The sequence below is a fragment of the Castellaniella sp. WN genome (genome assembly GCF_054457555.1).
The window spans coordinates 1256417-1311946 of sequence record NZ_JBTKZC010000001.1; the positions used below are offsets into that span (position 1 = coordinate 1256417).

At 65.8% G+C, this 55530-nt stretch carries 54 protein-coding genes, 2 tRNA genes and 5 pseudogenes (1 of these 61 running past the window's edge); 21 read left to right on the plus strand and 40 right to left on the minus strand.

Annotated elements, in window-relative coordinates:
* Positions 1-77: 77 nt before the first annotated feature.
* Positions 78-154: transfer RNA gene (locus ACTPOE_RS05765), tRNA-Met, on the plus strand.
* A gap of 95 nt (positions 155-249) precedes the next feature.
* Here ACTPOE_RS05765 and ACTPOE_RS05770 read toward each other — a convergent pair.
* Both ACTPOE_RS05770 and ACTPOE_RS05775 read right to left on the minus strand, forming a co-directional pair.
* The gene (locus ACTPOE_RS05770; RefSeq protein WP_458871256.1) at positions 250-936 is read right to left on the minus strand and encodes a metallophosphoesterase; all 687 of its coding nucleotides are present in this window, start codon (positions 934-936) and stop codon (positions 250-252) included.
* 294 nt (positions 937-1230) lie between these two features.
* Positions 1231-1884: pseudogene (locus ACTPOE_RS05775) on the minus strand (IS110 family RNA-guided transposase); the annotation flags it as partial.
* 49 nt (positions 1885-1933) lie between these two features.
* Between ACTPOE_RS05775 and ACTPOE_RS05780 the strand changes: the two are divergent.
* Positions 1934-3492, plus strand: a pseudogene (locus ACTPOE_RS05780) (IS3 family transposase).
* 31 nt (positions 3493-3523) lie between these two features.
* Here the strand turns inward: ACTPOE_RS05780 and ACTPOE_RS05785 are convergent.
* The 4 genes and pseudogenes from ACTPOE_RS05785 to ACTPOE_RS05800 all read right to left on the minus strand — a co-directional run.
* A pseudogene (locus tag ACTPOE_RS05785) lies at positions 3524-4102 on the minus strand (IS110 family RNA-guided transposase); the annotation flags it as partial.
* A gap of 201 nt (positions 4103-4303) precedes the next feature.
* A protein-coding gene (locus ACTPOE_RS05790; protein ID WP_458871239.1) for an IS3 family transposase occupies positions 4304-5445 on the minus strand; the annotation gives its coding sequence in 2 pieces (ribosomal slippage) (positions 4304-5178 and positions 5178-5445; 1143 coding nt in all).
* Between the two features lie 235 nt (positions 5446-5680).
* The gene (locus ACTPOE_RS05795) at positions 5681-6904 is read right to left on the minus strand and encodes an IS110 family RNA-guided transposase (RefSeq protein ID WP_458870713.1); all 1224 of its coding nucleotides are present in this window, start codon (positions 6902-6904) and stop codon (positions 5681-5683) included.
* 90 nt (positions 6905-6994) lie between these two features.
* Positions 6995-8553, minus strand: a pseudogene (locus ACTPOE_RS05800) (IS3 family transposase).
* Between the two features lie 317 nt (positions 8554-8870).
* Here ACTPOE_RS05800 and ACTPOE_RS05805 point away from each other — a divergent pair.
* Both ACTPOE_RS05805 and ACTPOE_RS05810 read left to right on the plus strand, forming a co-directional pair.
* Entirely contained in the window at positions 8871-9053 is a 183-nt protein-coding gene (locus tag ACTPOE_RS05805; RefSeq protein ID WP_458871257.1) for a type II toxin-antitoxin system HicA family toxin, read from the plus strand.
* Between the two features lie 24 nt (positions 9054-9077).
* Positions 9078-9473 carry a type II toxin-antitoxin system HicB family antitoxin gene (locus ACTPOE_RS05810; protein ID WP_458871258.1) on the plus strand — a complete coding sequence of 132 codons (396 nt, stop codon included), beginning with the start codon at positions 9078-9080 and terminating at the stop codon, positions 9471-9473.
* A gap of 164 nt (positions 9474-9637) precedes the next feature.
* Here the strand turns inward: ACTPOE_RS05810 and ACTPOE_RS05815 are convergent, their stop codons facing one another.
* Complete coding sequence (locus ACTPOE_RS05815; protein WP_458871259.1) at positions 9638-9943, minus strand: nuclear transport factor 2 family protein; 306 nt, start codon at positions 9941-9943, stop codon at positions 9638-9640.
* Between the two features lie 119 nt (positions 9944-10062).
* Here ACTPOE_RS05815 and ACTPOE_RS05820 point away from each other — a divergent pair.
* From ACTPOE_RS05820 to ACTPOE_RS05840, 5 genes and pseudogenes are all read left to right on the plus strand, one after another.
* Positions 10063-10257, plus strand: a pseudogene (locus ACTPOE_RS05820) (helix-turn-helix domain-containing protein); the annotation flags it as partial.
* Positions 10258-10344: 87 nt separating this feature from the next.
* Positions 10345-10671 carry a BON domain-containing protein gene (locus tag ACTPOE_RS05825; protein WP_458871260.1) on the plus strand — a complete coding sequence of 109 codons (327 nt, stop codon included), beginning with the start codon at positions 10345-10347 and terminating at the stop codon, positions 10669-10671.
* A 15-nt stretch (positions 10672-10686) separates the two neighbouring features.
* Positions 10687-11436, plus strand: coding sequence for a hypothetical protein (locus tag ACTPOE_RS05830; RefSeq protein ID WP_458871261.1), 750 nt, complete (start codon positions 10687-10689; stop codon positions 11434-11436).
* 210 nt (positions 11437-11646) lie between these two features.
* Positions 11647-13110 carry a GGDEF domain-containing protein gene (locus tag ACTPOE_RS05835; RefSeq protein WP_458871262.1) on the plus strand — a complete coding sequence of 488 codons (1464 nt, stop codon included), beginning with the start codon at positions 11647-11649 and terminating at the stop codon, positions 13108-13110.
* Positions 13071-14150: an ADP-ribosylglycohydrolase family protein gene (locus ACTPOE_RS05840; protein WP_458871263.1), complete on the plus strand. Its 1080-nt coding sequence runs from the start codon at positions 13071-13073 to the stop codon at positions 14148-14150. Before ACTPOE_RS05835 ends, ACTPOE_RS05840 begins: the two co-directional genes overlap by 40 nt.
* A gap of 8 nt (positions 14151-14158) precedes the next feature.
* Here ACTPOE_RS05840 and ACTPOE_RS05845 read toward each other — a convergent pair whose 3' ends face one another.
* From ACTPOE_RS05845 to ACTPOE_RS05875, 7 genes are all read right to left on the minus strand, one after another.
* Positions 14159-14812: a hypothetical protein gene (locus ACTPOE_RS05845; RefSeq protein WP_458871264.1), complete on the minus strand. Its 654-nt coding sequence runs from the start codon at positions 14810-14812 to the stop codon at positions 14159-14161.
* Positions 14813-14889: 77 nt separating this feature from the next.
* Entirely contained in the window at positions 14890-15822 is a 933-nt protein-coding gene (locus ACTPOE_RS05850) for a 2-hydroxyacid dehydrogenase (protein WP_458871265.1), read from the minus strand.
* A gap of 1 nt (position 15823) precedes the next feature.
* A complete protein-coding gene (locus tag ACTPOE_RS05855; protein ID WP_458871266.1) occupies positions 15824-16768 on the minus strand; it encodes a M14 family metallopeptidase in 945 nt (314 codons plus the stop codon).
* A 196-nt stretch (positions 16769-16964) separates the two neighbouring features.
* Entirely contained in the window at positions 16965-17636 is a 672-nt protein-coding gene (locus tag ACTPOE_RS05860; RefSeq protein WP_458871267.1) for a methyltransferase family protein, read from the minus strand.
* A 52-nt stretch (positions 17637-17688) separates the two neighbouring features.
* Positions 17689-19014, minus strand: a complete 1326-nt coding sequence (locus ACTPOE_RS05865; protein ID WP_458871268.1) for a sensor histidine kinase — start codon at positions 19012-19014, stop codon at positions 17689-17691.
* Complete coding sequence (locus tag ACTPOE_RS05870) at positions 19011-19733, minus strand: response regulator transcription factor (protein WP_458871269.1); 723 nt, start codon at positions 19731-19733, stop codon at positions 19011-19013. The genes ACTPOE_RS05865 and ACTPOE_RS05870 overlap by 4 nt, the downstream gene beginning before the upstream one ends.
* 111 nt (positions 19734-19844) lie before the next feature.
* Positions 19845-20531: a carbonic anhydrase gene (locus ACTPOE_RS05875; protein WP_458871270.1), complete on the minus strand. Its 687-nt coding sequence runs from the start codon at positions 20529-20531 to the stop codon at positions 19845-19847.
* 350 nt (positions 20532-20881) lie between these two features.
* Here ACTPOE_RS05875 and ACTPOE_RS05880 point away from each other — a divergent pair, with 350 nt between their 5' ends.
* From ACTPOE_RS05880 to ACTPOE_RS05900, 5 genes are read left to right on the plus strand one after another with little or no spacing between them, the layout of a single operon-like run.
* Positions 20882-21223: a hypothetical protein gene (locus ACTPOE_RS05880; RefSeq protein ID WP_458871271.1), complete on the plus strand. Its 342-nt coding sequence runs from the start codon at positions 20882-20884 to the stop codon at positions 21221-21223.
* Complete coding sequence (locus ACTPOE_RS05885; RefSeq protein WP_458871272.1) at positions 21217-22644, plus strand: GGDEF domain-containing protein; 1428 nt, start codon at positions 21217-21219, stop codon at positions 22642-22644. Before ACTPOE_RS05880 ends, ACTPOE_RS05885 begins: the two co-directional genes overlap by 7 nt.
* Before the next feature lie 15 nt (positions 22645-22659).
* Complete coding sequence (locus ACTPOE_RS05890) at positions 22660-23388, plus strand: response regulator transcription factor (RefSeq protein ID WP_458871273.1); 729 nt, start codon at positions 22660-22662, stop codon at positions 23386-23388.
* Complete coding sequence (locus ACTPOE_RS05895) at positions 23385-24494, plus strand: FecR domain-containing protein (RefSeq protein ID WP_458871274.1); 1110 nt, start codon at positions 23385-23387, stop codon at positions 24492-24494. The genes ACTPOE_RS05890 and ACTPOE_RS05895 overlap by 4 nt, the downstream gene beginning before the upstream one ends.
* A 6-nt stretch (positions 24495-24500) precedes the next feature.
* Positions 24501-25619 carry a CHASE2 domain-containing protein gene (locus tag ACTPOE_RS05900; protein WP_458871275.1) on the plus strand — a complete coding sequence of 373 codons (1119 nt, stop codon included), beginning with the start codon at positions 24501-24503 and terminating at the stop codon, positions 25617-25619.
* 59 nt (positions 25620-25678) lie between these two features.
* Here ACTPOE_RS05900 and ACTPOE_RS05905 read toward each other — a convergent pair whose 3' ends face one another.
* The gene (locus ACTPOE_RS05905; RefSeq protein WP_458871276.1) at positions 25679-25813 is read right to left on the minus strand and encodes a hypothetical protein; all 135 of its coding nucleotides are present in this window, start codon (positions 25811-25813) and stop codon (positions 25679-25681) included.
* A gap of 15 nt (positions 25814-25828) precedes the next feature.
* On the opposite strand from ACTPOE_RS05905, the gene ACTPOE_RS05910 reads away from it, so the two are divergent.
* Positions 25829-26446: a sensor histidine kinase gene (locus tag ACTPOE_RS05910; protein ID WP_458871277.1), complete on the plus strand. Its 618-nt coding sequence runs from the start codon at positions 25829-25831 to the stop codon at positions 26444-26446.
* Positions 26447-26477: 31 nt separating this feature from the next.
* On the opposite strand, the gene ACTPOE_RS05915 is transcribed toward ACTPOE_RS05910, so the two are convergent.
* From ACTPOE_RS05915 to purB, 9 genes are all read right to left on the minus strand, one after another.
* Entirely contained in the window at positions 26478-26720 is a 243-nt protein-coding gene (locus ACTPOE_RS05915) for a hypothetical protein (RefSeq protein WP_458871278.1), read from the minus strand.
* A 180-nt stretch (positions 26721-26900) separates the two neighbouring features.
* Positions 26901-27170, minus strand: a complete 270-nt coding sequence (locus ACTPOE_RS05920) for a hypothetical protein (RefSeq protein ID WP_458871279.1) — start codon at positions 27168-27170, stop codon at positions 26901-26903.
* The gene (locus tag ACTPOE_RS05925; protein WP_458872765.1) at positions 27154-27600 is read right to left on the minus strand and encodes an EAL domain-containing protein; all 447 of its coding nucleotides are present in this window, start codon (positions 27598-27600) and stop codon (positions 27154-27156) included. The genes ACTPOE_RS05920 and ACTPOE_RS05925 overlap by 17 nt, the downstream gene beginning before the upstream one ends.
* A 15-nt stretch (positions 27601-27615) precedes the next feature.
* The gene (locus ACTPOE_RS05930) at positions 27616-28218 is read right to left on the minus strand and encodes a DDE-type integrase/transposase/recombinase (RefSeq protein ID WP_458871280.1); all 603 of its coding nucleotides are present in this window, start codon (positions 28216-28218) and stop codon (positions 27616-27618) included.
* Positions 28215-28706 (minus strand): transposase, encoded by a 492-nt coding sequence (locus ACTPOE_RS05935; RefSeq protein ID WP_458871281.1) that lies wholly within the window; start codon positions 28704-28706, stop codon positions 28215-28217. Before ACTPOE_RS05935 ends, ACTPOE_RS05930 begins: the two co-directional genes overlap by 4 nt.
* Positions 28624-28965 (minus strand): helix-turn-helix domain-containing protein, encoded by a 342-nt coding sequence (locus tag ACTPOE_RS05940; RefSeq protein ID WP_458871282.1) that lies wholly within the window; start codon positions 28963-28965, stop codon positions 28624-28626. Before ACTPOE_RS05940 ends, ACTPOE_RS05935 begins: the two co-directional genes overlap by 83 nt.
* A gap of 210 nt (positions 28966-29175) precedes the next feature.
* A tRNA-Lys gene (locus ACTPOE_RS05945) sits at positions 29176-29251 on the minus strand.
* A 419-nt stretch (positions 29252-29670) separates the two neighbouring features.
* Positions 29671-32376 carry an autotransporter outer membrane beta-barrel domain-containing protein gene (locus ACTPOE_RS05950; RefSeq protein WP_458871283.1) on the minus strand — a complete coding sequence of 902 codons (2706 nt, stop codon included), beginning with the start codon at positions 32374-32376 and terminating at the stop codon, positions 29671-29673.
* Between the two features lie 542 nt (positions 32377-32918).
* Complete coding sequence (purB, locus tag ACTPOE_RS05955; RefSeq protein ID WP_458871284.1) at positions 32919-34295, minus strand: adenylosuccinate lyase; 1377 nt, start codon at positions 34293-34295, stop codon at positions 32919-32921.
* Between the two features lie 276 nt (positions 34296-34571).
* On the opposite strand from purB, the gene ACTPOE_RS05960 reads away from it, so the two are divergent.
* The gene (locus ACTPOE_RS05960) at positions 34572-35186 is read left to right on the plus strand and encodes a glutathione S-transferase N-terminal domain-containing protein (RefSeq protein WP_458871285.1); all 615 of its coding nucleotides are present in this window, start codon (positions 34572-34574) and stop codon (positions 35184-35186) included.
* A gap of 78 nt (positions 35187-35264) precedes the next feature.
* On the opposite strand, the gene mnmA is transcribed toward ACTPOE_RS05960, so the two are convergent.
* From mnmA to aroG, 6 genes are read right to left on the minus strand one after another with little or no spacing between them, the layout of a single operon-like run.
* Positions 35265-36383, minus strand: a complete 1119-nt coding sequence (mnmA, locus tag ACTPOE_RS05965; protein WP_458871286.1) for a tRNA 2-thiouridine(34) synthase MnmA — start codon at positions 36381-36383, stop codon at positions 35265-35267.
* Positions 36376-37605 (minus strand): glycolate oxidase subunit GlcF, encoded by a 1230-nt coding sequence (gene glcF, locus ACTPOE_RS05970; RefSeq protein WP_458871287.1) that lies wholly within the window; start codon positions 37603-37605, stop codon positions 36376-36378. Before glcF ends, mnmA begins: the two co-directional genes overlap by 8 nt.
* 8 nt (positions 37606-37613) lie before the next feature.
* On the minus strand, positions 37614-38708 hold the full coding sequence (glcE, locus tag ACTPOE_RS05975) for a glycolate oxidase subunit GlcE (RefSeq protein ID WP_458871288.1): 1095 nt from the start codon (positions 38706-38708) through the stop codon (positions 37614-37616).
* Between the two features lie 2 nt (positions 38709-38710).
* Positions 38711-40207 (minus strand): FAD-linked oxidase C-terminal domain-containing protein, encoded by a 1497-nt coding sequence (locus tag ACTPOE_RS05980; RefSeq protein WP_458871289.1) that lies wholly within the window; start codon positions 40205-40207, stop codon positions 38711-38713.
* A gap of 16 nt (positions 40208-40223) precedes the next feature.
* On the minus strand, positions 40224-41642 hold the full coding sequence (locus ACTPOE_RS05985) for an FAD-binding oxidoreductase (RefSeq protein WP_458871290.1): 1419 nt from the start codon (positions 41640-41642) through the stop codon (positions 40224-40226).
* A gap of 49 nt (positions 41643-41691) precedes the next feature.
* The gene (aroG, locus tag ACTPOE_RS05990; RefSeq protein WP_458872766.1) at positions 41692-42783 is read right to left on the minus strand and encodes a 3-deoxy-7-phosphoheptulonate synthase AroG; all 1092 of its coding nucleotides are present in this window, start codon (positions 42781-42783) and stop codon (positions 41692-41694) included.
* A 525-nt stretch (positions 42784-43308) separates the two neighbouring features.
* Here aroG and ehuB point away from each other — a divergent pair.
* From ehuB to ehuA, 4 genes are read left to right on the plus strand one after another with little or no spacing between them, the layout of a single operon-like run.
* On the plus strand, positions 43309-44187 hold the full coding sequence (gene ehuB, locus ACTPOE_RS05995) for an ectoine/hydroxyectoine ABC transporter substrate-binding protein EhuB (protein WP_458871291.1): 879 nt from the start codon (positions 43309-43311) through the stop codon (positions 44185-44187).
* A gap of 18 nt (positions 44188-44205) precedes the next feature.
* On the plus strand, positions 44206-44877 hold the full coding sequence (gene ehuC, locus ACTPOE_RS06000; RefSeq protein ID WP_458871292.1) for an ectoine/hydroxyectoine ABC transporter permease subunit EhuC: 672 nt from the start codon (positions 44206-44208) through the stop codon (positions 44875-44877).
* Positions 44878-45570 (plus strand): ectoine/hydroxyectoine ABC transporter permease subunit EhuD, encoded by a 693-nt coding sequence (gene ehuD / locus ACTPOE_RS06005; protein ID WP_458871293.1) that lies wholly within the window; start codon positions 44878-44880, stop codon positions 45568-45570. It begins immediately after the preceding gene.
* A gap of 7 nt (positions 45571-45577) precedes the next feature.
* Positions 45578-46393, plus strand: a complete 816-nt coding sequence (gene ehuA, locus ACTPOE_RS06010; protein WP_458872767.1) for an ectoine/hydroxyectoine ABC transporter ATP-binding protein EhuA — start codon at positions 45578-45580, stop codon at positions 46391-46393.
* Positions 46394-46402: 9 nt separating this feature from the next.
* Here the strand turns inward: ehuA and thpD are convergent, their stop codons facing one another.
* The 6 genes from thpD to nirK form a co-directional block, all read right to left on the minus strand.
* Positions 46403-47305: an ectoine hydroxylase gene (gene thpD, locus ACTPOE_RS06015; RefSeq protein ID WP_458871294.1), complete on the minus strand. Its 903-nt coding sequence runs from the start codon at positions 47303-47305 to the stop codon at positions 46403-46405.
* 66 nt (positions 47306-47371) lie between these two features.
* The gene (locus ACTPOE_RS06020; protein ID WP_458871295.1) at positions 47372-47770 is read right to left on the minus strand and encodes an ectoine synthase; all 399 of its coding nucleotides are present in this window, start codon (positions 47768-47770) and stop codon (positions 47372-47374) included.
* Complete coding sequence (gene ectB, locus ACTPOE_RS06025) at positions 47767-49074, minus strand: diaminobutyrate--2-oxoglutarate transaminase (RefSeq protein WP_458872768.1); 1308 nt, start codon at positions 49072-49074, stop codon at positions 47767-47769. The genes ACTPOE_RS06020 and ectB overlap by 4 nt, the downstream gene beginning before the upstream one ends.
* Positions 49075-49094: 20 nt before the next feature.
* Complete coding sequence (ectA, locus tag ACTPOE_RS06030; protein WP_458871296.1) at positions 49095-49634, minus strand: diaminobutyrate acetyltransferase; 540 nt, start codon at positions 49632-49634, stop codon at positions 49095-49097.
* On the minus strand, positions 49631-50167 hold the full coding sequence (locus tag ACTPOE_RS06035) for a MarR family winged helix-turn-helix transcriptional regulator (RefSeq protein ID WP_458871297.1): 537 nt from the start codon (positions 50165-50167) through the stop codon (positions 49631-49633). The genes ectA and ACTPOE_RS06035 overlap by 4 nt, the downstream gene beginning before the upstream one ends.
* 139 nt (positions 50168-50306) lie before the next feature.
* Entirely contained in the window at positions 50307-51713 is a 1407-nt protein-coding gene (nirK, locus tag ACTPOE_RS06040; RefSeq protein WP_458871298.1) for a copper-containing nitrite reductase, read from the minus strand.
* A gap of 359 nt (positions 51714-52072) precedes the next feature.
* Here nirK and ACTPOE_RS06045 point away from each other — a divergent pair, with 359 nt between their 5' ends.
* The gene (locus ACTPOE_RS06045; protein WP_458871299.1) at positions 52073-52750 is read left to right on the plus strand and encodes a helix-turn-helix domain-containing protein; all 678 of its coding nucleotides are present in this window, start codon (positions 52073-52075) and stop codon (positions 52748-52750) included.
* 301 nt (positions 52751-53051) lie between these two features.
* Here ACTPOE_RS06045 and ACTPOE_RS06050 read toward each other — a convergent pair whose 3' ends face one another.
* The 4 genes from ACTPOE_RS06050 to ccoP form a co-directional block, all read right to left on the minus strand.
* The gene (locus tag ACTPOE_RS06050; protein ID WP_458871300.1) at positions 53052-53303 is read right to left on the minus strand and encodes a hypothetical protein; all 252 of its coding nucleotides are present in this window, start codon (positions 53301-53303) and stop codon (positions 53052-53054) included.
* A 29-nt stretch (positions 53304-53332) separates the two neighbouring features.
* Positions 53333-53557, minus strand: coding sequence for a FixH family protein (locus ACTPOE_RS06055; RefSeq protein ID WP_458871301.1), 225 nt, complete (start codon positions 53555-53557; stop codon positions 53333-53335).
* A 19-nt stretch (positions 53558-53576) separates the two neighbouring features.
* Positions 53577-55082 (minus strand): cytochrome c oxidase accessory protein CcoG, encoded by a 1506-nt coding sequence (ccoG, locus tag ACTPOE_RS06060; protein ID WP_458871302.1) that lies wholly within the window; start codon positions 55080-55082, stop codon positions 53577-53579.
* Positions 55083-55176: 94 nt separating this feature from the next.
* Positions 55177-55530, minus strand: the 3' end of a protein-coding gene (gene ccoP, locus ACTPOE_RS06065; RefSeq protein WP_458871303.1) for a cytochrome-c oxidase, cbb3-type subunit III. It continues 549 nt past the right edge of the window; the window shows 354 of its 903 coding nt (coding positions 550-903); the start codon falls outside the window, past its right edge; the stop codon is at positions 55177-55179.

The following is a 55530-nucleotide window of genomic DNA, read 5'->3' on the forward strand; positions in this document are numbered from 1 at the left end:
CCCCTTCAGACTCATCTGATATTGGACAGGGCTGCAACTTGCGCACCGAAAATTCACCCCCTATAATGGCGTGCTTTGGCGCATTAGCTCAGCCGGTTAGAGCGACGGAATCATAATCCGCAGGTCCCCTGTTCGAATCAGGGATGCGCCACCAGAATTTTTCCTGTTAGATCAGGGCATTAGAGCCACCCTTTGCGGTGGCTTTTTTGTTGCCTGCGGCTTGACTGTCAACCAAGTGTCAACGCAGGATCAGCCGACCACCTTCAGCGTCTGCAAGTCCAGCAGCGTGAACTGCCCATCCTCACGCCAACCGCCCGTATCGATGTAGAAGACATTGCCCAACTGCGCCATTCTGGACAGGGTGACATGCCCATGGACTACGGCGCGCACATTCCTGATGGGCTGCATGTACCGTGTGCGGTAGCGGTCCGCCGACCACAGACAGGTTTCCCTATCGCCGGCGCTGAATCGTTCATGATGGATGGCCTGCCAGTCGTCATACGGGAAATCGGCATGTACGATGCCGACCACACCTTGCGGCGTGCCCACCTCCATCGCCAGCGGCAACTCGCGTAGACGCTGTGCGATGCGCTCCTGCTTGGCCTTGCTGTGCTGATCCAGCCATTGGCCGCCGTGCTTCACATGATCGACCGCAGGATACGGATCACCGACGGCCCTGCGCCAAGTCATCAAATCATGGTTGCCACAGATGGCATGAAACCAGGGTCGATCCAGCCAATCCAGCACATGCTGGGATTCCGGCCCGCGATCCACCAGATCACCCACCGAAAACAGCCGGTCGAATTCTGGCGCGAACCGGATCTCCCGCAAGGCAGTTTCCAGCTTGCTAAAGCAGCCGTGTATATCGCCCACCGCGAAGTCTCGGCCTGACTCGTTGGCGCTGAATCGTTGCACAAGGGGATTAAAGGAGATCATGCTTTTGCCGGGGGACGGTAACGCTGAATTTGTCTTGGCGACGTGATCATGGCCAGGTTGTCATGTCCTGACGCCGTCTTATCTCTACAACGTACCGAGCCGATGTTGCTATGTCAAGGACGGACACGGAAGCCGCAGCCCGGCTTGCCGGGAGCTGAGCCAATCATTGAAGCGATGACGATCAACCGGATCAGGATCAAAGAGCGAAACAGTTAACTTTAGCGTGAAAGACAGGCATTTCTGACCGAGCGCCCCCCCAGCCATCGAAGGCTGTAAGGGCTAGGGCGGTGCGGCTCAGGCGCTGGCAGGTTGGATAAATCCGAACTTGGTCAGAGCCTTGATCCAGCGTGGAGCGTTGCGTTGAACGGATAGGGCCTCATAGTCGGTGGCGCTGTCCCGGTAGTGTTCGCCACGCTGGAGTATGAAGAAGATCGTTCGCAGTATTTTGTGGCCGATGGCGATGATGGCCCGTTTATAGCCACGGCGCACCATCAAGGCCTGGAATTTCGATTTGAAGACGGATTGAGTACGGCTAGCGGCGTGAGCGAACTCGCACAACAGGCGCCGGACATACAGATTGCCCTTGCGAACACGACCGGATTTACGCTTGCCGGCTGATTCGTTGTTGCCGGGGCAGATGCCGACCCAGGAGGCAAGACGATCGGCACTACCAAAGACATCCATGTCGGAGCCGATTTCGACCAACAGCATGGCAGCCCCGATCTGATCGACGCCGGGAATGGTTTGCAGCAGGGCCAAGGCGTTGTGTTCGGATTTCAGTTCGGCGAGCAGCCGGGTATCGAAGCGAACGATACGGGCCTCGATTTCCTCGACATGCTGCATCAGTTCATCCAGGACGAAGTGATGGCTGGCCGTCAGGTCGCCTTGCAGGGCGTCGAAGATTTCCTCGCGGCTGGCCTTCAGGCGGCGACTGGCAAGCTTGAGCACCTCCCCCCCTGTGTCAGACTAGTTGTCGCATCGGATTTGGAACGATTAGATGAATTTGACGACCTACAGCACGGCCTTCAAAGAGGAGGCGATCCGCAAGACCCTGCAGCGCGGCACGCGCACGGTGGCTGACATGGCCCAGGAGTTGAACATGTCGGTCCATACGCTGAAGAACTGGATTCGCAATCCGAAGATGGCTCATTTGCGCAGGCAATCCTCAGAAGAGGCCCCCGCCAGTCGGTGGACATCCGCACAGCGGCTGCAGGCCCTGCTTGAGACCCATTCTCTGGCCGAAGAGGCGCGCAACGCCTGGTGCCGGGAACGGGGCATCTTCGCCCATCAGCTCACGGCCTGGAAGCATGAGCTCGAACAGTCGGGGAACAAGCCCGCAGCCGATATCCAGGAGCTGCGTCGGCTCAAAGAGGAACTGGTTGGCGTGCGCCGTGATTTGGCCCGCAAGGACAAGGCGTTATCGGAGGCGGCAGCCCTGCTGGTACTGCAAAAAAAATACCAGGCGCTGTGGGAGGACGAGGACAAATGACCTCACTGACACAGCGCCGACAGATCATGGCATTGATTACTGAGGCGGTCACGGCTGGTGCTCGACAGGCACGCGCCTGTGAAGCAATCAATCTGAGCGCACGCACACTGCAACGTTGGCGGCGGGCCCCGGAGCAAGGCGATGGGCGCCCCACGCGGGTACAGCGGCCCTGCAACCGCCTGAGCGATGCCGAGCGTGATCGCATCCTGCGGGTGGTCAACAGCAGCGAGTACGGCCACCTGCCCGCTTCTCAGATCGTGCCACGCCTGGCGGATACGGGGGTCTATCTGGCCAGTGAATCGACGATCTACAGGCTGATGCGTACCGCCGGGCAACTGGTGCATCGCACGCCTGATCGCACGCCTGGCCCGGTGCATCGGCCTCGGGCGCTGACGGCTACTGCGCCAGGGCAGCTCTTCAGCTGGGACATCACCTATCTGCCCGCCACCGTGCGGGGCCAGTACTACTACCTGTACCTGTTTCTTGACCTGTTCAGCCGTCACATCGTGGGCTGGCAGGTCTATGACACCGAGGACAGCGCCCGTGCCAGTGAGCTGATGCGCGATATCTGCCGCCGCGAGGGCATCCTCCCAGGGCAGGTGGTGTTACACAGCGACAATGGCTCCCCGATGAAGGGCGCCACCATGCTGGCGACACTACGGGAGCTGGGTGTGGCGCCATCGTTCAGCAGGCCAGCGGTGAGCAATGACAACCCGTACTCAGAGTCCTTGTTCAGGACTCTGAAGTACCGCCCCCGCTACCCTCGCAAGCCCTTCACCGGTCTGCTGGCTGCCCGGGCCTGGGTCGGTGAGTTCGTGCGCTGGTACAACACCGAGCACCGGCACAGCGCTATCGGCTTCGTGACGCCTGAGCAGCGTCACTGTGGGCGCGATCGCGGCCTGCTCGAACGGCGCCATGCCCTCTATCGGGCGGCCCGCGAAAAGCACCCGGAGCGCTGGAGCGGCAGGACCCGCAACTGGACAAGAGTCGACGAGGTCTTCCTCAACCCGCAGAAGGGTCACGCGTCCTGTGCCAAGCGAAATTCAGACCTCAAGCGGGCGGCTTGAGTCACTCAGAAAATGCGACAGATAGGTTGACAATCACCGCCTCCTGCGGCGCTTGTCCGGCGATGATCGCCTTGACCATGGCGCGTGCCGACTGGCCGTGCAGATCACTGACCACCACCCCCAGGCGCACGCCGCTATCGGTGAGCACCTTGTGCAGACGGTTCTTCTCGCTGGCCAGTTGCCCGACAAGTTTCTGTCGTTGGCGGGCGATCAGGCGCAGTTCCCGCAGCTTGGCCGGCGGTACAAACGAGCCGCGCAGTAATCCCGCTCGCGCCAGCGTCGCTAACCAGTGGGCATCACCCACATCGGTCTTGCGGCCCGGCACGTTCTTCACATGTCGCGCATTGACCACCTTGGCGCAGATGCCACGCGCTTCCAGTGCCGCATACGGGCTCTTCCAGTAAATGCCGGTGCTCTCCATCACGACTTCGTCGGGGCGTAGTGACGCCACCCAGTCGGCCAGTTCCCGACGGTCTCGCTTGAACGCGCCGAATTGACGTTGCTCGATGCGTGCGCAGCCGTCTGCTTCCTCGATCAGCGCACAGGCCGTGATCTGCGCCTGATGAATGTCCAGACCGATCACCCGTTTGTATAACGCTCCCAGTTCCATACCACCTCCTGTCGATTAGACTTAAGGGTGGAAGGTGGCGGGTGCCGGGACTGAACGTGCCTGAAGGCGACATGTCGCCAACGGCCTGTTTAGCGTGCGCTCTCTAGGGAAGCAATCCGGGGTGCGAGTCAGTCCGGCCGGTCACGTTAGCCGCGGGGTCGTGTCGTGGTCAAGTTTTTGTGGACACCGCGATAGGGCGTTTCAGGTAGTGGCTTTCTCGTAGTCGGTTGGTGATCGGTATCCGAGAGTGGAGTGCAGCCGATGGGTGTTGTAAAAGCCGACGATGTAGTGGTTGATGTCAGTGACTGCCTCAGCGGGGTTGGCGTAGTTTCGTTGCCAGACTCGCTCCATCTTCAAATTCAGGAAGAAGCGTTCCATCACGGCGTTATCCCAACAGTTTCCCTTGCGGCTCATGCTGGCAATCAAGCCGTGACGATCCAACAGATCCCGGTGGGCCTGGCTGGCGTACTGACTGCCACGGTCGGTATGCACAATCAGGCCGGGCGCGGGCTGGCGCAGTGCGATGGCCATGCGCAAGGCCGCACATACGAGCTCAGCAGGCATGCTGGGCGCCATCGCCCAGCCGACGACCTTGCGCGAGTACAAGTCCAGCACAGCAGCCAGATACAGCCAGCCGCGCCCAGTGCGGATGTAGGTGATGTCAGCCACCCAGGCTTGGTCAGGCGCCCTGGGATTGAAGCGCCGATCCAGGATGTTGGCGGCCACCGGCAGATCATGTCGGCTGTCGGTGGTGTGGACGAACTTACGCCTCCAGCGCGCCCGCAGGCCGTGCTGTTTCATCAACCCACGGACACGGTAACGGCCGACGTCCAGACCCTGAGCCTTCAACGCCGCAGACAGCCGACGGCTGCCGTAGTTGCCACCGCTGGCCAGGAAGGCGGCTTGCAGGGGCGTACTCAATGCACAGGCTCGCGGCGCTTGCTGCCGGTGGCGGGCAGCATACAGGCCAGAGCGGCTGACACCCAACAACCGGCACAGACGGGCAGTGCTGGCCTTCTTCTGCCACTGATCGATCAGTTTCTGGATCACTTCAGTTCCCGGGCGAAGAAGGCCGATGCTTTTTTTAGCAGTGATACGTCCTCGCGCAGTCGCAGGTTCTCACGCTCCAACTCGCGGATGCGCTGCTGCTCGGGCGTCAGCGGCTTGCCGATCCCGACCTGGCCTGATTGTTCGGCGTCGTACTGGGCCAGCCAGCGGCGCACTGCGCTGTCAATCAGGTCCAGATCGCGACAAACCTGGCCCACGCTCAGGCCTTGCTCTCGGATCATCTGCGCCACTTGGAGCTTGAAGGCGGCGTCAAAACTTCTACGAATACGGGTCATATCTTGCTGGCTCTCGTTGGGAAGGATTATCCCCTATCGAGGTGTCCACCAGAATTAGACCAGAACATCGAGCCGCCAAAAACTTTTACGACCTTCACCCAACACCTTCCACCCCAAAGTCTCTTTCATCTTCAGGGGTGGTGCCTACCACCATGATCGTTAGCGTGAAAGACAGGCATTTCTGACCGAGCGCCCCCCCAGCCATCGAAGGCTGTAAGGGCTAGGGCGGTGCGGCTCAGGCGCTGGCAGGTTGGATAAATCCGAACTTGGTCAGAGCCTTGATCCAGCGTGGAGCGTTGCGTTGAACGGATAGGGCCTCATAGTCGGTGGCGCTGTCCCGGTAGTGTTCGCCACGCTGGAGTATGAAGAAGATCGTTCGCAGTATTTTGTGGCCGATGGCGATGATGGCCCGTTTATAGCCACGGCGCACCATCAAGGCCTGGAATTTCGATTTGAAGACGGATTGAGTACGGCTAGCGGCGTGAGCGAACTCGCACAACAGGCGCCGGACATACAGATTGCCCTTGCGAACACGACCGGATTTACGCTTGCCGGCTGATTCGTTGTTGCCGGGGCAGATGCCGACCCAGGAGGCAAGACGATCGGCACTACCAAAGACATCCATGTCGGAGCCGATTTCGACCAACAGCATGGCAGCCCCGATCTGATCGACGCCGGGAATGGTTTGCAGCAGGGCCAAGGCGTTGTGTTCGGATTTCAGTTCGGCGAGCAGCCGGGTATCGAAGCGAACGATACGGGCCTCGATTTCCTCGACATGCTGCATCAGTTCATCCAGGACGAAGTGATGGCTGGCCGTCAGGTCGCCTTGCAGGGCGTCGAAGATTTCCTCGCGGCTGGCCTTCAGGCGGCGACTGGCAAGCTTGAGCACCTCCTGCGGCGCTTGTCCGGCGATGATCGCCTTGACCATGGCGCGTGCCGACTGGCCGTGCAGATCACTGACCACCACCCCCAGGCGCACGCCGCTATCGGTGAGCACCTTGTGCAGACGGTTCTTCTCGCTGGCCAGTTGCCCGACAAGTTTCTGTCGTTGGCGGGCGATCAGGCGCAGTTCCCGCAGCTTGGCCGGCGGTACAAACGAGCCGCGCAGTAATCCCGCTCGCGCCAGCGTCGCTAACCAGTGGGCATCACCCACATCGGTCTTGCGGCCCGGCACGTTCTTCACATGTCGCGCATTGACCACCTTGGCGCAGATGCCACGCGCTTCCAGTGCCGCATACGGGCTCTTCCAGTAAATGCCGGTGCTCTCCATCACGACTTCGTCGGGGCGTAGTGACGCCACCCAGTCGGCCAGTTCCCGACGGTCTCGCTTGAACGCGCCGAATTGACGTTGCTCGATGCGTGCGCAGCCGTCTGCTTCCTCGATCAGCGCACAGGCCGTGATCTGCGCCTGATGAATGTCCAGACCGATCACCCGTTTGTATAACGCTCCCAGTTCCATACCACCTCCTGTCGATTAGACTTAAGGGTGGAAGGTGGCGGGTGCCGGGACCGGTGATTGTCAACCTATCTGTCGCATTTTCTGAGTGACTCAAGCCGCCCGCTTGAGGTCTGAATTTCGCTTGGCACAGGACGCGTGACCCTTCTGCGGGTTGAGGAAGACCTCGTCGACTCTTGTCCAGTTGCGGGTCCTGCCGCTCCAGCGCTCCGGGTGCTTTTCGCGGGCCGCCCGATAGAGGGCATGGCGCCGTTCGAGCAGGCCGCGATCGCGCCCACAGTGACGCTGCTCAGGCGTCACGAAGCCGATAGCGCTGTGCCGGTGCTCGGTGTTGTACCAGCGCACGAACTCACCGACCCAGGCCCGGGCAGCCAGCAGACCGGTGAAGGGCTTGCGAGGGTAGCGGGGGCGGTACTTCAGAGTCCTGAACAAGGACTCTGAGTACGGGTTGTCATTGCTCACCGCTGGCCTGCTGAACGATGGCGCCACACCCAGCTCCCGTAGTGTCGCCAGCATGGTGGCGCCCTTCATCGGGGAGCCATTGTCGCTGTGTAACACCACCTGCCCTGGGAGGATGCCCTCGCGGCGGCAGATATCGCGCATCAGCTCACTGGCACGGGCGCTGTCCTCGGTGTCATAGACCTGCCAGCCCACGATGTGACGGCTGAACAGGTCAAGAAACAGGTACAGGTAGTAGTACTGGCCCCGCACGGTGGCGGGCAGATAGGTGATGTCCCAGCTGAAGAGCTGCCCTGGCGCAGTAGCCGTCAGCGCCCGAGGCCGATGCACCGGGCCAGGCGTGCGATCAGGCGTGCGATGCACCAGTTGCCCGGCGGTACGCATCAGCCTGTAGATCGTCGATTCACTGGCCAGATAGACCCCCGTATCCGCCAGGCGTGGCACGATCTGAGAAGCGGGCAGGTGGCCGTACTCGCTGCTGTTGACCACCCGCAGGATGCGATCACGCTCGGCATCGCTCAGGCGGTTGCAGGGCCGCTGTACCCGCGTGGGGCGCCCATCGCCTTGCTCCGGGGCCCGCCGCCAACGTTGCAGTGTGCGTGCGCTCAGATTGATTGCTTCACAGGCGCGTGCCTGTCGAGCACCAGCCGTGACCGCCTCAGTAATCAATGCCATGATCTGTCGGCGCTGTGTCAGTGAGGTCATTTGTCCTCGTCCTCCCACAGCGCCTGGTATTTTTTTTGCAGTACCAGCAGGGCTGCCGCCTCCGATAACGCCTTGTCCTTGCGGGCCAAATCACGGCGCACGCCAACCAGTTCCTCTTTGAGCCGACGCAGCTCCTGGATATCGGCTGCGGGCTTGTTCCCCGACTGTTCGAGCTCATGCTTCCAGGCCGTGAGCTGATGGGCGAAGATGCCCCGTTCCCGGCACCAGGCGTTGCGCGCCTCTTCGGCCAGAGAATGGGTCTCAAGCAGGGCCTGCAGCCGCTGTGCGGATGTCCACCGACTGGCGGGGGCCTCTTCTGAGGATTGCCTGCGCAAATGAGCCATCTTCGGATTGCGAATCCAGTTCTTCAGCGTATGGACCGACATGTTCAACTCCTGGGCCATGTCAGCCACCGTGCGCGTGCCGCGCTGCAGGGTCTTGCGGATCGCCTCCTCTTTGAAGGCCGTGCTGTAGGTCGTCAAATTCATCTAATCGTTCCAAATCCGATGCGACAACTAGTCTGACACAGGGGGGGACTGAACGTGCCTGAAGGCGACATGTCGCCAACGGCCTGTTTAGCGTGCGCTCTCTAGGGAAGCAATCCGGGGTGCGAGTCAGTCCGGCCGGTCACGTTAGCCGCGGGGTCGAGCCGCCAAAAACTTTTACGACCTTCACCCAACACCTTCCACCCCAAAGTCTCTTTCATCTTCAGGGGTGGTGCCTACCACCATGATCGTTAGCCGTGCGCATGAGGGGCCGGAATAAATGTGTTGCGCAATCTTGTGTATTGTGTTTGATTACACAAATGAACTGTGCAGACCTTATTAAGCAACTGAAAGCCGACGGCTGGTATCTCGTGCATGCCGTTGGGTCCCACCATCAGTTCAAGCACCCGACCAAGCCCGGCAAGGTCACAGTGCCACACCCGAAGAAGGATCTGCCATTGCCGACACAGCGCAGCATCCTCAATCAAGCCGGCCTGCGATAAGCGGGCTGGGCAGGAGAACACCACATGCTCTATCCCATCCACGTACACAAGGACCAAGACAGCGCCTATGGCGCGTCCTTCCCTGACTTTCCCGGCTGCTTTGCTGGCGCCGACGAACTGCAGGACCTGCCCCGCGCCGCACAGGAGGCAGTCGAGGCACACTTTTACGGTGAAACCGAAGCAATCCCCAACCCCAGCACTCCCGAGTCCTGGAAAGACCATGAGGACTTCGAGGGTGGCTTTTGGATGATGGTGGATATCGACCTATCCAAGGTCAACACCAAGGCCGTGCGCCTGAACATCAGCTTGCCGGAAAATTTGGTACACCGCATCGACGCAGTGGCCAGGGCTCAGCATCTGTCGCGCTCTGCGTTCCTGGCGAAGGCAGCAGAGCGGGAAATGGCGGATTTGGTCTCCTAAAACACTGCGCCCCTCGAACCTCGAGGTCTAGATGGAGCATGAAACGACAAGGCCACACAGCACGGTCAGACCTAGAGGCGTGATCCGCACCTGTTCGCTCAGGCGCTCCTGGCCGGTGTGTATATCCTGGATCGGCGTCTGCTTCAGGTAGGGACGCCCATCCTTCACCTCCTCGGCGCAGACCAGCAGCGACTTCTGCCCGGCGCGCCGTCGCGCTTGACGACATGGACGCGATGGCGGTCGGCGTAGCGGTCGCCGTCGCGCAGTTCGTCCAGCACCTCGATCCGGGCCGATTCGATGATTTCCCTCAGCTTGCGCGCATGGCGCGCGAACGCCTCGCGATCGTCCCAGACCCCATTGGTGCGCTGCCGGTAGCCGGGGCTGAAATGGCGGTCGAGCACCGCTTCCAGGGGAAGTTCCCGCCGGTTGAGCAGTTCATCCAGAACGAGGCGGATATCGGTGGCACGCATGTCTGTTTTCTCCTGATGGGGTTCGGATTGACACTGTAGGCACATTCGGATGACGCTTGTACGGTATAAATGACATTCAATACTCAGTTAACGCCAAACATGTCCGCCCCGATGATCCCGCCGAAACAGGGTTCACTTTCACCGAGTGGCGCCAGCGCGTCCGACTGCTGAAGGCTCTGGAATCGCTGGCCGCCGACAAGCCGGTGATGGCGGTCGCGCTGGACTCGGGCTACGACAACGCAAGCGCCTTCATCGCCTTGTTCCGCCGGGTATTCGGCGTCACGCCGGGGCAATATCAAGCCTCGATACGCTGAACCGGGAGGGACATGCGTCCAGGCATGCCACGTGCTATCTTAATTTCGCACGCAGCAAAACTCTCCACGCACACGAGAACACACACCATGAAATCGAACGTCACTCGCATCATCGCCATCGCCGCGATGGCCGGCGCCGCCACCGTCATGATCTCGGGCTGCTCCGTGGCCCGCAAGCAGGAAACCGTCGGTCAATACATCGATGGCTCGGCCGTCACGGCCGAGGTCAAGGCCAAGCTGGCGAACGACTCCGATACCTCGGCGGCGAACATCAGCGTCAAGACCATCGACGGGGGCATCGTACAGCTGTCGGGCTTCGCCAAGTCCCAGCACGAGAAGGACCGCGCAGGCGAACTGGCCCGGTCGGTCAAGGGCGTGACCCAGGTGCACAACGGACTGATCGTCAAACCGTGAGACAATGCGGGCGCCATGCCTGACGCCCGACCCACCCTCGACGATCCGCTCGCCGCGCTGGCCCCGCCCGGGGTCCAGGCGGAAGCCGCCGACCTGGCCCGGGATGCCTTCACTCGGGCCTTCCGGCATGCGGCGGCGGAATCGTCCCCCTTCCCGCTGGACGCGCTGCGGATGCAGTGCCTGGACTGGGTCCGGGCCGATCCGGACGCTGAGGCACGCGCCTTGCGGATGGCGCTGCTGCTGACCGGGCTGGACCAATGGGGGCTGGCATTCAGCCAGGCCTTCGGCATCCAGGCCATCCCACCTCTGACCGCACTGATCGGCGCCCTGCGCACCAGCCTGGATCCCGCGGACGACGCCCGGTTCCAGCGCCGGTTCGAAGAACTCGACGCAGTCGAGACCAAGGCCATCGACTTCAAGATCGCGCTGCGCCGCCAGATTCACCTGGCCCTATGGCACGCCATGGGGGCGGGAAACAGCCTGGAAGCGGTCGAACCGGTGATCCAGGCCCTGGGCGGCCAGCTGCTGGCCCTGGACGCCGGCATGCCGGAACTGGGCTGGCGCCTGGTCTCGGATACGCTGGCCCACATCCAGATCCGCCTGCTGGAAGATCCTGACGCCACCGGATTGGCCCAATCGGGCACGCAATGCCTGTTCGCCTCGCTACGCCAGGCGTGGCCGAAGGAACACCACGACCGCGTCATGGCGCAGGCCACTCGGGCCGTGCTGGCCTGGCAGCAGGCCCGGCGCCCTCCGGCCGGCTGACGGATCGGCCGCCGAATCCGGTGCCGGCCCCGGGGCCGCGGCCTGGTGAAAGCCCCGAACAGGCTAGGACTTACCACGAGAGACAAGGTGTCCACGCTCTGTTACATTCGAAGCGCGGCACCCCTCTCACCCAGACTTCCGCTCCACATGTCCCCGGTTTTCCACCCCCGCGCACGATGCTGCCGGAAGCCTGCCCAGGCTGCCTTGGCCATGGCGATCGCGTTCCTGTGCTCGGCCCTGGGGCAACTGCCCCAACCCGACGCGGGGCTGTCGGTCCTGTGGCCGGCCAACGCCCTGCTGGCCGGCCTGCTGATCCGCCATCCGGCCCTGGGCCACTCGCTGTCCTGGGCGGGGGCGCTCGGCGGGCTGACGCTGGCGAACTTCTTCCTGGAAGGCCTGCGCTGGCCGGCCGCCCTGGGCTACGCCGTCACCGACCTCTCTGGCGTGCTCGTCGCCTGGATCATCCTGTCGCCCAACCGGCGGGCGCCCGCCCGGCTGCGTAGCCCCCGGGCCATCGGCCAGGTGCTCGCGGCCTGCGCCACGGCGGCCGCCACCAACGCGGCCGTCGCCCTGATCCTCACGCCCTGGCTGCGGCCCGACACGCAATGGGTGACGGTCGCCCTGAACTGGTTCTTCGGCCAGATGCTCAGCTACAGCGCCTTCCTGCCGCCGATCATGCTCCTGCCCAGGCGTCCCGGACTTCGCGGCGACCGTCGCCACTCCTGGACCTCCCTGCTCAGGCGGATGGGCAGCGGGACCCTGCTGCTTCCTTTCGCCGCGCTGATCGCCAGCCTGTTTCTTTGCTTCCTGCTGGGCGGACCGGGCGCCGCCGCCTTTCCCATCCCGGCCCTGATGTACTGCGCCCTGGCCTACCGCCAGAGCACGACGGCCTGGATCACTCTGTTGACCGCCCTCGCCGTGCTGCTGGGCATTGCCAACGGCTGGCTATCGATGGGTGAAGGCCAGCCATTGGCCGGCCGCCATGCCTGGGACATGGTGTCTCTGCGGCTGGGGGTGCTGCTGCTGGTGATGTCGCCCCTGCTGGTATCCGGCATCCTGGCGGCCCGCAGCGACCTGATCTCTTCCCTGAATCTGGCCCTGGACCACGACGGCCTGACCCGCGCCCTGTCGCGCCAGGCCTTCCTGCGCAGCGCCGACGAACACTTTGGGCGAACCCCCGCGCCGCCCCGGGGCAACGCTCTGCTGATGCTGGACATTGATCACTTCAAGCGCCTGAACGACCAGCACGGCCACGCCGCCGGCGACCAGGTCCTGAAGGACTTTGCGCGGACCATCCGTACCATCGTCCGCCCCCACGACCTGTTCGGCCGCCTGGGCGGCGAGGAATTCGCCCTGTTCCTGCCCGACACCTCGGAACGGGACGCGAACGATATCGCCGAACGCCTGCGCTTCTGCGTGGAAAGGCTGGAAGTCTTCCCGGGCGACGGCCCGCCTCTGCGGATCTCCGTCAGCATCGGTACAGTGCATGACTCGCGCACGCCACTCGCTTCCCTGTCCGAACTTTTGGCGTATGCTGATCGGGCGATGTACCAGGCCAAGCGCAGCGGACGCAACCGGGTGCACGCCCACAGCGGCCACGACGGCCAGGCACCGGATGCGAAGGAGGACCCGGCATGGCACCCACCTTTGAACAACGCGCCAAGGGCGCCCTGATCGGCGCCTACGTCGGCGACGCCTTGGCCCTGGGCCCACACTGGTACTACGACCTGGACGCCCTGCGGCGCGACTACGGCGACTGGATCGACGGCTACACGGATCCCCGGTCCGACCGCTATCACGCCGGGCTGCGGGCCGGCCAGTCGGGCCAGGCCGGCTTCATCCTGGACCTGCTGGCGGAATCCCTGGACGCATGCGGCGAATACGACGAGGCGGACTTCTGCCGCAAGCTGGACCAGGATCTGTTTCCCCTGCTGGACGGCACGCCCATGAACGGGCCGGGCGGCTACACCAGCCAGTCGATCCGCGAAGCCTGGCGTCTGCGCGTGGGCCGGGGCCAGCCCTGGGGCCATGTGGCCGGCCTGGCCGATACCACCGAGGCGGCCGAACGCATCCTGGCCCTGGCCGTGCGCTACGCCCGGCGGCCGGCCGATCTGGCGCGCCACTGCGCCACGAACACGGCGCTGACCCAGCGCGACGTCACGGTGATGGCCATGACCGTGGCCTACGGCTGCGTGCTGGGCAGCCTGATATGCGGCGAACCGCTGGACGCGGCCACGTCCGACCGGCTGATGGCGCTGGTGCGCGACGGTGTCCTGCCGTTCCACAGCGTGACATCGGCCGGGGAAAACACCCCGCCGCCGGGACCGGAAACGCCTCGGACCGCCGGCCAGTTTCCCTCGCCGGACGCCCTGTTGACTGTATCCTGCGTCCTGCGCGCCGTCCAGGATCCGGATATCTGTATCGAGCCGGCCTGGAAAGCTTCGCTGGTGTACGGCATGCCCTGTGCGGTCTACCACCAGCTTCCCGCCGCCTACTACCTGGCCGGCCGCTTCCAGGACGACTTCGAGTCCGCCGTCCTGCACGCCGTCAACGGCGGCGGCCAGAACCAGGCCCGGGCGATGCTGACCGGTGCCCTGTGCGGCGCCATCGGTGGCATCCAGGCGATCCCGACCCGCCTCATCGAGCCTCTGGAACACGGCGCCCGGCGCCTGGAGCGCGCCGGCCGGCTGGCCCGCCAGGCAGCGACGGCCTGACGCCCGGGTCAGCGCACCGGCAGGAAATTGAAGAACAACAGGCCCTGCACGTAGTTGATGCCGATGCGCCGCAGGCTTTCATCCTGCAGTTCGGCCTCCAGGTCCAGGCGGGCGATGATGCGCCCGAACTCGCGCTCGAAACTCAGGTTGGCCACGCCATCGCCCAGTTCGTTGGACAGCAGCAGCGGTCGCCCCTGGGCATCGCGTCGGCTGGACAGCATCCAGACGGCGATCTCGACATTGCGGGCGGCGTTGAAGACATGCCGGGCCTGGACTGCATCGCCGACATGGAAACGGGTCAGCCCGCCATGAGCGGCGATGATCATGCTGGACAACCCCAGTACGAACGCCGCCGCACGGTCTCCTGGATAGCGCGGGTCCATGGCGACGGAGAGAACCTCGATATCCCGCAGGCCATCCAGTTCCTTGGGCACCTCGCCGACGCGAATGCGGGCGCGGCCCTGCTCCAGCGCGGCCTTCAGGTCCGTGAATCCGGCCTTGCGCCATTCGCCGGGGTTGCGCCGGTACAGCTTCTCCAGCAAGCGATCCAGGCTGTCCAGGTTGTCGCGCATCGTCAGGGTCTGCAGCCGGTTGAGATCGCTCTGGGCGAACTGGTCGGCGGACATGGATTCGCCCCGCAGCGCGGGATCGGACGGAGCCACGCAACCGGCCAGCGCCAGCAGACAGGTCAGCCACCACGCGCACCGGCGGAAAGAAGCCGGAAGGCACGCCACGGCCGTCAATATTGCCGGCCCCGGTCCACGACGCCGGTGATCGCCTCCCCCCGATCCAGGGCGCGGATCTTGCCGGCGATCTGGCGCACCGTCCGGTCCATCAGGCTGGCGCCGGCGACGTGCGGCGTGACGCTGATGCGTGCGTCGGTCCAGAAGGGATGACCTGGTGGCAAGGGCTCGCGCTCGAAGACGTCCAGAACCGCGGCCCGCACGCGACCGTCGTCCAGGGCGGCCAGCAGGTCGGCCTCGATCAGATGCCCACCCCGGGCGATGTTGATCACCACGGCGTCGGGACGCAACTGGTCGAAGGTGCGACGGCACAGGATGCCCCGGGTGGCGTCGGTCAACGGCAGCGCATTCACCAGCACGCGCGTGCGCGCCAGGAACGCGGCCAGGCCCGTCTCGCCGCCGTGGGACTCGGCGCCCGGCACGGCGCGGCCTCTGCGCGACCAGACCGCCGTCGGGTATTCCAGGGCCGCGCAGGCCTCGGCGATCCGGGCGCCCATGGCTCCGGCGCCCAGGACACCGACGGTCCAGGCGTCCCGGTCGATATCGTCCAGGGGCCTCCAGAGCCCTTCGGCCTGCTGGCGCTCGTAGCGGCCGAAGTCGCGCGATTCACGCAACAGGTGGTAGAGCACGTATTCCGCCATCTGCACCGCCATGCCGCCGTCTTCCAGCCGCACCAGGGGCAGACCGTCCGGCAGTCCCGGCAAGCGCAGCAGGGCGTCGACTCCGGCGCCCAGGTTGAACAGGGCGCGCAGCCGGGGTTCGCGAGCGAACAGGCCGGAAGGCGGCGCCCACACCACGGCGAAATCGGCACGGCCCTCGGGTTCGCCATCGTCCCACAGGCGCACCCGGGCTTCCGGCAGCGCAGCGCGCAATGCCGCCACCCAGGCCAGCGGATCGGCTTCCAGTTCCGATGCGAAGACGATCTCCATGTCAGGGCCCGTTCGCCCACTTCGAGGGGGTCGCATGCTCCAGAGCGTAGTCCAGCGCCGCGCGCACTGCCGCCGCCTGGGCCGCATTGCACTGGTCCGGCGTCGCGCGCGGGCTGTCGGGATAGACCTCGGTCGTCGTGCGGTAGGGCGCGTCCGTGATGCCGGCGCACAGCCCCAGGGACCGCAGGGCGTAGCGGATGACGCCCGGTGCGACCACGGGCGAGCCGATGATCTCGCCGCGCTCGTCGGCGGGAGCGATGTGGGTGATCCCGGACACGGCGCGGATCACGGCGTCCTGGAATCCTGGCTGGGGAGATTCGGCGTCATCGACCAGGTAGAAGCCATCGGGGATACCGCCCGGCGTGAATGGCTGGCCATCGCGCGCCGCCAGGGCGGGCCGGAATTCGGATTCGTCGCTGTCGGTGGTCTCGTGCAGATCGATATGCACCCGCACGCGGTCCGCGAAAGGGGCCACCAACGCCATCAGCGCCGCCGATTCCGGTGCGCGGCTGCCAGGATGGAAGGAACGGTTCGGATCCAGCGCCAGAGGATTCCAGCGATGGATGCGCTCGTAGCCCCAGGGGCTGACACAGGGGACGATCATCAGATCCAGGTGGCCCGCGTAGTCGGCCGCGTGCAGGTCGGCGAAGCGCAGCGCGCCGTGAACACCGCTGGTCTCGTAGCCATGCACCCCGCCCGTGACCAGCGCCACCGGGCGATCGCCATGCCAGTCGTGGCCGCGCAGCGCCAGCAGGGGATAGGTGTCGGACGCATAGTCCAACCGGCCGTATTGGATGACCTCGTAGCGGTCGCGCAGGCGGTCGATCGCCGCCAGGACTTCATCGGCATAGCTGCGCCGACGCCGCTGGCGGGCGAGCCAGGCGGCGATTTCGGCTTCCCCCCAGGGGACGCCGGGAGTGCCGATCGGGTAAAACGAGGGCTGCATGAACCGGGCTCCAAACACGAAACGGGTGCCTCGCGCCGCACAGGCTGCGCCTGCTTGCCGCCCGCCAAGGAGACGCTTTTCGCCTCAGGACGGCCCAGCGACGGAAACCGCTTGAAACTGTAGCACAGGGGCACTCGGCATCGGAGCCTCTTCGTCCCGGGAGGAGACAAGCCCGGATCAGCCCCGGCGCGTCGTCTCAATACAGCCAAAGGCGGACATGCACCCACCCTGCGCCCTGGGCAGCCTCGATCGCTTCGAACACGGGAATCGATAGAAAATACGGCAAGGCGTCGCGCGCCGTCTTCCAGACCCCTTGAAGATCGACCGTGACGTGTTGCGGCGAATGCCAGGCTGCCAGGCGGGGCAGGAATCTTGGCACCCGCGTGCAGTAGTCCTCGAACGGCGCGCCGAAGGACGCGCGCAACATCCGCTCTTCCTCACCCACGATCCAGCGGAACACCGCCAGAGCCGCCAAGGCCAGGACCAGGGCCACCGTCAGGCTGCCGGTCTGCAAACCGATGCCCAGAACGGCCAGGACGGAGAAGACATACAGGGGATTGCGGCAAACAGAGTAAGGCCCCTCGGCTACCAGATCGGCACCCTTGCGCCCCCCCAGGTACAGCATGCAGGCGCAACGCCCCAGGAGCGCCAGGGTCATCAGGGCCAGGCCCGCCCATTCCAATCCCTGGTTGACCCAACCGGATTCCGGCCAGGCGGAACCGATCCAGGGCAGCGCCAGTACGGCCAGCGCCCCCAGGACGCCCAGGGCCCGGCGACGCAGCACCTGGGCATGAGCCAGGCGTTCCCAGATGGCATTGATATCGGACGCCGGATGGGCGGCGGGAGGGGGGCAGGCGGTCGAAGTCATGGCGGCTCCTGGTCGAACAACACGAACCATAGCTCCCAGGGCCACGAATTCTCTACGAATGGAGTTGACTTGAAGCTGAACGCAAGTCGAGCCGAAAGGTCGTCCCGCTATCGAAGCCGCCATGAACCGAATCCACGCTCAGCCTCCAACCCCGCAATTCGCAGACGCGCTGGGCAATGCCCAGGCCCAGCCCATGGCCGGCCTCCGGCGCGTCCGCGGAGGGCGGCGAGTCCGCCCGTCCGGCGCGCCACTCCCGCACCCACGCCAGGCGCCGGGGATCGATACCCGGCCCATCGTCACGCAGGACCAGGATACCTTCGTCGTCCAGGTCCACCCGCAACGTGGCTGGCGCGGCGTGTTCGATCGCGTTGCGCAGCAAATTGCGCAGCACGATCAGCAAGGCGTCCGGATCCAGCGACCGGTTCTCGTCCGGCGGAATGCGCGAGTCAAGAACCAGGCCGCGCGCGCGAGCCATGGGCTCCAGGGCGAACCAGGCCTGTTCCAGTGCCAGGGACAGGTCGACGCGACGGACCCGGGCCGGATCGGCGCTGTTCAGGGCAGCCGCGCCCGCCAGGCTGCTGGCAGCGGCGTCCACCTGGGTCATCATCCTCGCCAGGCGCGCCCTCAAAGGCGTCCCCGGCCCGGCGTCCAGCAGGGCCATCTCACAATCGGAACGCAGGGCGGCCAGCGGCGTGCGCAACTCATGACCGAGATTGGCGGCGAACTGGCGCTCGAACGCCACCGATCGGTCGATCCGGTCCTGGATGCGGTTGAAGGCCTCAATCAATTCCAACGCTTCGTCGCCCCCGGATGCCATGCCCGGGGGGGGTTCTCCCCCCCAGGCCATGAGCCGGTCCGACACGGCCCGGATCGGCGCCACCACCCGGTACGCCAGCCGCCGGGCCAGCAGCCAGGCGCAGACCAGCGCCAGCGCGGCCTCGCCCGCCAAAGTCCAGCCGAAGGCCCTGACCCGATCCTCGTGCGCAGTGGCATCGTAGCGAACGTAAAGCAGGCCCTGGGGCACGGCTTCGACCCAGGTGTGCCAGGTCCGGCCCGCCTGTGCGATCTCCCGGCCACCCGGCTTCGCCGTGAACATGCCCTCCAGGGGCGGCGGCCGATCCACCGGCAGCACCCAGGCCTGGACACGTCCCCCCTCGCTCCAGCGCGGCGGCAGGACCGCCGGCACGGCCAGCCCTGCCTCGAGATCGTCCCGCAGGGCCGCGATCTGGCCCGACAGAACCTCGTCGACCAAGCCGTCCTCCATGTGGGCGAAGGTTTCGTAGGCCAGCAGGCCGATGATCGCCAGGAAGACGGCGGCGGTGCCGGTGACGGCCCAGATCACCCGCCGGGCCAGGGAGGAAGACCGCTTCGGGATCATGGCCCATCCTCGTCGGCGGCCACGCCGGACGACGCGGACACCAGCCGCCAGCCCCGGCCGGGATCCGCCACGATGTCGGGCCCCCGCGCCGCGCGCAGGCGGCGGCGCAGCAGGTGCACCTGATCGTGCAGGGCACGGTCCGACGGCGGCCCGTCGGGCCACAGCGCCGCCGTCAGGCGGGCGTGGGTCGCCAGATCCCCGGCAGGGCGCAGCAGGACCGCCAGCAACAGCACCGACTTGCGCGGCAGGGCCAGCGGCCGGCCCGCCAGGGTCACCGTCTGCGAACCCGGGTCGTAGCACAAGTCTCCATGCACGATCGGGCCGGACTCGCCGCCCTGTGCCCGCCGCGCCAGGACGCGCAGGCGCGCCGCGACTTCAGCCAGTGAGAAGGGCTTGACCAGATAGTCCTCCGCGCCCAGTTCGAAAGCCAGGAGCTTGTCCTCGAGCCGTTCGCGCGCGGTCAGCACCAGCACGGGCCGCCACAGGGAGGGTTCCCGCCGCATGGCGCGCAGCACGTCCAGACCGCCCAGGCCGGGCAGGCCCAGGTCCAGCACCAAGACGTCGAAGACCGCCGAGCGCAGCAAGGCCAGTGCCCCATGGCCGTCGCAGGCGGCGTCCGGCGCCATGCCCTGACGTTCCAGATAACCGTACAGATTTTCTGCCAACGTCGGCTCGTCCTCGACGATCAGGACGCGCGGGCCATCGGCCGCCCCCGTCATGGCAAGGGCCCGCCCACGCCAGGGAACCTCTGAACAAGCCCTCGCGCCGCATGCATCCGCGGCTTCGGGCCGTCTGCTGCGTTGCTTGTCCACCTCACCTTCAGAGATCCCCTAGCCAAGGAACTCGACCCGGCCGGTTTCCAGGCGGTAGACGCCGCCGGCGATCCGTAGCTTGCCGGCCTGCGCGGCCTCCCGGATGATGGCCGAACCCGCGGCCAGGGCGGTAACATTGTCACGGACGTTCTGCTCGGTCGCGGCCGCCAGCAGGTCGCCCGCCGCGACCCGGACCTTTTCCACGGACGGCGCGATGGCCGACACCAGCGAGGGGATCCGGCCCGGATATTCGGCCGACTGAGTGACGGACTTGACGGCGGCGGCGACCGCGCCGCACCGCTCGTGCCCAAGCACCAGGATCAGCGGCACGCTCAGGACCGCCACCGCGTATTCCAGGCTGCCCAGCATGTCGTCATTGGCGAAATTGCCCGCCACCCGCGCAACGAACAGATCGCCCCGGGCGCAGTCGAACGCATATTCGGGCACGACGCGCGAGTCCGAGCAACCCAGCACGGCCGCGTAAGGATTCTGCCCGGCCGTCAGCGCCGGACGTTCATGTGCGAAATCATGGCGCAGGGCCACTCCGGATACATACCGCGCGTTGCCCTCGGCCAGCCGCGCGAGCGCAGCATCGGGATCCAGGACGTTCCGCGGCTTGGGCGGAGACGCGGCGCGCGCCATGGCCCGACCGCCCGGCAGCGCACCGCCGGCGACGGCCAGGGCCGTGGCGAGGGAGGATCGCAAGAAGAAGCGTCGGGCGGGCGCCGCTGCCTCCGCGCGGGATTTCGAATCGCACATTCCAGGTCTCCGGCGAATGGATCTCGGGCACGATCCGCACAGGCATCGCGCAACCATGATAACCAGCCGGTCCGGCAACTGGGAAGCGGAATCAGGCGTCCGGCCTTACCCGGATGGGACTACTCGCCAGCCTCCTGGCCGGACGAAGGCTCCGTTTCCAGGTATTCCCGATAGCGCCAGTATTCCTGCCGCGAGCAGGCACGCACGTTCCGCCTCATCCAGGAATCGACGTCCTCCATCCCCCCTCGTCCGTCACCGGACGCCGCTCGCGGCCCCGCCGGGTGCGCGCCAGGCCATTGCTTGCCGCCGATTCCCTGATTCATGCGCATCATTCAAGAATTATCGAAACCGGACGCATTATTTCACCCCTGCAAGCATCAACACCAATCAAAAATTGCAAACAAATTCCGGATCCAGGAAAATTCCCTTTTAAACAAAGGAGGTTTCCACACAATCGCAAAGATCAAAAATCGTCAACGAGCGCTGCTGCGCGGCAACACTCTGATAAATTCAAAGATGCCATGCTCACCCAAGCTTCACCCGATATGTTTCAGGCCTTGCGCCGCACGCCTCTCAACGGCTGGCACGTAATTCAGGTCGCCGCGTTCACGTTCCTGGCCGCCTTGGCGGCTTGCTGACCCAGCCCGCCTCGGGCTCGTCGGTCCTGTGGCCCGCGAACGCCCTGCTGGTCGGCCTGCTGCTGCGCCGTCCCCGGCTGGCGGGACCGGCTTCGTGGGCGGCGGCGGGAGCCGCTCTTCTGCTGGCGGGCATCGCCTGGGGCGAAGCCCCCCGCCAAGCCCTGGCGTACAGCCTGGTGAACCTAGCCGGCGCCTGCGTGGCCTGGCGCATCCTGGCCGCGCCCGGCGCCCCACCCAACCTGCGCCATCCTCGCGCCATCGGCCTCCTCCTGCTCGCCTGCGCCGCAGCGGCCGCCACGCACGCGGCGACCGCGGGACTGCTCACTCTCTGGCTGCGGCCCGACTCCCACTGGAGCTTCGTCCTCGCGAACTGGTTCTTCAGCCAGTTGCTCAGCTACAGCGCCATCCTGCCTTCCATCCTGCTGCTGCCGGGGACGGACCGCCGGGATCGCAGCCGCGCCCCGACACGGGCACGCACGCGCTCCAGACTCGAAACTCTGGCGCCGCTCGTCTCGCTGATCCTCGGGCTCGCGCTGTGCTTCCTGGTCGGCGGCCCGGGCATCCTGGCCTTTCCGATTCCTCCCCTGCTTTATTGCGCCCTGGTCTATCGGCAGAATACGACGGCCTGGCTCACCCTGTGCACCGCCGCGATCATCATGCTCGGCACGGCTTATGGCTGGATCCCCTTCGGCGACAGCCCGCCGCTGGCCGGGGCGGATCCCTGGGCCATGATATCCCTGCGGCTGGGCGCCCTGCTGCTGGTGGTCGCCCCCCTGACCATGTCCGGCGCGCTCGCGGCGCGCGGCGACATGATCTCCTCGCTGAACCGCGCGCTGGATCACGATATGCTGACCGGAGCGCTGTCACGGCAGGCATTCCTGCGCGGCGCCCAGGAGTGTCTGCAGGATCCGGCCGGGCACCGGGGCACCGGCCTGCTGATGCTCGACATCGACCGCTTCAAGCAGTTGAACGATACTCGCGGACACGCGGCTGGCGACCTGGTTCTGCAAGTCTTCGCGAAAACGATCCGCGCCGCCATCCGCCCGCACGACCTGTTCGGCCGGCTCGGCGGAGAGGAATTCGGCATCGCGCTGCCGGATACGGCGCCGGCGGAGGTCGCCGCCATCGCCGAACGGCTGCGCAACTGCGTGGCGGACATCGTGACGGTCCCCGCCGAAGGCGCCGCGCCCATCCGCATCACGGTCAGCATCGGCGCGGCGCACGATTTTCAGCAGCCCCAGGCCCCTCTCCACACGCTTTTGTCGTATGCTGATCAAGCCATGTACCAGGCCAAGCGCGAAGGCCGCGATCAAGTGTGCTTTCACGATGGCCAGGCCGTGGCCGGCCGGTTCCCGGATGGCCTGGAATCCCTGCGAACGGAACCCGCCAGTGGATCCGCCCGGCATCGCCATGCCCCCTAGAATTCGAAGCACTCCATGTCCGATCCCGCCCCGCTCATCGCCCTGTTGGAAGACGACCCGGCTCAATCCGCCTGGATGCGACAGACCCTGACCGACGCCGGCCTTTCCTGCCAGGTCTTCAGCGAAGGCGGCACCCTGCTCGCGGCGCTGCGCGCCCGGGCGCCCTTCGCGCTGCTCCTGCTGGACTGGGAACTGCCGGGCATCAACGGCATGGAAGTCCTGCGCTGGGTCCGGGCCAACCGCAGCGAAGCCCTGCCGGTGATCTTCGTCACCAACCGGACACTGGAAAGCGACCTGGTCGAAGGACTGAACGCGGGCGCCGACGATTACATCGGCAAGCCCTGCCGGCCCGGGGAACTGGTGGCGCGCATCGGCGCCCAGATGCGCCGCCCCCGGCCCTCCACGAGCCCGAACGAGAGTTTCAGGCTGGGGGACTTCACCGTCGATATGGACATCCGGCAGATTCGTCTGCGCGACGAGCCCATCTCCCTCACCCCAAAGGAATTCGACCTGGCGGCCCTGTTCCTGCGCCACCCCTGGCGGCTATTCTCGCGCGACGACCTCAGCGCGCTGGTCTGGAACCGTGAAGTCCCCAGCGCCTCGCGCACCTTGGACACCCATCTGTCGAATATCCGCAAGAAACTGCGCCTCGGGCCGGCCACGGGAACCCTGCTCTGCGCCTCCTATGCGCTGGGCTATCGGCTCGAACTCCTGCAGCCCTCCGACCAAACCCTCCTCCCATGACCCTCCTCCGCCCTTCTTTCTCTTTGCCGGGCGCCCGCTCCCTGGCGCTGGCTCTGCTGTCCGCCTGCCTGACCCTCTCGTCCGGCGCGCAAGCCCGACCCCTGGGCGCCCAAGGGGACGATTTCCTGTACCAGGTGGAGCCGGGCGACACCCTGGAACAGCTCGCTCGCCGCTACACCCTGCGGGCCGAACATTGGTCCGCGCTGCAGCGCCTGAACCAGATCGACGACCCCTACCGCCTGCCGATCGGCAAGGTGCTGCGCATTCCCCTGTCCCTGATTCCGGAACAGCCGGCGACGGCCACCGCCATCCATGTGACCGGACAGGTCACGGCCGACGGCCGGCCGGTGCGGCCGGGCGACGTCCTGCGCGCCGGCCAGTCGCTGCGCAGCGCCGACGGCGGCACCGCGACCCTGCGCCTGGAGGACCAGAGCCTGCTCACGCTGCCTCCCGGCACGACGCTACGGCTCCAGCACCTGCAATCCTTCCAAGGCACAGGGCTGACGGACACCCGGATCGACATCGACCGGGGCACGCTGGAATCCACCGTGGCGCCCGCCGGCACCGGCGTCGGCCGCTTCGAGGTCCGCACCCCAGCCACCGTCACGGGCGTGCGAGGCACCCGCCTGCGCGTCCACGCCGATACATCCGGCTCTCGCCACGAAGTCCTGCACGGCGGCGCGGCGATCGAAGGCCCGGCCGGGATCGAACAGCACCTCGATCCGGACCGGGGCGCCGCCTATGACGCCGCCGGCGCCTTCCTGGGAACGCGGCCACTGCTCCCGCCCCCTCTCGGCCTGACATTTTCCCAAAGCGGCAACCGCCTGGATTTCGAGCCCATCCCCCAGGCGGCCGCATACACCGTCCGGATCGCCTTGGACACCGACGGCGCCCGTCTGGAATCCAGCCGACGCGTGAACGGCCCCGGCATCACGCTCGCCCCGAAAGGAAGCGGCGGACTGCGTTACGTCTTCGTGCGCGGCATCGACGCCCTGGGCATCGAAGGCCGCGATGCCGTCCTGGAAGTCCGCTTGCTGGGCGGCCTCACGACCAGCGACGGATCTCCGGTCCTGACGACCGACGGAGCGCCCGTGATGCTGGACTGACGAGCCATGACGCTCACGGACGCCCGCCATCCGATCGGCATGCGGCGACGCCTCCTGCTCGAATGGCTGGTCCTGGTGGCCGCGCTGGCGCTGTTGTCCGCCGCGCTGACGGTCTGGAAAGACCTGCCGGGCATCCGGGATGCCAACCACCGGATCTATGACCTGAGCATGCAGGCGGCCCGGAATCCACTTCCCAGCCGGGACATCGCGATCATCGCCATCGACGACGCCAGCATCGATACCCTGGGCTACTGGCCCTGGCGCCGCTCGGTCCACGCGGCCCTGCTCGAACGCCTCCACGGCGCGCGCGCGGTGGGGCTGGACCTGATCTTCTCGGATCCCCACCCCACCCACCCGGAAGACGATCTCATCCTGGCCCAGGCCATCGCCCGGCACGGACGCGTCGTCCTGCCCGAAATCCTGAGCCCGGACGGCCGGCATCGGATCGAACCGATTCTCCCGCTGGCCCGGGCGGCCGCGGCGATTGGCCGGATCGACGCGCGGCCCGATCCTGACGGCACGTTGCGCGCCATCGAAGAGCGCCGCACCCCATCGGACGGCGGTCCGCCCCTGGACCATTTCAGCCTTGCGCTGGCCCGCGCCGCCGGACAGGAAGCCGCCGTGAAGCGGGCGCTGGCCATTCCGCCGGACACGGCCACGCATGTCCGTTTCACCGATCCGGCTGCACGCCAGGCGCTCTACCCCTACGCGGCCGTGCTGAATGGCCAGGTTCCAGAAACCGCGTTCCAGGACCGCATCGTGCTGGTCGGCGCCTGGGCCTCCGGACTGGGAGATCACCTATCCACCCCATTGGGCGGCATGACGGCGGGGGTCGCGATCCTGGCCGACACTCTGCAGAACCTGCAGGACGATCTCTGGATCCGCACCGCACCGCCCTGGCTCACGGCTCTGGCGGGGCTGGGACTGATCCTGCCGGTCTGCCTGGGGCTGGGCATTCTGTCCGCGCGATGGGGGCTGGTCGGCGCGCTGGCCGCCAGCATCCTGTTCCTGGTCACGGACACCCTGCTGCTCCAACAGGCCGGATACTGGCTGCCGCCCGCCGGTATCCTGGCGGCCCTGATCCTGGCCTATCCCCGAGCTGGCGCAGCCAGGAAGCATCCCTGAGCCGCATCGACGCGGAACTCGAACGGCTGCGCGTCCCGCCGCTCCCCGGAGACCCCGGATCAGGCGCCGACGCGTTCCCGGGACCGGCCGGCCTCGACACGCTGCCCGCAAGGGCCGTCCGCCTGCACCAAGCCGTCTCCCGCCTCAAACAGGCCGCCCAGGCCCAGGAGGAAACGCTCGGCTTCCTGTCGCACGACATGCGATCCCCCTTGAGCGCCATCCTGGCCATCATCGAATTGCGGCGTCGAGACCCGGGGCAATGGTCCGAGGAAACGGTCCTGGAGCACGTCGAGCGGCAGGCGCGCACCACCTTGGACCTGGTCGATCATTTCGTCCAGCTGGCACGCGCAAAATCCGCGTCCCTGAATCGGCATTCCCACCACCTGGACGATCTCGTGCAGGAATGCTGCGACCGGCGCTGGCCACAGGCCGCGCGGCGCGGGATCGAACTGCGCTTCGAGGCCAGGCACCCGGACGCCACGGCCAGCATCGATGCTGAACTCATCGGGCGGGCCATCGGCAACCTGCTGGACAACGCCTTGCTCTACAGCCCGGAGCACAGCGTCGTCGAATGCACTCTGGAACTCGATGGGCATCGCTGGCACATCCATGTCCAGGATGCCGGTCCCGGCATCCCCCCCGAACAGGTGGAACGTCTTTTCACCCGCTTCCAGCGTCTGCCCGGCGATGCGTACAAGCCCACCGGCAGCGGCCTGGGACTGGCCTTCGTGCAAACCGTGGCGCAGCGCCACGGCGGCCTGGCGTCCTGCGTCAGCCCCCCCGGCCAGGGCGCCCGATTCACGATCAGCCTCCCGGCGGAGGACTGAGGGAGGGCGCGGCGTCCGAACCGGAGGCCGCCTACCTGACGGGACTGCGGCGCAGCTTTTCCAGCGCGGCCCGGTTCAAGTCCTTCGCTTCCTGTTCAGCATAGTCCCGCTCGCCGGGTTCGTAGGAGCCCTCGTAGAGGCACCTGCTGCGGTTCCACTGACATTCGCCGCCGCGATCCGTCTGCCTGACCGGCCCCCCGCCCCCGAAGCAACCGGAGACCAGAGCGGAGAAACACAGCGCGACGCTGCATCGGATCAAGATTCGGCCGGACATGTTTCCTCCTTCTGCTGGAATGCGCCTGCCATTTTTATATCAAATGCTGGCGGCCATCCGGGCGACAGGGGCGCAAATCACGGACAACTTTGTCACACATCGTGTCCCGCGCCAACAACGCGGCGCCCGGCCGGCGGCGCACGCGGCAGAAATACTCCTGGTGACCATGCGTTCCGCGCTTCACCAGAAATAGTGCATTTCCAACTGCGCCTCGCCGGCGATATCGCTTTGCCCACTGGCTTCGCACGCCAAAGCATTCACATCTCCGACCCGCACCAGGCCCTTGCCCACCGCGCCCTGCTTCATCCGAAAATCGTAAATTTGCAGGGTATAGAACGTATTGCCGCCGCCGGCGCGGGGGGTATCGTTTCTGTGCGCCACGGACATGGCGCCGATCGAATCGAGGAGACCAGGACCTGGCATATAGTTGAAGTCAATGGCCAGCGGCACCGTCGCCGACGTTCGGACTCGTCAGGTATTCCCTGAACCGATTCATCACCACACAGGGCTCCCCTTGGTTCCAGTCAGGGCGCCGCTCCGGTTTCCCCGGGAAATAGCCCTGGACAGCGTGGGCACCGGCCTCCCACGCCAGGCGCAAGTCGGCCCGGGTTTCCACCCCTTCGATCACGATGCAGGGGCTACGGCTGGCGCAAGCCCGCACGATGCGCGTCAATGATGCCAGACCGGCCGGTCCCTGCCGTGCCTGTTCCAATAGCGAGCGGTCGATCTTGACCACGTCCGGCTGGACGCCGGCCAGGACCGGCAGCGCGGCAAATCCGCTGCCGACATCGTCCAGGACAATACGCACGCCGATGTCCTGAAGCTCATGCATCAGCCGCGAGACGGATTCCGGATGCGCGATGGGGCTTCTGCCACTGATCGATCAGTTTCTGGATCACTTCAGTTCCCGGGCGAAGAAGGCCGATGCTTTTTTTAGCAGCTCACTGGCACGGGCGCTGTCCTCGGTGTCATAGACCTGCCAGCCCACGATGTGACGGCTGAACAGGTCAAGAAACAGGTACAGGTAGTAGTACTGGCCCCGCACGGTGGCGGGCAGATAGGTGATGTCCCAGCTGAAGAGCTGCCCTGGCGCAGTAGCCGTCAGCGCCCGAGGCCGATGCACCGGGCCAGGCGTGCGATCAGGCGTGCGATGCACCAGTTGCCCGGCGGTACGCATCAGCCTGTAGATCGTCGATTCACTGGCCAGATAGACCCCCGTATCCGCCAGGCGTGGCACGATCTGAGAAGCGGGCAGGTGGCCGTACTCGCTGCTGTTGACCACCCGCAGGATGCGATCACGCTCGGCATCGCTCAGGCGGTTGCAGGGCCGCTGTACCCGCGTGGGGCGCCCATCGCCTTGCTCCGGGGCCCGCCGCCAACGTTGCAGTGTGCGTGCGCTCAGATTGATTGCTTCACAGGCGCGTGCCTGTCGAGCACCAGCCGTGACCGCCTCAGTAATCAATGCCATGATCTGTCGGCGCTGTGTCAGTGAGGTCATTTGTCCTCGTCCTCCCACAGCGCCTGGTATTTTTTTTGCAGTACCAGCAGGGCTGCCGCCTCCGATAACGCCTTGTCCTTGCGGGCCAAATCACGGCGCACGCCAACCAGTTCCTCTTTGAGCCGACGCAGCTCCTGGATATCGGCTGCGGGCTTGTTCCCCGACTGTTCGAGCTCATGCTTCCAGGCCGTGAGCTGATGGGCGAAGATGCCCCGTTCCCGGCACCAGGCGTTGCGCGCCTCTTCGGCCAGAGAATGGGTCTCAAGCAGGGCCTGCAGCCGCTGTGCGGATGTCCACCGACTGGCGGGGGCCTCTTCTGAGGATTGCCTGCGCAAATGAGCCATCTTCGGATTGCGAATCCAGTTCTTCAGCGTATGGACCGACATGTTCAACTCCTGGGCCATGTCAGCCACCGTGCGCGTGCCGCGCTGCAGGGTCTTGCGGATCGCCTCCTCTTTGAAGGCCGTGCTGTAGGTCGTCAAATTCATCTAATCGTTCCAAATCCGATGCGACAACTAGTCTGACACAGGGGGCCAGCGCGGCATCAAGCGTATGGTTCGAGGCCCGTCCCCGCAGGCCGTGGACCAGGGCCGGCGGGCCTGCCGCCTGGTAGCGGCGCTCGATGCGGCGCAGTTGACACGTGGACAGTTGCAGTACCGCTGCCGCTGCGCTCTGGCTCAAGGCGCCCTGCCGGACTTGCTCCAGCACGAGTAGCCGGGCGGCTTCCTTTTGGCTCATCGTGATCATCGTCCTTGCCCGCTTCAGTGATGTGTGCACACCATTGAACCGGACATTTCTACTTTGCACAGACCGGACATTCTCACGTTGAGCCAACAGTCTACTACGGAGGCGATCGGGGTTGATCGGCGTGGCCCGAAAATGCCTACATAGTGCCTACACGGCGACCAAAAGCACTTAGGCCAGTTCCGAAGAACTGGCCTAAGTGCTTGATATTCCTGGTGGGCTGTGAGTGACTCGAACACTCGACCGACGGATTAAGAGTCCGCTGCTCTACCAACTGAGCTAACAGCCCGTCGCAATGATTTTGCGAAGAACGAAACTATACACCTTTTTCCAGGCCCTTGCAAAAAGGAGCCCTGTCCAATATCAGATGAGTCTGAAGGGGGCCTGGTGAGTCTGGAACAATTCCTGGCCGGCATCGCTGGCCCAGCATTCATCCGCGGCGGCAGCGCGCACCAGGGCGACTACGATGGCATCAAGGGCGCATCCCGCATCGACACCGCCGACCGCGCTACCCAATGGCAGTTCGTCGCCTGCTGTGCGTGCATCTCCGAAGCGTTCCCGCCGCCCGCGCTCGAACAAACGCTCGCCTGCTTCCCGTTCCGTATCCGTGGGGTCATGCGGACAACGGCGACGAGTACATCAAGCCGGCCCGTCTGGACAACCGGGTTACCGCAGGTTTCAGACTCGTCTGCGTTTTGGAAAAGCCCCTCAGAACTTCACATTCAATCTGGCGCGAACGGATTGATCGGAAAGACCCGAGCCGAACTGGCCGCCGTAGGAGACGCCCAGTGTGGAAGCCGGTGTGATCGCATAGTCGAGACCGGCTTCGATCACGGCCGCATCGCGGGCGACCGGCACGCCACCGATACTGAAAACATCGCCGCCCCCGGCAAAACGCATCGTCAGAAGATGCGTCATATCGCCGAAGGCATGGCGCCAGCCGAGCATGCCATTCGCCGTCAGGCTCGCGCCGCCGACATCAACGGCAGTCGAAACACGCAGGCCGGCCGTCGTGAAAGTGGTATCGATATCGGCCGATGGGCTGACCAAAGCCGCCATCCCCCCCTTCTCGGCGACACCATCGGCGTGCAGGCGCACATAGGCGAAGTTGGCAAAGGGCTCGAACCGTGTCCTCCCCGCATTGAAGCCGTAGCCAAGCTCGCCGAAGAACTGCGCGGTGGCGGCATCGTAGCCGCCCTTCGCGCGGTCGCTGAAGCCGGGGAATGTCACGCCACGGTTCGTGGCGATATCGTGCCAGGTATAGGCCGCGCCTGTGCGAAAGGCGAGATCTCCCCAGGCCGTACCGCCGTAAAGACCGACATGGTAGTTGTCGCTCGATCCGGATGAATGACGATCCCTTGCATCGAAGTCGGTGTGGCTGTAGCCGGCGACCGCGCCGAAGCGCCAGGTTCCGAACATCGGAGCATCCGCGCCAAAGAAGAAGCCGCTGATCGAACGGTCGAGACGGGCTGCATTGCCATCACTGCTCGCGCGGCCCCAGGAGCCAAATCCTTGGCCCCAGACGGCAAGGCCCGCGGTGGTCGGGGCGGCGGGCTTCGCGCCGTCCGCGCCATAGGTCATGACGGGAACAGTGGAGGCGCCAACATCTCCGAAGGCGGCACGCATGCGGTCGTTGACGGCGATGCGGATGAAGCGGCTGTCCTCGATCAGCGCCGCGCGGGCGGAAGCATGGATCTCGCCCGAGACCTGGTCGAAGGCGGTTCGTGCCTCGGCGTCCGTCTGGAGAAGCTCGATTGCATCGCGCAGCGGATTGCCCGCGGGCAGGCTTTCCAGTCCGCCAGCGGAAGCGATCTGGTTGGGTGTCCATCCCGCATCGGCGAAAGAGCGCGTCCGAACACCGTTCAGATAGACGTTCTTGGCATCGTACTCCGCCACCAGGGCATAGAAGGCCGAAATCCGTGTATCGCCAGTCACAACGTAAGTGCCGCTCACGCCGCCGTCCGCGGTCAATACCGTATAGTGGGCATCGATCGTGATCGGGGCACTTCCATGCCTGAGGACATTGAGGATCGCGCCATTGTCGATTGTCGCGGTGCCATCGACATGGATCAGATCCGCCACCGGGCTGCCCGGCACCACCCCGGCATCATAGGCGGCGCCGGATGCCTGATGATAATCACCGGCCAACGAAACCTGGCCGAGGGCATTCCCCGGTGTGGAATTCGCCGGTGATATCGTGCCTCTGTTGTCGAAATTACGGACACCGCGCACAGCGCCCGACCAGAAAGCCCCCTCACCGATCGCGACGTCTGCGTAGCCACCGCCGGTTTTGTCACCTTCGTCGAGCATGTCGCCCGAAGTCTTCGATCCTTGACCGAGAGACAATAGAACATGACCATCGGTCCCGCCGGCCGAACGTTGGACGAGAAGCAGCGTACCGTTGTTCTGCATGGCAAGGCTCCCCCCGTCCATGACAATCGTCTGAGTCTGCCCAGCCTGGGACAGACTCGAGACGAATGTCTCCGCACCCGCCTTGATCGTGGAACCGGTCAATGTGACCGAAGCATTATCGAATAAATCGACACCACGACTCTGCTCGGAGGTGAGGGTCGAGCCGGTCGCCGCCAGTATTCCGCCATAACCGACCAGCGCGGCATCGGAGCTGGAACCGGTGGTCGTCACATTGCTGTGCGTGAGCGCAACAAAACCATCCAGCAATACATTGATGCCAATATTATCGTTGCCATTCACCAGCACGGAAATGCTGTTGGCGTTGATGGCTCCGCTTGCCGCGGAAACAAGCCCGGTCGCGGACTCGTGCGGCGCGTTGGGGTTTGATGATCCGTTCACAACGATATGGCCGCCATCGATATTCAGGACACCATGGTCATACGCCCAAAGGGCGTCGCCCACTTGTCCGATGGACGTCACATCGACGTTTGTGGCATCGAGCACCGACCCTTGTCCGCCCGCATAGAGCCCGTAGGCCATGAAACCCTCGGTGGATACGGTGCTGTCGCTCAATGTCACTATGGCGCCGGCATTGGCGAATGCGCCGGTCGCGCGCTGCCCCAGCGTGACAATATCGACATTTGCAACCCGGATGGAGGAGCCCGGATCTCTTGCATAGAGGGCATAGGCGCGCGAGCCATCCCCATCCTGGGTTATCCGGCCTTTGATATTGTTGGTGGAAATGGAAGCGCCATCGATCACGATGACCGAGTTTTTTTCGGCATAGACGCCATACGAGCGATAGCCCCCTGTCGTGATCTCGACATTGCCAAGTTCGACCAGACCGGCGTGGGTCGCCGTCACAGCGGGAGAGTTGCCCCCGGTCGTGGAAATGGCGATGTCGCTCTCCGTCACAGTGGTGCCATCGGCCAAAATGACGTTTGAATCGGCGCAGGCGGGCACCGAGGCCAACGTACCCAGGCCCATGGCGAGCAGCATCATGATCGAGGTCAGTGCAGTCGGTTTCCGTTGTTCCATCTCATCACCACGCATACGCCGGTCTGACCTGGGCCCGGCCGTCCTTATAGTCGTGCGAGCCGGCCTCAAAGCCCCGACCGACCCGCGGCAAATCGGCGCGCGGGGACCGGCGGCAATCGAGGCGCTTGGCTGGACGCGAGACGCACCGCTGGTCGCCAAACCTTCAAAAAGGTTTCCTTTCAAACAGCCCCCTTGTCACAAGAGATCGCTGCATGCGGACGCAGCTTCCAATTCAGGCGCTTTGATTGTAAGTGCTTGATTAATAATGAAATTGTCAAGCTTGGTCAAAAATGTGGCTCCGGCACGTCAAATAAATCTCGACCATGGGGATGCAGACGCGAAAAGGCCAGTTCCGAAGAACTGGCCTTTTCATATTCATGGGAGGCTGTGAGTGGCTCGAACGCTCGACAGACGGATCAAGGATTCATCCGTAAACAGCATTGGCAGGCAGGTTTATCTTCCGCAAAGCGATGAGGGCCGCAGCCAGGCCGGGCGCAAGGCCCCGCCTATACCGCCGCCGCCAGCTGGGCCGCCAGACCGACGTAGCTGCGCGGCGTCATCGCCAACAGCCGCGCTTTGGACTCGGCGGGCAAATCCAGGCCGGCGATGAATTCCCGCAGGGCCTGCTCGGTGATGCCCTTGCCGCGCGTCAAGGCCTTCAGCTGTTCATAGGGCTGCGGCAGGCCGTAACGGCGCATCACCGTCTGCACCGGCTCGGCCAGGATCTCCCAGCAGGCGTCGATGTCTGCGTCAATGGCGGCGGGATTCAGTTCCAGCTTGCCCAGGCCGCGCAGGCAGGCCTCGTAGGCCACCAGGCCGTAACCCAGCGCCACGCCCAGGTTGCGCAGCACGGTGGAGTCCGTCAGGTCGCGCTGCCAGCGCGACACCGGCAGTTTTTCGGACAGGTGGCGCAGCATTGCGTTGGCCAGGCCCAGGTTGCCCTCGGAATTCTCGAAGTCGATCGGATTGACCTTGTGCGGCATGGTGGACGAGCCGACCTCGCCGTCCTTCAGGCGCTGCTTGAAATACCCCAGGGAGATATAGCCCCAGACGTCGCGGTTCAGGTCCAGCAGGATGGTGTTGGCGCGGGCGATCGCGTCGAACAGGGCCGCCATCCAGTCGTGCGGCTCGATCTGGATCGAGTAGGGATTCTGGGCCAGCCCCAGGCCACCCAGGACCCCTCCGGCGAACGCGGGCCAATCGATTTCCGGGTAGGCCGCCAGGTGGGCGTTGTAGTTGCCGGTGGCGCCGTTCATCTTGGCCAGGGGCTGCACGGCGCGGATCGCGTCCAGGGCGCGCTCCAGGCGGGCGACCACGTTGGCGAATTCCTTGCCCATGGTGCTGGGCGTGGCCGGCTGGCCGTGCGTGCGCGACAGCAGCGGCTGGTCGGCGTGCCGGTGCGCCAGTTCGCGCAGGCGGGCCGCGACGGATTCCAGCGCCGGCACCACGCACAACGTGCGCGCCCGTCCCAGCATCAGGGCATGAGAGGTGTTGTTGATGTCTTCCGAGGTGCAGGCGAAGTGGATGAATTCCGCCGCCCGGGATAGCTCGGCGTCGTCGGCCACCTGTTCCTTGAGCCAATATTCCACCGCCTTCACGTCGTGGTTGGTGGTGCGCTCGATGGCCTTGATTCGGGCTGCATCGGCCTCGGAGAAATTTTCCACCAGCACCCGCAGCCGCGCGCGCGACGCCGCCGAAAAGGCGGGCAGTTCGGGCAGGCCGGCGTCGGACAGGCCGATCAGCCAGGCGATCTCGACTTCGACCCGATGCGCCATGAAACCGGCTTCGGACAGGTAGGGCCGCAGGGCGTCGGCCTTGGCCGCGTAGCGCCCATCCAGGGGCGACAGCGCGTTGAGTGCGCTGAGGGAAGAATCAATCTGCATGATCGGCGGGAACGAGAAGGCGCGGCCGCCCGGACACGGGTCCGGAGCGCGCGGGACAATGGAACGGCGACCTGGAAATGCCCCGCGCCCGGGAGGGTTGAGAGGCGAATCCCAAGCCAGGATTCTAGCACCCGTCCGGCCGCGCCTTCCGACAGGGCGGATATACCACACCCCGCCGCCGGCGTTTCGTAAAAAAGGGGCAAAACGGCCCGGGCACTCCAGGTCCGGGAACCCGTCCTGCTATACTTTTCGAGCCTTGAACTATCCTGTTTCCCCATGAAATTGATCGGTTCCCTGACCAGCCCCTACGTCCGCAAGGTCCGTATCGTGCTGTCCGAGAAAAAGCTCGACTACGAGCTGGTCCTCGACGACCCCTGGGGCCCCGCGACCCACGTCTCGGCGCACAATCCCCTGGGCAAGGTGCCCTGCCTGATCATGGACGAAAATGGCGCGCTGTTCGACTCGCGCGTCATCGTGGAATACCTGGATACGCTCTCGCCGGTGGGCCGGCTGATCCCGCCGCCCGGGCGCGAGCGCATCGAAGTCAAGCGCTGGGAAGCCGTCGCTGACGGCGTCATGGACGCCGCCGCGGCCGCTTTCATGGAAACCCATCGCCGGCCCGAACCCCAGCGCAACCCCGACTGGGTCGCCCGCCAGCACCGGAAGATCCGCGCCGGGCTGGACTATATGGAACAGTTGCTGGGTGAACAGTCCTACTGCATGGGCGTCAACCTGTGCCTGGCCGACATCGCCGCGGGTGCCGCTCTGGGTTACCTGGACCTGCGCTTTCCGGACATGGACTGGCGCATCAGCCACCCCCACCTGGCCCGCCTGGCCGAAAAGCTCGACGCCCGGCCTTCCTTCGGCACGACCCGTCCGCCCGCCGCGTAGACCTCGCGCGCGCATCGAAAAAATCCCCGCTCCACGCGGGGATTCTCATTTCGGCCGGCCTGAAGCCACCGCAAGGCCTCAGACGATGATCCCGCCGCCCAGGCAGACGTCGCCGTCGTACAGCACGGCCGACTGGCCCGGAGTCACGGCCCATTGAGGCTCATCGAAGCGCAGCGCGAAGTCCGCCGCGCCCTCCCCCGCTTCCAGGACGCAGGCGGCATCGGCCTGCCGGTAGCGGGTCTTGGCGGCGTAGGCACCGGGGGCCGGCGGTTCGTCCGCCACCCAGCTGGCATCCTGGGCGCGCAGGCGTTCGCTGAGCAGCCAGGGGTGGTCGTGACCCTGAACGACGTACAGAACATTGTTCGCCAGGTCCTTGCGGGCCGCGTACCAGGCGTCGGCCGTACCATCGTCGCGCTGGGCGCCGCGCACCCCGCCGATGCCCAGGCCCTTGCGCTGGCCCAGGGTATGGAAGGCCAGGCCCTGATGGCGACCGACTTCGCGGCCCTCCGGAGTCAGCATCGGTCCCGGCCGGGTGGGCAGGTAGCGGTTCAGAAATTCCCGAAACGGCCGTTCGCCGATGAAGCAGATACCCGTGGAATCCTTCTTGGCGGCGTTCGGCAGGCCGATCTCGCGCGCGATGCGGCGAACTTCTGTCTTGGCCAGCTCGCCCAGCGGAAACAGGGTGCGCGCCAGTTGATCCTGGTTCAGACGATGCAGGAAATAGCTCTGGTCCTTGGAACCGTCCAGGGCCTTCAGCAACTGGCTGCGCGGCCCCCGGGGCGTGTCGACGCGGCGCACCCGGGCGTAGTGGCCGGTGGCGATGTAGTCGGCGCCCAGCCCCATGGCGTGGTCCAGGAAGGCCTTGAACTTGATTTCCGCATTGCACAGCACGTCCGGATTGGGCGTGCGGCCGGCGGAATATTCCCGCAGGAATTCCGCGAACACCCGGTCCTTGTATTCGACGGCGAAATTGACCGCCTCGATGTCCACGCCCACCACGTCGGCCACACTGGCGGCGTCCAGCCAGTCCTGGCGCGACGAGCAGTATTCGCTGTCGTCGTCGTCCTCCCAGTTCTTCATGAACAGGCCGATCACCTCATAGCTCTGCTGCTTGAGCAGCCAGGCCGACACCGAGGAATCGACCCCGCCCGACATGCCGATGACGATCCGGGCGCCGCGTGCGGGCCGGTCAGTCATGGAAGGCCTCGTCCACGGTTTCGATCCAGTGGCGCACCGGCGTGCCGGTGCCCCCCTGGAGATGGCAGATGCAGCCGATGTTCGAGGACACGATGGTCTCGGGCAGCGTCGCCTCGATCGCCCGCAGCTTGCGCTCGCGCAGGGATTTCGACAGCGCCGGCTGGGTGATCGAATAGGTGCCCGCCGAACCGCAGCACAGGTGCGATTCACCAAAGGACTGGAGGTCGAAGCCCAGGTCGGCCAGCAGCCGCTCGGTGACGGTGCGCAGACCCTGCCAGTGCTGCAGCGTGCAGGGCGGATGGAAGGCGCTGCGGCCCGGCGCGCGGCGCATCTTCGCCCGGACTTCGGCCGCCATGGGCGCGAGGAATTCCGCAACATCCTTGACATACGGCATCAGGCGCTCGGCGCGTTCGGCATAGGCCGGGTCGTGCTTCAGGTGATGGGCGTAGTCCTTGATCATGCCGCCGCAGCCCGAAGCGTTGACGACCACAGCCTCGACCGCGCCGGATTCCAGCAGCGGCAGCCAGGCGTCCACGTTGGCGCGCATCTGGTCGCGTCCGGCCTCCTGGGCGTCCAGGTGAAAATTGATGGCGCCGCAACAGCCCGATCCGGCGGCGATGCGCGTGCCGACGCCGACCGCATCCAGCACGCGCAGCGTGGCGGCGTCGATGGACGGCATCATGGCGGGCTGGACGCAGTTGGCCAGCATCAGCACCTGGCGCGCATGGCGGCCCGGGTTGGCCGGCAGCGGCCCCGCCGGCCGGGACTCCGCGATCTTAGAGCGCAGCACGGCGGGCAATACCGGCCGTACCCAGCCGCCGATCCTGTACAACGGGCCGAACCAGCGCGAGCCCATCAGACGGCGCAGGGCCCCTCGCACCAGGCGTTCGCGCAGCGGCCGGCGCACACGCTCGCCGACGATCTGGCGGCCGATATCCACCAGGGCGCCGTACTGGACGCCCGAAGGACAGGTCGTTTCGCAATTGCGGCAGGTCAGGCAGCGGTCCAGGTGCTGCTGGGTGACGAAGGTGGGCTCGGCGCCTTCCAGGACCTGCTTGATCTGGTAGATGCGCCCGCGCGGACTGTCGAGCTCGTCGCCCAGGATCTGGTAGGTCGGACAGGTCGCCAGGCAGAAACCGCAATGCACGCAGCGGCGCAGGATTTCATCGGCGTCCCGGCCGAAATCGGTGTCGCGCGCCCAGTCCGCGAGTTGTGTCTGCATGGTGGTCCTCAGAGCTCCGGGTACAGCCGATGGGCGTTGAAGATTCCGGCGGGGTCGAATTCCCGCTTCAACCGCCGGTGGATCTGCAGGACGCCGTCGGCCAGGGGATGAAAGGTCGGCACGTCGGCGGGCGCGCCCTCGCGCCGGTACAGGCAGGCTGAGCCGCCCAGCGACTGGACCCGGTCGCGCAGCGCCGCCGCGTCGTGCGGACCGGCCAGCCAGCGCAGGCCGCCGCCCCATTCGTGCAGCACGGGAGCAAGACCCAGCGCGGGCGCGCCGGCGGGCAGGACGACGCGCCACAGGGGCCGCTGGCGAAAGAACACATGCGTCTGGTCGCGCAGGCCCAGCCAGAAGGTGCCGGCGGCTTCGTCGGGCAGGTGTTCTCCGCCGATTTCCTCCAGGCCCTGGCGCACGGCCGACTCGTTGCCCGACAGGCGCACCGACAGCTTTCCGCCGGCACCCGAGGCATCGGCCACCCAGGCCGTCGCCGACACCGGCAACGGCCGCGACCGCCAGCGCAGGCACAGGTCCAAGGCGGAGGATTCGTCCAGCGCCAGGACGAGAGTGGCCTCGCGGCGCGGCCGGGGCATGACTTTGAGCGAGACTTCGACCAGCGCCCCCAGTACGCCCAAGGATCCCGCCAGCAGGCGCGAGACATCGTAGCCGGCGACGTTCTTCATGACCTCGCCGCCAAAGCGCAGCACGTTGCCGTCGGCGCTCAGCAGGCGCGTGCCGAGCACGAAATCCGCCAGCGAGCCGGCCGCCATGCGGCGCGGGCCGGACAGGCCCGAGGCCACGCAGCCCCCCAGGGTGCCGGCGGCGCCGAAGCGCGGCGGCTCGAAGGCCAGCATCTGCTCCCGCGATGCCAGCAGCGCCTCGATTTCGGCCAGCGGCGTGCCGGCCCGGGCCGTCAGCACCAGTTCGGACGGCTCGTAACTCGCCACGCCATGATAGACCGACAGGTCCAGCCAGGACACAGCGCCCTCCGGCGGCAGCGGGCCGCCGTAGAAGAGCCGCGTGCCGCCGCCCCGGATCAGAAGCGGACGCTGGGCCGCGCGGGCGGTCACGACCTGCTCGCAAAGTTCGGACAGTACGAATTCCATGATTAGAACCTGGGAATGTCGGGAAAGCGGATGTCGCCCTGGTGGACGTGCATCCTGCCGTATTCCGCGCAGCGCACCAGCGTGGGAATGAGCTTGAGCGGATTGAGCAGCCCGTAGGGGTCGAAGGCGCGCTTGACCGCAGAGAAGACGTCCAGTTCGTCGCGCGTGAACTGCGAGCACATCTGATTGATCTTTTCCAGACCCACGCCATGCTCGCCGGTGATGGTGCCGCCCACCTGGACGCACAACTCCAGGATGGCGGCGCCGAAGGCCTCGGCGCGCTCGACCTCGTCGGGCTGGTTGGCGTCGAACAGGATCAGGGGGTGCAGGTTGCCGTCCCCGGCGTGGAACACGTTCGAGCAGCGCAGGCCGAACCGGGTTTCCATCCCGGCGATGGCCGCGAGGACCTTGCCCAGGTGGCGGCGCGGAATGGTACCGTCCATGCAATAGTAGTCGGGCGAGATGCGCCCGGCCGCGGGAAAGGCGTTCTTGCGCCCGGCCCAGAACTTCAGGCGTTCTTCCTCGGACGATGACGTCTGCAGGCGGGTGGCGCCGGCTTCGCGCAGCAGGGCCTCGACACGGGCGATCTCCTCGGCGACCTCGTCGGGCGTGCCATCGGATTCGCACAGCAGGATGGCCTCGGCCTCCAGGTCGTAGCCAGCCTTGACGAAGGGTTCGACCATGTGCACCGCACGCTTGTCCATCAGTTCCAGTCCGGCCGGGATGATGCCGTCCGCGATGACGCGCGTGACGCCCTCGCCCGCCTGCTCGACGCCGGGGAAGCTGGCCATGACCACCCGCGCCAGTCGCGGACGCGGGATCAGGCGCACCGTGACCTCGGTCACCAGGCCGAGCATGCCTTCGGAGCCGATGAAGGCCTGCAGCAGGTTCAGTCCCGGGGTGTCCGGCGCTTCGCCGCCGAGCTCGACGATCTCGCCCTCGATCGTGACCATGCGCACGCGCAGCACGTTGTGCACCGTCAGGCCGTACTTCAAGCAGTGCACGCCGCCCGAGTTTTCCGCCACGTTGCCGCCGATGGAACAGGCGATCTGGCTGGACGGGTCCGGCGCATAGTACAAGCCGTGGGGCGCGGCGGCCTCGGAGATCGCCAGGTTGCGCACGCCGGGGCCGACCACGGCCACGCAGGTCTCGGGATCCAGGCGCAGGATGCGGTTGAGCTTGGCCAGACCGACGACCACGCCCTGAGGATGCGGCGTGGCCCCGCCCGACAGCCCGGTGCCCGTCCCGCGCGGCACCACAGGCACGTTGTGCTCGCGGCAAGCCTTGAGGATGGCGATGACCTGGGCCTCGTTTTCGGGCAGTACCACGACGGGCGGCTGCTCGCGGTACAGGGCCAGTCCGTCGCATTCATAGACGCGGGTCTGGTCGGGCCGGGTGAGGATGCAGTGCGCCGGCACGTCCCGCGCGACGCGGGCGAGGAAACCGGGAAAATCGGGCACGGTGACGTGACGTTCATCCGCGGAGCTTGCGATGTCCATGAGATTCCTCGGGGGCCTAGACGGCCGGCGCCGGCGGCAGGACCTTGCCGGGATTGAGCACGTTGCGCGGGTCCAGCGCGGCCTTCAGGGCCGCCATCACGTCCAGCGCATCCTGACCGTGCTCGGCCCGCATGAAGGCCTGTTTGTGCAGACCGACCCCGTGTTCACCGGTACAGGTGCCCTGCATGGCGATGGCGCGCGCCACCAGGCGCTGATTGAGCCGTTCGGATTCGGCCCATTCGTCCGGATCGTCCGGGTCGAGCAGCATCAGGACGTGGAAGTTGCCGTCGCCCACGTGACCCACGATCGTATAGGGAAAGCTGGCCTGGTCCAGTTCGCGCGCGGCTTCCCCCACGCACTCGGCCAGCCGGGAGATCGGCACGCACACGTCGGTCGTGCTGGAACGGCAGCCGGGACGCAACTGCAGGCCTGCAAAATAGGCGTTGTGCCGCGCCGTCCACAGGCGGCTGCGGTCCTCGGGACGGTCGGCCCATTCGAAGTCCTGGCCGCCGTGCTCGCGCACGATGGCCTGCACCGATTCGGCCTGCTCGCGCACCGAGGCCGGGCTGCCGTGGAATTCGAACAGCAGCAACGGCGATTCGCGCAGGCTCAGATGGCTGTAGCGGTTGGTGGCCCGCACGGCATGGGCGTCCATGAATTCGATCCGGGCCACCGGCACGCCCATCTGGATGACCTCGATCACGCTGTTGACGGCGGCGTCCAGGCCCGGAAAATTGCAGATCGCGGCGGACACGGCCTCGGGCTGGGGATACAGGCGCACGGTGACTTCGACGATGATGCCCAGGGTGCCCTCGCTGCCCACGAACAGGCGGGTCAGGTCGTAGCCCGCCGAGGACTTGCGCGCCCGGCTGGCGGTCTCGATCACCCGCCCGTCGGCCGTGACGACCTTCAGCGACATGACATTCTCGCGCATGGTGCCGTAGCGCACGGCATTGGTGCCGGAGGCGCGGGTGGCCGCCATGCCGCCCAGGCTGGCGTCGGCGCCCGGGTCGATCGGGAAGAACAGACCGGTCTCCCGCAGGGACTCGTTGAGCTGCTTGCGGGTCACGCCGGCCTGGACCGTGGCCGTGAAGTCCTCGGCATGCACGGCCACGATCCGGTTCATTCCCGACAGGTCCAGGCAGACCCCGCCCTGGACCGCCAGCAGGTGGCCTTCCAGGGACGAGCCCGCGCCGTAGGGGATCAGGGCGATGCCATGGTCGTGGCAGTGGCGCGCCACCCAGGCGACCTCGTCCACGTCCCGGGCGAAGACCACCGCGTCGGGCGGCATGGCCGGATACGGGGACTCGTCGCGGCCATGATGCTCGCGCACCGCCTGCGCCGTGGAGCAGCGTTCGCCGAATCGCGACTGGAGCACCGCCAGGAATCCATCCGGCAGGGGCCGGGCCCGCTGGGCGATGTGCAAGGTATCCATATCCGATCCTGTCTTCTCGAAAACCGGTGAGCCCGCCGGGCGACGCGCCTCAGGCGGCGCTGCCGACCGCCTCCGCCGCCGCACGGGTCGCCTGGCGGCGCACGCGCACCGCCGCGGCCAGGCGATCGAGCACGGCCACCGTCGTATCCCAATCCACGCAACCGTCGGTGATGCTCTGACCATACACCAGAGGCTTGCCCGGCACCAGATCCTGACGCCCGCCCACCAGATGGCTTTCGATCATCACGCCGAACAGGTGCGTGTCGCCGGCTTCGATCTGGCCACAGACGTCCTCGATCACCAGGGGCTGGCGGGCATAGTCCTTGCTGCTGTTGGCGTGGCTGGCGTCCACCATGACGCGCGGGCGCATGCCGGCCTTTTCCAGGGCCTGGGCCGCGGCCTGGACGTGCTCGGCCTGGTAGTTGGGCGCCTTGCCGCCGCGCAGGATCACGTGGCAGTCCTCGTTGCCGCGCGTGGACACGATGGCGGAATGCCCGCCCTTGGTGACCGACAGGAAGTAGTGCGGCTGCGACGAGGCCTTGAGCGCGTCGATGGCGATGCGGGTGTTGCCGTCGGTGCCGTTCTTGAAGCCCACCGGGCAGGACAGCCCCGAGGCCAGCTCGCGATGCACCTGGCTTTCCGTGGTGCGCGCCCCGATGGCACCCCAGGACACCAGGTCGGCGATGTACTGCGGCGTGATCATGTCCAGGAACTCGGTGCCGGCCGGCAGATCCAGGGCGTTGATGTCGATCAGCAGTTCGCGCGCGGTGCGCAACCCCTGGTTGATGTCGAAGCTGCCGTCCAGGCCGGGATCGTTGATCAGGCCCTTCCAGCCCACCGTGGTGCGGGGCTTCTCGAAGTACACCCGCATGACGATTTCCAGGTCGGCACCCAGGCGCTCGCGCTGCGGCGCCAGATGGCGGGCGTATTCCATGGCTGCCTTGGTGTCATGGATGGAGCACGGACCGACGACGACGACCAGGCGGTCGTCGACACCGTAAAGAATATTGTGGATGGCGTGCCGCGCATCGTGGACCGTGCGGGAAATGTCCGCCGTGCAGGGAAATTCGCGCATCACGTGTGCGGGCGGGGCCAGCTCGCGGATTTCTCGGATGCGGGTATCGTCGGTATTGTGTGACACGGTCATGCTCCATTCATGGGCCGGATGCGGGGGCGGCAATAAAAAAGCCGCCTGGCGGCGCCGGCGGCTTTTTCGGGAATGTGTGGTCTACCTTTCAGTACAGCGATTCCCTTCCTCCACCAGCGGCTTTGGAAACGTAAAAAAGTAGGAAAAATAAGGAATCGAGTGCATTGGCGAATCCTAGCACAGTCTCCGTCTTCGGGGCAAGAAAGTTGCTCCGGCGAGGCCCGCTGGATCTTTCGCGCCCGAAGGATTTCCTACGCTCCCCCAGCCTTTTCCATGCGATCCGGACGTTCCGCATGAATTGATGAGTGGATCCTAGCACGCCCCATGCCTTCAACGGCTAGAAAGTTGCTCCTGGGATGCCTGAAAGATTTTCCGCGCTTCTTTCCGCTTTTCCGTCCCTCCGATGCGCCCCTCCGGCTCCGCTCGAATGCTTCTTGTGAATTGATTAGCATACGAATCATTCTATAATGCATCATTCGCACAGAGATCATTTCACACATACATATCCAGGAGGCATCGATGAAGTCCGCACCGAAAAAATCCGCGCTGAAACCCTGGCTGCTCGCCACGGCCGCCGCCTGCGCCCTGGGCCAGGTCACCACCACCGTACAGGCCGCCGACCTGGCCGCCATCCGCGAAAGCGGCACGCTGCGGGTGGCCGTCGCCAACGAGATCCCCTACGGCTACATGGATCTGAACGGAGAAGCCAAAGGCGTCGGACCGGATGTCGCCAAGCACATCGCCAAGGCCCTGGGCATCGCCAAGATCGAATGGACCACCACGGCGTTCGGTTCTCTGATCCCGGGCCTGCAGGCCGACCGCTACGACATGGTGGCCGCCGAGATGGCCATCCTGCCGCAGCGCTGCGAGCAGGTGCTCTATTCCGAGCCGGACAGCTCCTACGGCGAAGGCCTGCTGGTCGCCAAGGGCAACCCGAAGGGCATTCACGACTACGAAAGCTTCGCCGCCTCGGACAACAAAATCGCCGTCATGGCCGGCGCCGACCAGCTGGAAATCCTGCAGGCCCTGAAAGTCTCAGCCAGCCGGATCGTGACCATCGCCAACAACGCCGACGCGATCTCCACGGTGACCACCGGGCGCGCGGACGGCTACGCGGCCACCAGCCTCACCGTCGGTCAACTGGCCGCCAAGAGCAAGGGCAGGGCCGAGGCCGCCCGGGACTTCAAGGATCCGGTGATCGACGGCCAGCCCGTGCGCAGCTGGGGCGGCTTCGCCTTTTCCAGGGACTCGGCCAGCCTGCGCGACGCCGTGAACCAGGAACTGGCGAAATTCAAGAAGACCGACGACTGGAAGAAGATCATGAGCGGCTACGGCTTTTCCGCCGAGGACGCCACCCAGTCCTTCGAGCGCGCCACGGCGCAGCTCTGCGCCGGGTAGGCACGATCCGGGCCTCGCATGGACTGGCTGTCCTACCTGAACCCCCTGATGCAGGGCGCCTGGGTCACGATCCGGCTGGCCCTGTATTCCACCCTGCTGGGGGCGGTGTTCTCCTTCCTGTTCGGCATTGGCCGCCTGTCCAGGTCCGAGCCCTGCCGCTGGGCCTCGATCGCCCTGATAGAGATCTTTCGCGGGACCTCGCTGCTGGTGCAATTGTTCTGGCTGTTCTTCGCCCTGCCGGTGCTGGGGCAGGCTCTGGGCATGGACCTGCGCCTGCCGCCGGTGGTGGCGGGCACGCTGGCCCTGAGCCTGAACATCGGCGCCTACGGGGCCGAAGTCGTGCGCGGCGCCATCCAGGCCGTGCCGCGCAGCCAGCACGAGGCGGCCAAAGCGCTGGACTTCACGCCGCGCCAGATCCTGTGGCGCATCGCCATCCCGCAAGCCGTCCCGGAAATGATGCCCAGCTTCTGCAACCTGGCTGTGCAGAACCTGAAGGACACGGCCCTGGTGTCGCTGATCGGCCTGGGCGATCTGGCCTTCCAGGCCGAGCGCGTGCGCAACTTCACCCAGGACAGCGTCGGAGTCTACACCCTGCTGCTGCTCATGTATTTCGGCATGGCGCTGGTACTGGCCGGCCTGATGCGCCTCCTGGAAACCCGCGTCGGGCGCTGGCGCGTCAGGGGAATCTGAATGCTGTTCGGCATCGAATGGAACACCGCCAATGACTGGGTGTTCGCCTGGTCGATCCTGCCCATCCTGCTGCGCGGCCTGGTCGTCACGATCGAGGCCACCCTGCTGGGCTTCGCGGTCGGCGCCGCGCTGGGTCTGGTCCTGGCGGCCCTGAAGAGCGTGCGCATCCGGCTGGTCTCCTGGCCCGCGCGCGTGTTCACGGAATTCCTGCGCGACACCCCGCTGCTGGTGCAGCTGTTCTTCCTGTACTACGTACTGCCGGAATACGGGCTGGTGCTGCCTGCTTTCCTGACCGGCGCCCTGGCGCTGGGGGTGCAGTACAGCGCCTATATGTCCGAGGTCTACCGCGCCGGCCTGGAATCGATCACCCGGGGCCAGGTCGAGGCCGCGCGTGCGCTGGACATCTCCCCCCTGCGCATCTTCGCGGTCGTCATCCTGCCCCAGGCGATTCCCCGCATCATCCCGGCCCTGGGCAACTATCTGGTATCCATCATGAAAGACGTGCCCGTGCTGTCCGTGGTGTCCATCCTGGAAATGCTCAACGTCGCGCGCATCATCGGCGACCGCAGCTTCAACTACATGGTCCCGCTGACCCTGGTGGGCGCGCTCTACCTGATCCTGACTCTGATCGCCTCGGCCGGTGTGCGCTACCTGGACGAGCACCTGCCCAAGCGCGGCATTCCGCTGCATTGAACGAATGATGAACGACACTTCGAACCCACCCGATCCGGCCTCCCCCATCATCGTCATGGAGCAGGTCGTCAAGCGCTTCGGCGAGGCCCTCGTGCTCGACCGCCTGGACTTCCAGGTGGCCAAGGGCGAGAAAGTCACCATCATCGGCCCCTCGGGTTCGGGCAAGTCCACGGTGCTGCGCATCCTGATGACGCTGGAGACCATCGACGCGGGCATGATCCACGTGGCCGGCAAGCCCCTGTGGCACGAATACCGCGACGGCCGCCCCGTCCCCGCGGGAGAGGCCCACCTGCGCGCCATGCGCAAGGAAATGGGCATGGTATTCCAGCAGTTCAACCTGTTCCCCCATATGACGGTGCGGCGCAACATCACCGAATCGCCCATCCATGTGCTGGGCTTGTCGAAGGAGGAAGCGGGGCGCCGCGCCCACGAATACCTGGATCTGGTCGGCATGACCGAACACGCGGACAAGTTTCCCGGCCAGCTGTCCGGCGGCCAGCAGCAGCGCGTGGCCATCGCCCGCGCGCTGGCAATGCGCCCGAACATCATGCTGTTCGACGAGCCGACCTCGGCCCTGGACCCTGAACTGGTGGGCGAGGTGCTGACCGTCATCCGCCGCCTGTCCGAGGAGCACGACCTGACCATGCTGCTGGTGACCCACGAAATGGAATTCGCCCGTCAGATCTCGGACCGGGTGTGCTTCTTCGACAAAGGCGTGGTGGTGGAACAGGCGCCGCCCGAAGAAATATTCACCGAGCCCCGGGAGGAACGCACCCGGGAATTCCTGAAGACCTTCATCCAGACCCGCCAGACCAGCGGTTGAGCGGCAAGGCTAGGCGGCTGCCCTCAACGACGTCAGCGGCTCGGCGGAGCGCCGCGCCGCGATGTGCTCGGGGCGCGGCTTCATGCCATGGAATGGCGCGACCAGGCGGTTTTCCACGCTGTTGTAGACCATGAAGACATTGCTGCGCGGCCAGGGCGAGAGATTGCCGGCCGAACCATGCAGCGTGTTGCAATCGAAGAACACCACCGAACCGGCCGGCGCGATCGCCGCCTCCAGTCCGCCCCGCTCCGCCAGCAGGCGCAGACTGACCGGATCGGGTACCCCGACCTCCTGGCGTCGCAGCGAGGTGCGGTAGTGGTCCTCCGGCGTCTCGCCGACGCAGGCCACGAATTGCCGGTGCGAGCCCGGGATCAGCATCAGCGGCCCGTTGAATGCCGTGTTGTCCGTCAGCAGCACCGAGCAGCTCAGCGCCCGCATGGCCGGCATGCCGTCCTCCACGTGCCAGGTCTCGAAATCGGAATGCCAGTAGAACTCCTTGCCGTCGAGCGCGGGCTTCATGTTCACCCGCGACTGGTGGATGTAGACCTCCGACCCCAGGATCTGGCGCGCCACGTCCAGCAGCCGGGGATCGCGCGGCAGGTCCGCCAGCCGCCGCCCCAGTTCGTGCACCCGGAAGATCGAGCGCAGCGCCGTGCCGCCGGGCTCGCGGATCACCTCCTCACCCTCGCGCACCGCCGGGTCGCGCTCCAACGCCAGGACCTCCTCGCGCAGCGCCTCGACCTCGCCGGCATCGAACACACCGGGCAGCACCAGAAAACCGTCGCGCTCATAAGCCCGCAGCCGCGCCGCATCCAGCGCATCGGCGTAGCGGCCTTCGTCATACACCACGGGATCGCCGCGTGCGATCAGCGCCGCGTCCCGCCCCGTTCGCGATACGTAAAAATCCTTCATCTTTCATGTCCTCCTGTCGGATGCGGACGGCCCGGGCATCCGGGCCACCCGGGCCGGGGCCGGCCCTCAGGCTCCGGACGCCTCCGAGGCCGGATAGACGCCGGACGCGTCGTGGACCTCACGGCCCGTCAGCGGCGGGTTGAACACGCAGATCACCCGCAGCGGCCGCTCGCCGCCGCGCAGCCAGTGCTCGTCATGCCGATCCAGCGCATAGACCACGCCGGGGCCCAGGGCGTATTTCCTGCCGTCGGCGATGGTCTCGACCTCGCCGTCGCCCTCGATGCACCAGACAGCCTCCAGATGATTACGGTAATGGATGTGCGTCTCGGTACCCGGGAAGATCACGGTCTCGTGGAACGAGAACCCCATGCCGTCTGAGGACAGCAACACCCGGCGGCTGGTCCAGTTGTCCGTGACGATTTCCTGATCCGTCCCGATGACGTCCCTGACGTTGCGCACGATCATCGTCCGCCTCCCGCGGCCTTCAGCGTCCGGGAACGGCGACCCTCGCCGGCCAGGACCTCGCCCACGCTGCGCTCGACGATCTCCAGCCCCTGCTGCAGCTGCTCGCGCGGGATGGTCAGGGCCGGCAGCACCTTCAGCACCTCGTCGTAAGCACCCGACGTCTCGATCACCACGCCCAGCTCGAAAGCCCGGCGCGCGACCAGGCCGGCCAAGCCTTCGCCCACCGGCGCGACCAGGCCCTGGATCAGGCCGCGGCCGCGCACACCCAGGCCCGCGTCCCGGCAGCTGTGCGCCAGGTTTTCCAGCCAGTCGCGCACCAGGCGCTCCTTGGCCGCGACTTCTTGGCTCAGCGCCTCGTCGGCCCAGTAGGTCTCCAGCGCCTGGGCCGCCGTGACGAACGCCAGGTTGTTGCCGCGGAAGGTGCCGCTGTGCGCGCCCGGTTCCCAGACATCGAGTTCCCGGCGCAGCAGCACCAGCGCCATGGGCAGGCCGAAGCCCGACAGGGATTTCGACAGCGTGACGATGTCCGGCGAAATCCCTGCCGCCTCGAAGCTGAAGAAACTGCCGGTGCGCCCGCAGCCGACCTGAATGTCGTCCACGATCAGCAGCATGTCGTGGCGCCGGCACAGGCGCTCCAGTTCGCGCAGCCAGCGCCGCGAGGCCACGTTCACTCCGCCCTCTCCCTGGACCGTCTCGACGATCACCGCCGCCGGGTGATCCAGCCCGCTGCTGGGATCGTCCAGCATGCGCTCCAGGTAGGCCATGGTGTTCACGTCCGGACCGAAATAGCCGTCGTAGGGCATGAAGCTGATGTTGCCCAGCGCCACGCCGGCGGCCTTGCGGAATTTCCGGTTGGCCGTGGCCGCCAGCGAGCCGCCGGACACGCCGTGGAAGCCGTGCGTGAAGGAAATGACGTTCTGGCGGCCCTTGACCTGGCGCGCGATCTTCAGCGCCGCCTCGACCGCGTTGGTGCCCGTGGGGCCGGTGAACTGCAGCACGTAATCCAGGCCGCGCGGTTCGAGCACCAGCCGGCCCAGCGTCTGCATGAAATATTTCTTGGCGCTGGTGGCCATGTCCAGGCCGTGCGTCACGCCGTCGGACTCCAGGTACGCCATCATGCGCTCGCGCAGGACGGGGTTGTTGTGCCCGTAGTTCAGGGTGCCCGCGCCGCTGAAGAAATCGATGTAGCGGCGGCCGTCCTCGTCATACAGCTCCGAGCCGCGCGCCTTGCTGAAAATGACCGGAAACGACCGGACGTAGCCTCTGACTTCAGACTCCATCCGGTCGAAGATTTTCAAGTCCATGGGTTCCTCCTTCTCATCGTTCATGGGGTCCGGTCCGATTCGGGGGCCGGCGGGGTGAACGGGCCGATGCGCAGCAGCGGCTCGGCCTCGTGCGTGTCCGCGCCGAACAGTGCGGCGTCGAACAGGGCCGTTTCGCCCAGCGGGGCGCCCAGGCGGACGGCCAGCCTGGAAAACAGCCTGCGCGAAGCCCGGTTTCCGGGCCCCACGGTGGTCTCGACCCAGCGCGCCGGGCACGACGCCCTGCGCGACAGCAGGCCCAGCAGCATGTCCAGACCCAGCCCCCGGCCGCGCGCCCGGGGATCCACCGCCACCTGCCAGACGAACAGTGCGTCGTCCCGGCCGGGGATGCGATAGCCCGACACCATGCCCAGCAGGCCATCCTCGTCCTCGGCCAGGATGCAGGTGTCGGAGAAATGCTCCGTCAGGAGCAAATAGAGATAGACGGAATTCAGGTCCAGCGGCGGACAGCGCGCCACCAGGCTCCGCAGGGCCGGCCCGTCCGCGCGGGCCGGCGGGCGTAGCCGCGCCCGACCGTTCGGTGCCGGTCCCGCCGTTTTCAAACCACCAGTCCGGATTCGGGCGCGACGCCGCCCACGGGGACGTCCAGCATGGGGGACTGGGGGTCGGCCGCATGAGCCAGCCCCGTGCCGGATTCGATCAGACCCACCACGCGCTCCAGCGACAGCGTGATCGTGGCCTGCTCCAGTTCCGGCAGCGCCTGCAGCGCCTCGGCCAGCTTCTGCTGCAGGGGCGAAGGCGTGTCCCGCGCCAGTTCGCGCCCGGCGTCGGTCGCGCTGACAAACACGATGCGGCGATCCGCGCGGCCGCGCTCGCGCACGATCAAACCCTTGTCCTCCAGCCGATCGAGAATGCCGACGACCGTGCTGGCGCTGACGTGGACTTCCCGGCTGATGGCCGTGGCCGTCATCGGCCCCTTCTCGATCACGGTCCGCAGGCAGACCAGCTGGGGGCCGGTGATATGGCTGCAGGCCGACAGCTGCCGGGAATGCAGGGCCACGGCACGGGTGATGCGGCGCAAGGCTCGCAGGATCCGCAGGTCGTAGGCCTGCTGCGCATCCGTCTGAGTGTTCATAGTGTTGGAAGATCCTCAAAAAATTCATTTCTGTTGAAATGATAAGACTATTAATTATACGAGTCAAGAATAAAAAAACCGCCCCTGTGAGCCAGGAGCGGTCTCTCGCGGCGGGACCGGATATCCGGTCGATGCCCGGTCAATGCCCCGAATGTGGATCGATCGGCTCGTCGCTGTGAAAGATCGCGGGATCTTCCTTGCCCTTGACCGTCAGGAAGCCGGCCAGGCCCTTCTCCATCCGCGAAAGGGCATGGTCCACCAGCATGTAGCGGCCCGGATAGTCGGTCTTGAACTCCACCATCGTGGCCCCGCCAGGCGGCACCAGCGTGGTCTGCACGTCGGTCAGGGGCTTGCTGGTCAGCGAGGCCTGGTCATAGACGCGGTCGAAGACTTCGCCGATGAGGTGCAGGCTGGAAGTCAGGTTCGGCCCGCCGACGCCGAAGAAGATCCGCACCGTGTCCCCGACCCGGGATTCCATGTTGTAGACCTTGGTCAAAGCGTCCATGGAGCCGTTGAACATCATGTGCTCGGGATTTTCCGCCAGCAGTTTTTCCAGCGAGAACTCCTGCAGACCGCTGCCGCCGTGCGGCTGGGCGGTATAGAGCTCGCCCTGCATGATGTAGAACTCGTGGTCCGCCTTGGGCAGGCCGCCCTCGGGCTCGACCAGAATCATGCCGTACATGCCGTTGGTGATGTGCTGGGCCACCATCGGCGTGGCGCAGTGATAGACGAACAGGCCGGGATGCAGCGCCTTGAAGGAGAAAGACTTGGTCTGGCCCGGGGGCACCTGGGTCACGGCGGCCCCGCCGCCCGGCCCGGTAACCGCGTGGAAGTCCACGGAGTGGATGTGCGTGCTGTCCTTGGCATTGGACACATTGACCGTGACCATGTCGCCGACCCGCACCCGGATGAACGGTCCCGGCACCTTGTTGTTAAAGGTCCAGAAGCGATAGGTGCTGTTGTCGCCCAGGCGACCCTCGACTTCCGTGGTCAGCAGGTCCACCGTGACCTTCTGCGGTCCGCGCTTGCCCACCGGAGTTCCGACGACGGACGGATCATGGGCGATCTGCGGCGCCTGGACCTTGGTCTCCCGGGACGGTTCGCCGACGATCAGCTTGCCGACCATCCCCGCCGCCTTGTGGCCCGGCAGAGTGCACAGGTACTCGAAAGTGCCATTCTTCGCCGCGCGAAACACGATGGCCGTGGCCGCGTTCTTGCCCGATATCTGGTCCGAATGCGCATGGAATTCCGGCACCGCGATATCGTGGGTGGCCCCGTCTGCGTTGACGAGGTTGATCTGCACCACCGCCCCTTCGGGCACCTTCAGGTCGGGGTTGACCGCATCGGCGATCGCGCCGCGCTCGCCGATGAACACCAGCTTGCCGCCGGAGATCGAAGTGCGCAGCGTGAAAATGACGTCCGGCTTGTAGGTCACCATCTGGCCGCCGTCCTGCGCGCCATCATGGGCGGCCCAGGCCGCGCCGGTCAGCCCCAGGCCGGCCGCGCACAACAGGACGCCGCCCAGCAATCGCCCGAAAAGATTCATGAATGATTTCCCCTGATTATTTGATAACGAAATATTTTCTGCTTGAATAATGTAGGCTGAGACTTTTCATGTCAACCCACTATCCGGAAACGACCTTCCAAGCACGGGGAAATCCGCTCGAAAAAGCCGACAAATCTCAAGTTTCACGGCCAAGCCCCAGGAAAAGGATAGTGCAGGCCCCAAATGTCCCGGCAAAGAACTTATAATCCCTCACGAGATCAGGGGCCTTTCCCTGAAGCTCCTTTTTTTTGGCAGGTTCTATTTTGCTGGCTGACCCTCCTTCCTCCGGGCCGATCCGCAGGATCAACGCACCCCGGCGCATTGCTGTGGCGCCCGAGTCGACGCGATGTTCCACCTGCATGCTGAATGCCATCTGCCTGCCGCTGGGCATGACGCGCCAGGACGTGGTCAAGATGGACGAGTTGATCAAGGAACGCTTCCGCCTGTCCAAGGGCGGCACGCTGTATCGCCAGGGCGACGCCGCGGACGCCGTCTACGGCCTGCGGTCCGGGTCGATCAAGACTCAGATCGAGGATGCCAACGGCCAGGTCCAGATCACCGGCTTTCTACTGCCGGGCGAGGTCCTGGGCCTGGACGGGCTGATGAGCGAACGTCAGGTCTCCCACGCCATCGCCCTGGAAGACTCCGAGGTCTGCATCATCCGGCTGGACGAAATGGACCAGCTGGCGCCCCAGTTGCCTTCGCTGCAGCGTCAGTTGCGCCGCCTGATGAGCAAGGAGATCGGCCGCTCACACCAGTTGCTGCTGGCGCTGGGCAGCCTGCGTTCGGAACAGCGCCTGGCGGCCTTTCTGCTGAACCTGTCCCAGCGCCTCCAGGTGCTGGGCTATTCGCCCTATGAATTCATTTTGCGCATGAGCCGCGAGGAAATCGGCAATTTCCTGGGCCTGACCCTGGAAACCGTCAGCCGCCTGTTTTCGCGCTTCGCCCGCGAAGGGCTGATCAGGGTCCAGCAGCGCGAGGTCCACATCCTGGACATGGCTGCCCTGCAGGCCCTGTCGGGCACGGACTGCAGCTAGTGTCCTGTCTGGTTGGTTTGGTCACTTGAATTCGGATGCATGGGCTTGTCAGGCAAGGCGCAAACCGCAGCGATAGCCGGTGCTATCGCGAGGATGAATCTGGACACGGAGCAGTCCCTGCGGACTGCTCCGTGCCTGACGAATCCGAACCGCTTGCAAGCGGTGAGGTGGACAAGCAACGCAGCATGGCCAGCCCAGGCGCCGAAGGTAAGAATCGGAATTAGCCAGACAGGACACTAGGCGGCCAGCGCCTCCACGGCGCCGCGAATCCGGGGCGCCGGGGGCCGGATTCGTCTCTTCCCTATTCCACCGGATCGCCGAATTCGTCCAGTTCCACTCCGCGTGGGGCGATGCGCAGCGTCAGCGCGCTGGACAGGGCCGCCATGATCCAGAAAATGAAGAAGCCCACGGTGTACACCGTGAGGCGGCCGGCCCGCAGATACCCCAGGAACACGACGTCCAGGGGATCGACCAGCGCGAACACGACCGCGCTCGCGGCTCCCGCCATGAGAAAGGACGGCCACAGGACCCACATCAGATTGCGTGCGCGCAAAACCCGTCTCCCATACGTCAACGATGAACTCAGCGCTGCTGCGCCGAGGCCGCGGGTGCGGTGACGACCAGGCCCTGCCGGGTCCCGCCATCGATGATAGCCTGATCTCCGTAGGACTGGAATGCCAGCACGATGGTGATCACGCAGCCGACCACCGCTGTGGCGGGCCCCAGGATCAGCAGCCAGGGCCAGCGATGCCGCCACCAGGGCCGGCCTTCGGACAATCCTTCCGTTTCCCGTGTCTTCGATGTCATGGCGTTTTCCTCTCGTGGATCAGTTCGGTACATAGAAGCTGGACTGCTCGACCACCGAAGCGGCCTCTCCGGAATCCCGCTTGCCGGTCGTCTCGAACCGGATGTCGTACAGCCCCGGCTTGAGCCCGTCGGCGGGCGCCCGCAGCACCACCGGCACCAGCCGGTTGGCCGAACCGTCCACCCGCACCCGGGCCGTCCCCTGGTCGGCGGTCTGCAGCACCAGGCCCGGCACGCCGGAGGCGCGCAAATCCAGCTCGATCGGGCTTTCGTCCGAATTGATGATCTGCAGCCGGTAGACGTTCTCGATCAGGCCGCCGGCGACTTCGCGCCCGAGCGCGCCCCGGTCGCGGATCACGTCCACCCGCAGCGTCGTGCGCGTCGCCAGCGAGAAGACGAACGCGATGGCGATCGCCCCCAGCAGGGCCGAATAGGCCAGCACGCGGGGGCGCAGCATGCGGCGGCGCACCTGCGACTGTGTCAGCCGTTCCGTGATGGCGTTGCCCGACGTGTAGCGGATCAGGCCGCGCTCATAGCCCATCTTGTCCATCACGGTGTCGCAGGCGTCGACGCAGGCCCCGCAGCCGATGCACATGTATTGCAGGCCGTCGCGGATGTCGATGCCGGTCGGACAGACCTGCACGCACAGGCTGCAGTCCACGCAATCGCCCATTCCGGCTTCCTTGTGGTCGATCTTGCGCGAACGCCCGCCGCGCGGCTCGCCGCGCACGTGGTCGTAAGTCACGACGAAGGTGTCATCGTCCACCATCACGCTCTGGAAACGTGCATAGGGACACATGTACTTGCAGACGGCCTCGCGCATGAAACCGGCGTTGCCCCAGGTGGCGAAAGCGTAGAACAGCATCCAGAACCACTGCCAGGGGCCGAGGTCGAAGGCCATCAGGTGCGCGCCCAGTTCGCGGATCGGCGCGAAATAGCCGATGAAGGTATAGCCCGTCCACAGGGCCAGGACCACCCACAGGAAATGCTTGGTCGCCTTGATGCGCAGCTTGCGGGCGTTCCAGGGCTGCTCGTCCAGGCGGATACGGGCCAGACGGTCGCCCTCGACCCTGGCCTCGATCCACATGAACAGCTCGGTGTAGACCGTCTGCGGACAGGCGTAGCCGCAGAACAGACGCCCCGCCATGGCGGTGAACAGGAACAGGGCGAAGGCCGACAGCACCAGCAGAACTGTCAGGTAGATCACGTCCTGGGGCCACAGCACCATGCCGAACAGATAGAACTTGCGCGCGCCCAGATCGAACAGCACGGCCTGGCGGCCGCTCCACTCGATCCAGGGCAGGCCGTAGAAGATCAACTGGGTCAGGAACACCATCAGCACGCGGATGCGCGCGAAACTCCCCTGGACGGATCGAGGATAGATCTTCGAGCGGACCTCGGCGAGCGCCTTCTCGACCTGGGGCGAAGTCCCGCCCCCGGAGCCCTTGCGTATCCGGCGCGCGGGCTGCCAGGCCGGATCGTCGCGCGACGTCTGCGCTTCGGCCTGCGAGGAGGGGTCCTTCTGCATGGTGTCCTCTGTCCGTAAATGTGATTGCCTGTGCGACAGGCCCTTCTAGAATAGGGGCGGCCGGCCCCGCGCAACGGGGCCGGCCAGCGGTGGTTTAGCGGTTGGACTGGCCCCAGACCCAGGCCGCCAGCAAGCGGATCTGCTCGGGAGTCAGGTTCTGCTTCTGGGCCGGCATCTGGTTGTCGCGGCCATTCAGGATGGTCTCGACGATGGTGGCCTCGGAGCTGCCATACAGCCAGACGTCATCGGTCAGATTGGGCGCGCCCAGCGCCTGGTTGCCCTTGCCGTCGGCGCCGTGGCAGGCCACGCAGTAGGTCTCGAACCCGCGCTTGCCGGCATTGACCCGCAGCGGATCGTGGGCCAGGCCGGACAGGGAGCGGACGTACTGGGCGATGGCCGAGGCCTCGTCGGGCTTGATCGCCGCGCTCCAGGCCGGCATCACGCCATG

Excerpts from the sequence above, each read along its gene's own strand:
- ACTPOE_RS05930 (WP_458871280.1), bottom strand. The coding sequence starts at position 28,218 with ATGACCTCACTGACACAGCGCCGACAGATCATGGCATTGATTACTGAG.
- nirK (WP_458871298.1), bottom strand. The coding sequence starts at position 51,713 with ATGAATCTTTTCGGGCGATTGCTGGGCGGCGTCCTGTTGTGCGCGGCC.
- ACTPOE_RS06055 (WP_458871301.1), bottom strand. The coding sequence starts at position 53,557 with ATGACATCGAAGACACGGGAAACGGAAGGATTGTCCGAAGGCCGGCCC.
- glcF (WP_458871287.1), bottom strand. The coding sequence starts at position 37,605 with ATGCAGACACAACTCGCGGACTGGGCGCGCGACACCGATTTCGGCCGG.
- ACTPOE_RS05850 (WP_458871265.1), bottom strand. The coding sequence starts at position 15,822 with ATGGAGATCGTCTTCGCATCGGAACTGGAAGCCGATCCGCTGGCCTGG.
- mnmA (WP_458871286.1), bottom strand. The coding sequence starts at position 36,383 with ATGACTGACCGGCCCGCACGCGGCGCCCGGATCGTCATCGGCATGTCG.
- ACTPOE_RS06035 (WP_458871297.1), bottom strand. The coding sequence starts at position 50,167 with ATGAACACTCAGACGGATGCGCAGCAGGCCTACGACCTGCGGATCCTG.
- ACTPOE_RS05805 (WP_458871257.1), top strand. The coding sequence starts at position 8,871 with ATGAACTGTGCAGACCTTATTAAGCAACTGAAAGCCGACGGCTGGTAT.
- thpD (WP_458871294.1), bottom strand. The coding sequence starts at position 47,305 with ATGAAGGATTTTTACGTATCGCGAACGGGGCGGGACGCGGCGCTGATC.
- ACTPOE_RS05935 (WP_458871281.1), bottom strand. The coding sequence starts at position 28,706 with ATGAATTTGACGACCTACAGCACGGCCTTCAAAGAGGAGGCGATCCGC.
- glcE (WP_458871288.1), bottom strand. The coding sequence starts at position 38,708 with ATGGAATTCGTACTGTCCGAACTTTGCGAGCAGGTCGTGACCGCCCGC.
- ACTPOE_RS05895 (WP_458871274.1), top strand. The coding sequence starts at position 23,385 with ATGACCCTCCTCCGCCCTTCTTTCTCTTTGCCGGGCGCCCGCTCCCTG.
- purB (WP_458871284.1), bottom strand. The coding sequence starts at position 34,295 with ATGCAGATTGATTCTTCCCTCAGCGCACTCAACGCGCTGTCGCCCCTG.
- ACTPOE_RS05950 (WP_458871283.1), bottom strand. The coding sequence starts at position 32,376 with ATGATGCTGCTCGCCATGGGCCTGGGTACGTTGGCCTCGGTGCCCGCC.
- ACTPOE_RS05830 (WP_458871261.1), top strand. The coding sequence starts at position 10,687 with ATGCCTGACGCCCGACCCACCCTCGACGATCCGCTCGCCGCGCTGGCC.
- ACTPOE_RS05940 (WP_458871282.1), bottom strand. The coding sequence starts at position 28,965 with ATGATCACGATGAGCCAAAAGGAAGCCGCCCGGCTACTCGTGCTGGAG.
- ACTPOE_RS05915 (WP_458871278.1), bottom strand. The coding sequence starts at position 26,720 with ATGTCCGGCCGAATCTTGATCCGATGCAGCGTCGCGCTGTGTTTCTCC.
- ACTPOE_RS05770 (WP_458871256.1), bottom strand. The coding sequence starts at position 936 with ATGATCTCCTTTAATCCCCTTGTGCAACGATTCAGCGCCAACGAGTCA.
- ACTPOE_RS05890 (WP_458871273.1), top strand. The coding sequence starts at position 22,660 with ATGTCCGATCCCGCCCCGCTCATCGCCCTGTTGGAAGACGACCCGGCT.
- ACTPOE_RS05985 (WP_458871290.1), bottom strand. The coding sequence starts at position 41,642 with ATGGATACCTTGCACATCGCCCAGCGGGCCCGGCCCCTGCCGGATGGA.
- ACTPOE_RS05835 (WP_458871262.1), top strand. The coding sequence starts at position 11,647 with ATGGCGATCGCGTTCCTGTGCTCGGCCCTGGGGCAACTGCCCCAACCC.
- ACTPOE_RS05870 (WP_458871269.1), bottom strand. The coding sequence starts at position 19,733 with ATGACGGGGGCGGCCGATGGCCCGCGCGTCCTGATCGTCGAGGACGAG.
- ectB (WP_458872768.1), bottom strand. The coding sequence starts at position 49,074 with ATGGACTTGAAAATCTTCGACCGGATGGAGTCTGAAGTCAGAGGCTAC.
- ACTPOE_RS05815 (WP_458871259.1), bottom strand. The coding sequence starts at position 9,943 with ATGCGTGCCACCGATATCCGCCTCGTTCTGGATGAACTGCTCAACCGG.
- ehuB (WP_458871291.1), top strand. The coding sequence starts at position 43,309 with ATGAAGTCCGCACCGAAAAAATCCGCGCTGAAACCCTGGCTGCTCGCC.
- ACTPOE_RS05860 (WP_458871267.1), bottom strand. The coding sequence starts at position 17,636 with ATGACTTCGACCGCCTGCCCCCCTCCCGCCGCCCATCCGGCGTCCGAT.
- ACTPOE_RS05960 (WP_458871285.1), top strand. The coding sequence starts at position 34,572 with ATGAAATTGATCGGTTCCCTGACCAGCCCCTACGTCCGCAAGGTCCGT.
- ehuC (WP_458871292.1), top strand. The coding sequence starts at position 44,206 with ATGGACTGGCTGTCCTACCTGAACCCCCTGATGCAGGGCGCCTGGGTC.
- ehuD (WP_458871293.1), top strand. The coding sequence starts at position 44,878 with ATGCTGTTCGGCATCGAATGGAACACCGCCAATGACTGGGTGTTCGCC.
- ccoG (WP_458871302.1), bottom strand. The coding sequence starts at position 55,082 with ATGCAGAAGGACCCCTCCTCGCAGGCCGAAGCGCAGACGTCGCGCGAC.
- ACTPOE_RS06020 (WP_458871295.1), bottom strand. The coding sequence starts at position 47,770 with ATGATCGTGCGCAACGTCAGGGACGTCATCGGGACGGATCAGGAAATC.
- ACTPOE_RS05840 (WP_458871263.1), top strand. The coding sequence starts at position 13,071 with ATGGCACCCACCTTTGAACAACGCGCCAAGGGCGCCCTGATCGGCGCC.
- ACTPOE_RS05795 (WP_458870713.1), bottom strand. The coding sequence starts at position 6,904 with ATGGAACTGGGAGCGTTATACAAACGGGTGATCGGTCTGGACATTCAT.
- ACTPOE_RS05980 (WP_458871289.1), bottom strand. The coding sequence starts at position 40,207 with ATGGACATCGCAAGCTCCGCGGATGAACGTCACGTCACCGTGCCCGAT.
- ACTPOE_RS06045 (WP_458871299.1), top strand. The coding sequence starts at position 52,073 with ATGCTGAATGCCATCTGCCTGCCGCTGGGCATGACGCGCCAGGACGTG.
- ACTPOE_RS05855 (WP_458871266.1), bottom strand. The coding sequence starts at position 16,768 with ATGCAGCCCTCGTTTTACCCGATCGGCACTCCCGGCGTCCCCTGGGGG.
- ACTPOE_RS05825 (WP_458871260.1), top strand. The coding sequence starts at position 10,345 with ATGAAATCGAACGTCACTCGCATCATCGCCATCGCCGCGATGGCCGGC.
- ehuA (WP_458872767.1), top strand. The coding sequence starts at position 45,578 with ATGAACGACACTTCGAACCCACCCGATCCGGCCTCCCCCATCATCGTC.
- ACTPOE_RS05900 (WP_458871275.1), top strand. The coding sequence starts at position 24,501 with ATGACGCTCACGGACGCCCGCCATCCGATCGGCATGCGGCGACGCCTC.
- ACTPOE_RS05865 (WP_458871268.1), bottom strand. The coding sequence starts at position 19,014 with ATGATCCCGAAGCGGTCTTCCTCCCTGGCCCGGCGGGTGATCTGGGCC.
- ACTPOE_RS05810 (WP_458871258.1), top strand. The coding sequence starts at position 9,078 with ATGCTCTATCCCATCCACGTACACAAGGACCAAGACAGCGCCTATGGC.